The organism is Variovorax sp. MPBD4-3 (assembly GCF_058809745.1).
Map to the genome: position 1 here is coordinate 1 of NZ_JBXASW010000021.1, position 54,076 is coordinate 54,076.

Below are 54,076 nucleotides of genomic sequence, written 5' to 3' on the forward strand. Positions count from 1 at the left end.
GGGCAGGGGTGGGGGCAAGCGGCGTTCGTTGAAGCGTTGAGGCTGAGCAAGCGCCGCTGAGCCCCCATCCCGACCTTCCCCCAGAGGGGGAAGGAGCAAGGCAAAAGAAAGGACACCGTCATGCAACGTCGAGAACTCCTGAAGCTCATGGCCGCCGCTCCCTTCGCAGGTGCCGCGGGCCAACTCATGGCCGCGCCCGCGGCCGAAGGTACCAAGCTGCTGGTCGTGTTCCTGCGCGGCGCCTACGACTGCAGCAACCTGCTGGTGCCCACCAGCAGCGACTTCTACTACGCGTCGCGTCCCAACATCGCCATTCCGCGCCCCGGCACGCCCAACGGCGCGCTGCCGCTCGACGGCAACTGGGGTCTGCACCCCGCGCTCGCGCAGAGCGTGATGCCCATGTTCCAGCAGAAGCAGGCTTCGTTCATCGCCTTCGCGGGCACCGACGACCTCACGCGCAGCCACTTCGAGACGCAGGACTCCATCGAACTCGGCCAGGCACTGGACAAGCGCCGCGACTACCGCTCGGGCTTCCTCAACCGGCTGGCCGGCGTGCTCGGCGCGGGGCCCGTCACCGACGTGTCGCCCATCGCCTTCACCGACCAGTTGCCGATCTCGCTGCGCGGCAACGCCAAGGCCGCCAACATGGCGCTCGCGGGCAACGCGCGCTCGGCCCTCGACGCGCGGCAGAGCCAGGTCATCGCCAGCATGTACCGCAACACCTCGCTGGCCCAGCCCGTGGCGGAAGGCTTCCAGGTGCGCGACGAAGTGATGCGCGCCGTGCAGGCCGAGATGGACGCCGCCAGCCGCAACGCCATGACCGCCAAGGGCTTCGAGCTGGTCGCGCGCCGCATGGCGCTGCTGATGCGCGACCGCTTCGACCTGGGCTTCGTCGACGTCGGCGGTTGGGACACCCACGTGGGGCAGGGCGCCGCCACCGGCTACCTCGCCAACCGCTTCGAGGAACTGGGCCGCGGCGTGGCCGGCTTCGCCCAGGAGATGGGCGACGACGCATGGCGCCAGACCGTGGTCGTGGTCATCAGCGAATTCGGCCGCACCTTCCGCGAGAACGGCAACCGGGGGACTGACCATGGGCACGGGACCGTGTACTGGGTGCTCGGCGGCGGCCTGTCGGCGCAGGCCGGCGGACAAATCGTGGGCGAGCAGCAGGCGCTGACGCAGGCCACGCTGTTCCAGAACCGGGACTATCCGGTGCTCAATGAATACCGGGCGGTGTTCGGCGGGCTGTTCAAGCGGATGTATGGGCTGTCGCCGGCGCAGTTGGCGAAGGTGTTCGATGGGGTGGCGCCTAAGGATTTGCGGTTGGTTTGAGCGAGAGGCGGCTTGCGCCCGCTGCGGCGTGATGCGGCGTGGTGCGGGTTTATCCCGAGCGAGTCTCGATGCTGAACAGGCAAAGTACTTCATGTGTCTGGGCGGCCAACTTGAAATAAAGCAATAAAGTGCAGTTTTGGGTGGAAGCTTCCGAACCGGCCAGCACGCCAAGAAGCAGAACCCGAGACAAGCATGACAAGAGCAAATCATCCCGGCCGCTGGATCGGCATAGTCGGCCTCATCGCTTTTTCGACGCTGCTCGCTGCATGCGCGACGGGCGGAGGCGGGGCCGGCAGTGCGGCCGTGCCGGACAAGGCCTCGCTCGCCCAGGCTTGCGCCGGCATGGTGGGCAAGACAGTCTCACCGGGGCAGATCGGACTGCCGAGCGGCGTGGCAACCGTGTCGTCGGCCGTGGTCGTTCCCGCCGTCACCGCAGTGCCAGCTTTCGCCGAATACTGCAGGGTGCGGGGCTCCATCGCACCCCTTGCGGCGGGTGCCGATCCGATACGTTTCCAGCTCAACCTGCCGACCACGTGGAACGAGAAGGCCGTCATGGTGGGCGGCGGCGGCTTCAATGGCACCGTTATCGATGCCGTCGCCGCACTTCGCGATGCGGCACCGGGCCAGCCACAGCCGATCTCCCAGGGTTTCGCGACCTTCGGTACCGACTCCGGCCACGACGGCGCCACTTATGGCGCCACCGATCCCGCCAGGTTCGCGTTGAACGACGAGATGTTCCAGAACTTCGCGCATCAGTCGTACAAGAAGGTCAAGGACGTCGCGCACGTGCTGATGCGGCAGTACTACCTGCGCTCGCCGCGCAAACAGTACTTCTATGGCGGCTCCGAGGGCGGGCGCGAAGGCCTGGTCATGGCGCAGCGTTATCCGCAAGATTTCGACGGCATCGTGTCCGTCGTGCCGGTGATCAACTGGACGGGGCTCTTCAACGGTTTCATCAACTACCAGTTGCCGCAGTTTTCGGGCGGTGCGATCAACGCCAACAAGGTGCGCTTGCTCGCCAACTACGTGAACACCACCTGCGACGCGCTGGACAACAGCGCGGACGGCGTGGTGAGCAACTACCTTGCTTGTCCGTCTCGCATCAATCTTCAGAGCCTGCGCTGTCCCGGGGGGCGCGACACGGGCGACACCTGTCTGTCCGACGCGCAGCTCGCAGTGCTCAAGGCCTCGTACGGGCCGACTGTCATGCCATTTCCGTTGGCCAACGGCATCACCACCTATCCGGGCCGCCTATACGGCGGCGAGATCCAGTTCGGGGGTGAGGGCGTGGGGCGCTGGGTGACGACGGGCGTGGCGCCCAACCTGCCACCGACCGCGGCGGACGCTCGCGGCGTGATCTACGGCAGCAGCTACGCCCGCTACGTGATCGCAAGGAACGCCGCCTTCGACATCCGCACATGGAACGCGAGGAACTTCCAGGCGCGCATCCAGGAGGTGTCGGCGCTGATGGACGCGACCAACCCCGATCTTGCGGCCTTCCGTGCGCGGGGCGGCAAGCTCATCATCCGCGAGAACGCGGGCGACTGGGCGCAGAGCCCCATGGCCGGCATCCAGTACTACCAGAGCGTCGTCGGCAAGCTGACGCAGCCGGTCGTCGACGAATTCGTGCGCCTCTACGTGTCGCCTGCGTCCAATCACAACGGCACGGCGGCGAGCCTCACGACAGGCGCCGAGATTCCCACCAACCACGATCTGCTCACGACGCTGGACAACTGGGTGACGGGCGGCCGCCCGCCGGCCGATGCACTCGTGCAGGTGCGCGACTCGCCCAAGGCTCCCTTCAGCACGCTGGCGACGCGTCCCATGTGCCGCTATCCGAACTACCCGGCATACGTGTCGGGCGACACGACGAAGGCGGAAAGCTATCGCTGCGTTGCCTCGTCGCCCTGAATTCAGTTCAGGATCTCTCCCATGCCAACGCGCACGCGTTCCTTGAGTTGCCGGATGTACTCCGCGTCGAAGAGCTCCCACGTTTCCAGTTCACCGACGATCCGCAGCGGCTCCCGGCTGCGGTACGAGCGCGTGGGATTGCCCGGAAACTTCTTGTCGGTGACATTGGGGTCGTCCTCGAAGGCGCCGGTGGGCTCGACGATGTAGACGCGGCCACGGCCGTCGCCCTTCGCCATTTCCGCGGCCAGCCCCGCGCCCTTTGGCCACGCGGTGAAGTAGATGTGGTTCATGACGACGCGCTCGTCGTAGTTCGAGCGGAAGCCTGCGGTGAGCAGGTCGCCCACCCGGAGGTCTGCGCGCGTGCCGTGGAAGTAAGGGCCGGGTTGCAACAAAGCCATCGCGGATTGTTCCTCTACACAACGGAAAGGCCGCGGAGTTTAAGGCCTCCGTTTCAGCCAGCTGACAGCGCCATTCACGTGGCCGTCCTCACCTCACGGATGCGGCTTGAACCAGAGCCAGGCCGCGACCCCTGAGCCCACCCAAAGGCTCACGACGAGGACGGCCCCGGCGCGGCTGCTTGGCCTGGCGCCGTTCACCTGCATCCACTCTTCCGCCTGGCTGCGACATTCCGCGAGCACCCCGGGCGGCAGCAACCGGATTGCAAGCCAGATCAGCACGGGAAGCAGCAGAACATCATCGAGGTAGCCCAGCACCGGGATGAAGTCCGGAATCAAATCGATGGGGCTGAGCGCATAGGCCACCACAAAAACACCCAATGCCTTCGCGTACCAGGGCGTCCGAGGATTCTTTCCCGCAAACCAAAGCGTCACGCCGTCGCGTTTGATTCGACTTGCCCAGGCCTTCAGGTTGTCGCTGACTTTCATGGGTGCAAGCATGGCAGGGGCATGTGTACGAGTTGCGCTTTGCCCCTCGTGCCAAGAGGCCGCTCGCGGCCGAATTTTGCCGTCGTGGTGACTAGGCGGCGAGGATCGCCCATCGCTCGTGATCGCACCAACGTCCGTTGATGTTCAAGTAACGGGGTGAATATCCCTCCTGCAGAAAGCCGCAGGCTTTCACAAGCGCGATCGAGGCGACGTTGGTCGGCTGGATGTTGGCCTCCAGCCGATGCAACTCGAGGTCTTGGAACGCAGATCGAACCACCGCTTCCAACCCCTTTCGCATCAGGCCTTGCCTCTCGTGTCCGGTGAAGGCGTAGTAGCCGAGGTAGCCGCTCTGGAACGCGCCCCTGACGATATTGGTGACGTTGAAGACGCCGACAAGGCAATCGTCGGCATGCCTGCAAACAAGGAATGCCGCGTTTTCAGGCGTAGACATTTTTTCCAGGTAAGCCCGAAAATTCTCGGGCGTGGATGGTGGCGAGGTCCAAGGACTGTGGAGGTCGCCGCTCTTCTTGACCGACGCCAAGAACTCGCGCTCGTCAGACGACTCAGGTGGCCGAAGATAGACAGGCTGTGGCATTTCTGGTGTTGGCAAGGTCTGAGGAAGTGGCGACATCTTGCCCGACCGAACAGGCGCGCTTGAGCCAGCAGAACTCGGTTTTCGTCCCTCGGCTTGACTGGCTTTCCAAAGACCGCGTACATTGCCTCCGCCCCGTGATAAGCGGGGCCGGGTTTGGAAGCCCGCTGACATCCTGCGACGAAAGCCGCAGTTACCGCACTTGGTCTGCGGCTTTTTCGTTTGCGCCTATTTTTTAGGCGGCTTGAACGGGAGGGCTCGCGCCCTGCCGGTTTCCGCAAGGATGTCCCGGTCTTCCAACCCGTTCGAGCTGCCGCCCTTGTTTGGAAGCGAGGGCGTCGGTTGTTGCAAATCGACATCCTTGGAAGGCCCATGCCCCTTGCTTCAAACCCCGGTTGCGCTTGCGCGCCGCATCTTCCCACCGCCCAGTTCAGGCCCTTCGAATGGATCGAGGCCGAACGGCTCGAACCCTCCCAACAAGACCAGGCCGCATTCCTCAACGATGCGCGCGACGTGGTCCAGGGCGCATGCACGCTGGCCCAGTTGCTCGCCTGGGACGAAGACCGCCGCGACGCCGCCTTGTCCAGCACCGACCCCGCGCCGCTCCTCGATGCCTGCCAGCGCGGCGCGCTGCAGCGACTGCTCTCGGTGTCGCTGAGCCTGCTTCATGCCCGCATCGAAAGCCAGTGCGAGGCACTGACGACGTCCTGAGCGCCTGTGCCATCATCTTCGGATGAGCAGCACATCTCGAAGCGCGTCCGAAGCAGACGGCGTTCCTCGTCTCATCGGGGTCCGAGCCGCGGCGGGCGGCTGCGACGTGCGGCTCTTCCATGCCGGATGCACGTTCACGGGCCTGGTCGTCCGTGCGTGACGAGGCGCTCGAATCATGAAGCTGGTCATCGTCGTGTTGGAAGGGGTGCAGGCACTGGACGTCGCCGCGCCGATGGACGTCTTTACCGAGGCCAACAGCTTTCTCCCGCCCGACCGGCACTACCAGATCGAACTGGTGGGCATGCGCGCGGGGAGCGTTCGTTGCGCCAACGGCATGGCCCTTCATGTCGGGACCGGCTACCTCGACTACGACGGCCAGCCCGATCTTCTGCTCGTCGCGGGTGGCCCGAAGCTGCCTGCGGTGAACGAGTACGAGCCAAGCTTCCTGCAGTGGTTGAGTGCCAAGGCCGCCGGTGCCCGCCGTTTCGGCTCCGTCTGCAACGGTGCATTCCCGCTGGGCCATGCGGGGCTGCTGAACGGCAAGGAGGTCACCGCCCATTGGCATGACGTCGACCGGCTCATCGCCCAGTTTCCAAGGGCGCGCGTGCGGCCCGACAAGATCTTCGTGCGCGATGGCAGCCTGTTCACCTCGGCCGGTGTCGCAGCCGGCGTCGATCTTTGCCTGGCGCTGATCACCGAAGACTGGGGCCACGAACTCGCGTTGCGCATTGCCAAGCGGCTCATCGTGTACATCCGCCGCGAGGGCGGGCAGTCGCAGTACAGCCCCTTCCTGGCGGCCGGCCCGAAGGAAGAGACCATCGTGGCGAAGGTGCTGCGCCACGTCACAGACCACATCGACGAGCAACTGTCCATCGAGCAACTCGCCGATGCGGTGGGCGTCAGCCGGCGCACTTTCTCGCGCGTCTTCGCCAGGAACGCGAACATGACGCCTTCGGCTTTCGTCGAGCAGGTGCGGGTCGATTTCTCCCGCAAGCTGCTGGAGGAAACCGACCTGCCGCTGAAAACGGTGGCGTTCCGGTGCGGGTTCCATAGCGCGAACCACATGCGGACCATCTTCGCGAAGCGGCTCGACACGACGCCTCGGGAATACCGCCGGCGCTTCAGGTCCGAACCGCCAGTGGCCTGAAAACGGCCATCAATGGCGCAAACCGCGCCATGGCCACGGCCTGCGTTGCGGGTGCCGCAAATAGACTTTTTACGTCGCTCCCGCGAGCCATGCATGTGGCGCGCTGGGGAAGCCCATCTTCCACAGGAGCACGTATCAACACCACGCACACGCTGAGCCAGGCGGCACTTCCGCGGCAGGCATCCATTCAGTATCTACCGGTCAATCTGTTCGCCTCGGTCATGGGGATCTCGGGCTTGGCGCTGGCCTGGCGGCAGGCCGGGCATCAGTTCGGCGCAAGCCCTCTGGTCGATGCGGCGATCAGCAGCATCGCCGTCGCGATCTTCATGGTGCTTTGCGTCGCCTATGCCGCAAAGGCGGTGCTGCATCCGTCCGCCGTGCGGGCCGAGTTCCTGCATCCGATTGCCGGCAATTTCTTCGGCACGGTGACCATTGCGATCCTGCTGATCTCGTCGGTCGTGGCGCCGCTCAGCAGCCGGGCGTCGGAGATTCTCTGGAGCATCGGCGCGGCGGCCACCATTGCGCTGTCCTTCACCATCGTCAGCCGGCTTCTGCGGGGCAAGGTCGACGCGGGCCATTCGGTGCCGGCGTGGCTGATTCCGGGCGTGGCAACGCTCGACATCACGGTAGCGGGCGGCACCATGCCGATGGGCTGGGCGAGGGAACTCAACCTGTTCTCGATGGCCGTGGGCACGATGGTCGCGCTGGTCTTCTTCACGATGATCATGTCCAGGCTGATCCACCATCAAGAGAAGCTCGCGAACGAGATGGTGCCGTCCTTGATGATCCTGATCGCGCCGTTCGAAGTCGGCTTCCTCGCATACACCAACTTCTTCCAGCGGGTCGACGCCTTCGCCGCGATGCTCTTCTATTTCGGCCTGTTCGTGTTCTTCTCGCTGGCCTTCAAGATCTTCAAGCGGAGCATTGCCTTCGCCGCCGGGGGGTGGGCATTGAGCTTCCCGATAGCCGCGCTCTGCAATGCCGCGCTGCGCTATGCGGAGCACGTGCGGCATCCCGCGATGACCGGCTTGGCCGTTGCGCTGCTCGCCTTCCTGAGCGGTCTGATCGCCGTCTTGCTGTTCCGGACCATCCGCCTTGCCGCGAGCGGGAAGCTGCTGGCACCAAGATAGGCGGCCACAGCGTCGAGAATCGACGCATGCCTCACGCCGTTTCCCTTCTTCGCGCCGCGCGCCTGGCGCGAAGCACCGAGCCCTTTCTAGCCAACGGCGGCTTCAAGAGCGAGCGTTGCGCGGGCTGCCGGCTGAGGCCCAGCCACTGCATGTGCGCCTTGCGCCCGTCAGTGCCCACGCGCGCGGGCGTGTGCCTGCTCATGGCCGACATCGAGCCGCTCAAGCCGACCAACACAGGCTGGCTGATCGCCGACGTGGTGGCCGACACCTTCGCCTTCGGCTGGGCGCGCACCGAGGTCGATCCCGCTCTGCTGGCCCTGTTGGCCGATCCGCAGTGGCAGCCTTATGTGGTGTTCCCGGGACAGTACGCCGCGCCGGAGCGCGTGGTCACCGCTGTGCGGCCAGCCCATGCCGACGGCGGCAAGCGCCCGCTCTTCATACTTTTCGACGCCACCTGGGCCGAGGCGCGAAAGATGTTCCGCAGGAGCCCGTACGTCGACCGGCTGCCGGTGTTGAGCCTGCAGCCGGAGCAGATCACGCAATACAAGCTGCGCAATTCCGGGCGCGAAGATCACTTCTGCACCAGCGAGGTGGCCGCCATGTGCATGAGCCTGGCGGGCGAGCATGCCGTCGAACAGACGCTGGAGGCCTACCTCGCCGTGTTCACGCACCACTACCTGCGCGCGAAGAACCAGCAGCCGATCGCATGGGATGGCGATGCGCATCGGCGGCTGCGTGAAGCATGCGGCTCGTAAACGGAACATTTGATTTCTCACTCATGACCGACCTTGTCTTCGTCTTCTAGCCCTGGCTCGTGTTTTCGGCAGGCGAGGGTGAGCGGGTGGCAGGGCAAGTCTTCGAAGTCGATCAAGCGGCGCTGGATGCGATGGACGTGCTCGAAAGAGTGACCGAGGCTGACGGCTATCGCCGCGTTTCGATTGCGGTCGAGAGGGTCGACGGCGAATCGCGCTCGGCGCTTTCGGTGCAGGCGTATGTCAAGGCGCCGGAGCACTTTCGCGCGGCGGATGTGAAGGCGGGGCCGTTGAGTGAATACACGATGGCGCACGCCGCGCTCTATCGCTCGCGAGCCTCGGCAGGCTGACGGCGGAGCCGGTCCGGCACCGTCATCCGGGACTTCCTCACATCGGCGGCATCTTCTCGAACTTCTGCAGCCCCGGATCCAGAAAGTCCCACTCATACCCCCGCACGGCATACGTGACGACCTGCGGCTTGTACCGCCCCGGATCATCCAGGCTCGCCGCATGCACCGTGAAGATCTCCGGCATGGCCGCAAAGGTCATGTACACGGGCGAGCCGCAGGCCGGGCAGAACGCACGGGTCTTGACGTTGCCGCTGTCGCCGACCATGTCCCACAGCGTGGCGTTGCCGCTGTGCTTCACGCCGGCGCGCGCAAAGGTGAGGTACGAGCCGTGGCCGGTGCCGCTCTTGCGCTGGCAGTCGCGGCACTGGCAGTGGTTCTGGAAGACGGGCTCGGACGCGATCTCGTAGCGTATGGCGCCGCAAGCGCAGCCGCCGGTGTATGCGTGGGTCATCTGGTTGGGCCTTTCGAAAGAAGAGGCAGCCAATCTAGCCGGGCAGGGCGGTGGGGCGGGAGTAACAAGTTCGTCGCGAGCCGGCTGGGCAATCAGGTGAATGTAATGCGAAAGAATTGTCAATTCAGTGGCTCCTGCTTTGAAGTTCTTACAACTTCATCGCCGTTCATGCCGCTTTCAGACGGTAAAGTGCTCGCCTTCGGGCGCGAATTGTTTACGCGCCATTTCCCACCGCCTCCCGCTCCCCCGCTTCTTCCTCTTCATGTCCAACCTCATCGTGCACGGCGGTACGCCGCTGCGTGGCCGCATCACCCCCTCCGCCAACAAGAACGCCGTACTGCCGGTGCTTTGTGCCACCTTGCTCACCTGGGAGCCGCTGCGGCTGCATGGGGTGCCCGACATCACGGACGTGCGCAAGATCCTGGAGATCTTCCGCACCCTGGGCAGCGACGTGCACATGGACCACGAGACGGGCACGCTCGAGCTGCATCACCGCGAGACCACGTTCGACGCCGCGCTGCACCGCCTGCCGGAGGAAATGCGCTCGTCGATCATGCTGGTGCCGCCGCTGCTTGCGCGCTTCGGCGTGGCGCGGCTGGAGGACAACGTCAAGGGCTGCACGCTGGGCGTGCGCGAGATCGATCCGCATGTGGAGGTGTTCCAGCGCTTCGGCGGCGAGGTGGAGCGCACCGAAGGCTCGCTGCTGGTCTACAGCAAGAGCCGGCTGACGCCCACCGACCACTGGCTGGACTACGCCTCGGTCACGACCACAGAGAACTTCGTGCTGTGCGCGGCCGCCGCGGGCGGCACATCGACGCTGACCAACGCCGCGTCGGAGCCGCACGTGCAGGAGTTCTGCCGCTTCATGGCCATGATCGGCGTGCGCATCGACGGCATGGGCACTTCGCGGCTCACGGTGCACGGCGGCGGCACGCTCAAGGGCGGGGAGTTCCGCTTCGACGAAGACTTCCACGAAATCACCACCTTCCTCGCGCTCGGCGCCATCACCGGCGGCGACGTGGTGGTGCGCAACAGCGCGCCTGAAAACTTTCCGCTGCTGGACCGCACCTTCGCCAAGTTCGGCGTGCAGATCGTGCATGAAGACGGCTGGTCGCGTGCGCTGCGCAGCGGCCCGCTGAAGGTGCAGACGCCGTTCACCAGCAACGTGCTGACCAAGGTGGAAGCGGCGCCGTGGCCGTACTTTCCGGTCGACCTGCTGCCGATCTTCATTGCGCTGGGCGTGCGCGCGCAGGGCAACGCGATGTTCTGGAACAAGGTGTACGACGGCGCGCTGGGCTGGACCGGCGAGCTGTCGAAGTTCGGCGCGCACGTGTTCTCGTCGGACCCGCACCGGCTCATCACTTTCGGCGGCAATCCGCTGACGCCCGCGGTGGTCGAGAGCCCCTACATCATTCGCGTGGCGATCGCGCTGTTCATGGTGGCGGCGAGCATCGAAGGCCGCTCGGAAATCCGCAACGCCACGCCGATCCGCCGCGCGCACCCGCGCTTCGTGGAAAACCTGCGCAGCCTGGGCGTGCACGTGGAGTGGACCAGCGAGGAATAGCGCGAGGCGGGCCGCGGCGGCCCAGCCCGCGCCTCGCTCAGAAAGAAGGCACCGGGTTGCGCCCGCTGCCCGGCACGTAGCTGCCCTTGCGGTAGGCGTACACCACGGTGCTGTCGACCGACTCGGCGCGCGCGCCCGCGCCGGAGGTGCGCGTGCCGCTGAACACCAGGCGCATTTCGCCGGGCTCGTCGTCGGTGCCCAGCGCGAACTGCGCCGAGCCTTCGACCTCGAAGCAGCTGCCGCGCGGCGGTGTTTCTGGGCGTTCGTTGGCCAGCACCTGCTCGCAGGCACCGTCGGCGCCGCCGTTGCCTGCCGACATCGGAATGCCGCTCACCATTTCCCGCACTTCGCTCGCGCCCAGTTCGTACACCGACAGCCAGCTGCCGCAGTAGCCCTGCCAGCAGCTGCCGCTGGTGGCGGTCAGCACGAAGCGCTGCGGCGCGATGCGCTCGACGGCGGTCTTGCCGATGCTGCCCATGAAGCCCTGGTAGCCCACGGCGTCGTTGCGCTTGGACAGCGCCCAGCCGTCGTTGCCCTGCTCGAAGAAGTAGGCGCCGATCCAGGCGCCGGCGACGTGGGCGTCCATGGGCTGGCCCTGGTCGTCCAGCGGTACGGTCTCGGTCAGCATCACGGCGTGGGTGTCGTCCAGGCGCACCACCTCGCGCGGCGACACGTCGGCCTGCTGCTCGCCTTCGCTGTCGGGCACGGGCTTGCCGTCGTTGCCGATGTCGGGCAGCGTCACGGTGCCGACGCGGCCCTTGTCCTTGTCTTCCCAGCCGGGAAACACCAGCGGCATGAGGTCGCCGCGCTTGAGCGTCGCCGAAAAGGCAGGGGCGGCGAGTTCGGCGGCTGGCGCCAGGGCTTCCTCGGTGGCGGCCGGAACGTCGGACGCGGTGTTGCTGTTGTCTTCCTGGGAGCAGCCGGCCAGCGCGATGAGCGCGGCAACGACAGCCGCCTTGGCCAGGGCGGCGCGCGGCCTGTCGGAACTGGGGATGTGCATGCCCGCGATTGTGCCGAAGCCGCATGCCGATGACCCCGCCGCCGCCGTCACTTCCCCGCAGACAGGACAATGGCCGCTTCCCGACATTCCAGGACGCATTTCGAATGACGACGCTGCAGCAGATCCTCGGCACCGAACTCCCTCTCATCCAGGCGCCCATGGCCGGCGTGCAAGGCAGCGCGATGGCGATCGCGGTCAGCAATGCGGGCGGACTCGGCTCGCTGCCTGGCGCCATGCTGAGCCCCGAGGTCATGCGCAGCGAGCTCACGGCCATCCGCGCGGGCACGGACAAGCCCTTCAACGTCAACTTCTTCTGCCACACCCCGCCGGAACCGAGCACCGAGCGCGAAGCCGCATGGCGCGCCGCCCTGGCACCGTACTACGCGGAGCACGGCATCGATGCCGCGAGCATTCCCGCCGGCCCGGGGCGCAACCCTTTCAGCGCGGACGTGGCCGACCTGATCGCCGAGTTCCGCCCGCCGGTGGTGAGCTTTCATTTCGGGCTGCCGTCCGAGGCGCTGCTGGCCCGGGTGCGCGGCTGGGGCGCCAAGGTGCTGGCTTCGGCCACCACGCTCGACGAGGCGCTGTGGCTCGAGGCGCGCGGCGTCGACGCGGTCATCGCCCAGGGCCTGGAGGCCGGCGGGCACCGCGGCCACTTCCTGTCGCATGACCTGACCAGGCAGCTCGGCACCTTCGCGCTGCTGCCGCAGCTGGTGCATGCCGTCAAGCTGCCGGTGATCGCGGCCGGCGGCATCGCCGATGCCAACAGCGTTGCTGCCGCGATGGCGCTGGGCGCGGCGGGCGTGCAGATCGGCACCGCCTACATGCTGACCCCCGAGGCGACCACCAGCGCGCTGCACCGCGCCGCGCTCAAGAGCGAAGCCGCTCGCCACACGGCGCTGACCAATCTCTTCACCGGCCGGCCCGCGCGCGGCATCGTGAACCGCGTGATGCGCGAACTGGGCCCCATCGGCGCGGCGGCGCCGGAGTTCCCGCTGGCCACCTCGGGCATCGCGCCGCTGCGTGCCAAGGCCGAGGCAAAGGGCAGCGGCGATTTTTCTCCGCTGTGGTCGGGCCAGAACGCGACCGGCTGCCGCGAGGTGCCGGCGGCCGAACTCACGCGCGAGCTGGCACGCGGCTTCCAGGCAATCCGATAAGCACTGCTCTCACTCTCATGACCCAACTTCACCTGCCCCTCAAATTCCTCGAACACTCGGCCCGGCCGGGCACCGCCGAACCCTGGCTGCTGGTGCTGATGCACGGCGTCGGCAGCAACGAGCAGGACCTGTTCGGCCTCGCGCGCATGATGCCGCCGCACTTTCATGTGCTGAGCCTGCGCGCGCCGTATGTGCTGTCGCCCGATGCCTATGCGTGGTTCGAGTTCCAGTTCCTGCCGAACGGCGAGCGCCTGATCAACGAAGAGCAGGAGCGCGAGAGCCGCTTCCTCGTCGGCGAGATGATCGCCTCCGCCGGCCAGCAGCTCGGCGTGCCGCCGGAGCGGGTGATCGTCGGCGGCTTCAGCCAGGGCGGGATCATGGCGCTGTCGCTGCTGCTGACCAAGCCAGAGAGCGTGCGCGCCGCGATGGTGTGGCACAGCCGGCTGCTGTCGCAGGTGGTGCCGCACGTGGCGCCCGCCGATGCATTCGAGGGCAAGGCGCTGTGGGTGAGCCACGGCAGCTCCGACAACGTGATTCCGCCGAGCGCGGCGGAAGTGACGCGCGAACTGGCGCGCACATTGCCGCTGACACTCTCTGGCGGCGACTTCCCGGGCGCGCACGAGATACGGCCCGCCGAGCTGCAGGCCACGCTGGCGTGGCTGCAGGCGCTCAGCGCATCGCCAGACGCGCCATGACCATCGCTTCCATCTCCGCGAGCCAGGCGCTGTTGTCGCCGGCCGCGTCGGGCTGCACCAGCAACCGATAGCGGCGCGCGCCCCAGCAGGCGGTCAGCAGGGCGTGGAGGGTGGCGGGCGAGGGCTGCGGCTCCAGGTCCGTGCAGGTTGCGAAGGCCCGCAGCCAGCGTGCCGCGAGTTCGTCGTATACCCGGCGGTGGTGCTTGGGCTCGGCCACGCGGTGTTCGAGCATCAGCATCTCGTGGTCGAAGGCGGGCAGCCCTTCGAGCTGGGTGTCGCAGGTGATGCGCACCAGGCGCTGCACGCGTTCGCGCCAGCCAATGTCTTCGGGCGCGATCACATCCGCATCGAGCCGCGCGAGCAGCGACTCGATGCAGTGGCGCACATAGCCCGAGAGCAGGGCCTCCTTGTCGGGAAAGTAGTCGTACAGCGTGCCGACCGCGATGCCGGTTTCGAGCGCCACCGCGCGCGTGGTCACGCCTTCCCAGCCGTGCGCATTCCAAATCCGAACAAAGGCGTCGTAGATCGCCTGCACGGTGAACTTGCTGCGTGCCTGCGTGGGGCGTTTCAGGGGCTTGGAGCGGGGTGCGTCCGGCATCGACGGGTTTCCGAACCCGCCGCGAAGCGGGCCGCCATACAGTTTGCGAATGAACAACGCATTCACTTTAACCCGCCTCCAGACGCGCAAGAACGCACTCGGCACCACCCGTGTCGTGACCACGCAGGACACCGGCGCATTGCAACCCGGCGAGGTGCTGATGAAGATCGGCCGCTTCTCGCTGACCACCAACAACATCACCTACGCGGCCTTCGGCGACGCGGTCATGAAGTACTGGCAGTTCTTTCCGACCGGCGACGCCGACTGGGGCCACATGCCGGCCTGGGGCTTCGCCGATGTGGCGGCCTCGAACGTGGAGGGCGTGGCAGTGGGCGAGCGCTTCTACGGCTACTTCCCGATCGCGAGCCACCTGCGCATGCAGCCGGTGCGCGTGACGCCGCGCGGCTTCTACGACGGCGCCTCGCACCGCAGCGAACTGGTGTCGGCCTACAACCAGTACATGCGCTGCAGCAACGACGCGGGCTACGTCGCCGCGCTGGAGGACTACCAGATGCTGGTGCGTCCGCTGTTCATCACGTCGTTCATGCTGGCCGACTTCCTGGAGGACAACGGTTTCTTCGGCGCGAAGCAGGTGGTGGTGTCGAGCGCGTCGAGCAAGACCGCGTTCGGCACGGCCTTCTGCCTGGGCAGGCGCGAAGGCCTCGAGCTGATTGCCGCCACGTCCAACGGCAATCGCGCCTTCGTGGAGGGCCTGGGCTGCTACGACCGCGCGCTGGCCTATGAAGAGATCGCCACGCTGCCCGCCGACGTGCCCACGCTGTATGTCGACTTCTCCGGCAACGACGAACTGCGCGCGACCGTGCACCACCACTTCGGCGCATCGCTGGTCTACGACTGCTATGCGGGGTCCGCGCAGAAGACAGAGTTCCTCGGCGACTCCACGATGCTGCCCGGCCCCGCGCCGCAGCTCTACTTTGCGCCGGTGCAGATCCGCAAGCGCAATGCCGACTGGGGCCCGCAGGAGGTCAACCGCCGTTTCAACGAGGCGCAGGGCCGCTTCATCGCCGAGATCAGCCGGCCCGGCAACCGCTGGATGGCGCTGGCGCAGGGCGAGGGCTTCGCGCATGCGCAGGCGGTGATCGCCGACCTGCACGCCGGCAAGGTCGACCCGCGGCAGGCGCATGTGGTGCGGCTCGCAGGCTGACTGAACTTCCGCCGGGCCGGCACGTCACAGGGCGTTACGACGACAGGGAGCGATGCGGACGCTGCGGTGCCCTTATTGGTGCACCATAGCCTTCGTCTCCCTGTGCCTTCCACGCCAGCCAAAGGAAACCGACCCATGCCCGAAAGCGATATCCGCGACACGCGCGACGCACCCGAATTCCGCCCCCGCCGCGAGACGCCCGTTGGCACGATCATCGTCATCGTGCTGGTGCTGCTGGCCGCCGGCTTCTTCGGCTGGCGCTGGTACCAGCAACAGCAAAAGCCGCCGGAGCCCACGCCCGTGGCCGCCGCGCCGGCCGACGCACCGCCGCCACCACCGCCCGCAAAGGCCGAGCCCACCGGCCCGCAGAACCCGGTCGATGCGCTCGCGCCGCCCGACGCCGCACTGCCCAAGCTCGCCGATTCCGATTCGCGCGTGATGAAGGCGCTGGCCGAGCTGCTGGGCGCGAAGAACGCCGAAGCCTTCCTGCGTTCCGACGGCATCGTGCGGCGCTTCGTGGCCACGGTGGACAACCTGGCGCGCGAGCAGGCGCCCGCCAGCGCATGGCCAGTGCAGCCCACGGGCCAGCGCTTCATCACCGAAGGGCAGGGCGAGGCGCAGACCATTTCCGCCAACAACGCGGCGCGCTACAACGGCTTCGTGATGCTGGTGCAGTCGGTCGATCCGGCCAAGGCCGCGGCGGTGTACGCCAGGCTCTATCCGCTGTTCCAGCAGGCCTATGAAGAGCTGGGCTACCCGGGGCGCTATTTCAACGACCGGCTCATCGCGGTGATCGACAACCTGCTGCAGGCGCCCGAGCCCAAGGGCCCGGTGCAGGTGCGGCTGGTCGAGGTCAAGGGCGACGTGCCTTCGCAGCGCCCCTGGGTGCGCTACGAATACGTCGACCAGGCGCTGGAGAAGGCGAGCGCCGGCCAGAAGATCATGGTGCGCATGGGCCCGGAGAACGAGCGCAAGATGAAGGCCAGCCTGCGCGCGCTGCGCCAGCAGATCGCGACGGCCGACCTCGCGAAGAAGAAGTCGCAGTAGCCCAGGCCGGCCTGGGCACCTGGACTCAGGCCTCTTCGGTTTCCTGGTAGTCGCCCACGGGCACGCAGCTGCAGAACAGGTTGCGGTCGCCGTACACGTTGTCGACGCGGCCGATCGGCGGCCAGTACTTGGCGTTCTTGAGCGTGGCCAGCGGGAACGCGCCGAGTTCGCGCGAGTACGGGTGGCTCCACTCGGTGCCCAGCAGGCTCGCGGCGGTGTGCGGCGCGTGCTTGAGCGGGTTGTCTTCCTTCGGCCAGACGCCTTCCTCGATGCGGCGGATTTCGCCGCGGATGGCGATCATCGCGTCGATGAAGCGGTCGAGCTCGGCCAGCGGCTCGCTCTCGGTGGGCTCCACCATCAGCGTGCCGGGCACGGGGAAGCTCAGCGTGGGCGCGTGGAAGCCGTAGTCGATCAGGCGCTTGGCCACGTCCTCGGCGGTGACGCCGCTGGTGTCCTTGAGCGGGCGCAGGTCGAGGATGCACTCGTGCGCTACGTGGCCATTGGGGCTGGCGTACAGCGTGGGGTAGTGGTCCTTCAGGCGCGCGCTGATGTAGTTGGCGCTCAGGATGGCCGTCTCGGTCGCGGCCTGCAGGCCCTTGGCGCCCATCATGCGGCAGTACATCCAGCTGATCGGCAGCACGGCCGCGTTGCCCAGCGGGGCCGCCGACACGGCACCCACGCCGTGCGAGGGCAAGCCGGCCGTCACATGGCCCGGCAGGTACGGCACCAGGTCTTCGACCACGCAGACCGGACCCACGCCCGGGCCGCCGCCGCCATGCGGAATGCAGAAAGTCTTGTGCAGGTTCAGGTGGCTCACGTCGCCGCCGAACTCGCCCGGCGCGGCCACGCCGACCAGCGCGTTCATGTTGGCGCCGTCCACGTACACTCGGCCGCCGTGCGCATGCACCAGCTCGCAGAGTTCCTTCACGCGGGTTTCGAACACGCCGTGCGTGCTGGGGTAGGTGATCATCACCGCGGCCAGGTTGGCGCTGTGCTTCTCGCAGGCGCGCTTCAGGTCGTCCATGTCGACATTGCCCTGCGCGTCGCAGGCCGTCACCACCACCTGCAGGCCCACCATCTGCGCGCTCGCGGGGTTGGTGCCGTGCGCGGACGATGGAATCAGGCAGATGTTGCGATGCCCCTGGCCCTTGGCTTCATGGAACGATTTGATGGCCAGCAGGCCCGCGTACTCGCCCTGCGAACCCGCATTGGGCTGCAGGCTGATGCCCGCGTAGCCGGTGGCCTCGCACAGCCAGGCGCGCAGCTGCGCATCGAGCTGGGCATAGCCGAGCTGCTGTTCGGCCGGCGCGAAGGGATGGATGTTGGCGAACTCGGGCCAGGTGATGGGGATCATCTCGCTGGTCGCGTTGAGCTTCATGGTGCAGCTGCCCAGCGGGATCATGCTGCGGTCGAGCGCCAGGTCCTTGTCCGACAGGCTGCGGATGTAGCGCAGCATGGCGGTCTCGCTCTTGTGGGTGTTGAACACCGGGTGCGTGAGGAAGGCGCTCGCGCGGCGCAGGTCTTCGGGGATCAGCGGCGTGGTGTTCGCGGCCAGGTCGTCGAAACGCGGCAGCGGCTTGCCGGCGGGCGCGAACAGGGCCCACAGCGTCTCGACGTCGGCACGCGTGGTGGTCTCGTCGAGCGAGATGCCCAGGTGCTGCTGCAGGCGCTGGCGCAGGTTGACGCCGGCGGCTTGCGCGCGCTCGATGATGGCCGGCGTGTCGTCGCCGGTGCGGATGGTCAGCGAATCGAAGGCGGTGGTGTTGACCGGCTCGCGGCCCATCTGCGACAGGCCCGCCGACAGGATGGCGGTGAGCGCCGCCACGCGCTGCGCGATGCGTGTGAGGCCGTCGGGCCCGTGGTACACGGCGTACATGCTGGCCACCACGGCCGGCAGCACCTGCGCGGTGCAGATGTTGGAGGTGGCCTTCTCGCGGCGGATGTGCTGCTCGCGCGTCTGCAGCGCGAGGCGGTAGGCGGGCTGGCCGTGCGTGTCGACGCTCACGCCCACCAGGCGGCCCGGCAGCGAGCGCTTGAACTCGTCGCGGCAGGCCAGGTAGGCGGCGTGCGGGCCGCCGTTGCACAGCGGCATGCCGAAGCGCTGCGTGGTGCCGCAGACGATGTCGGCGTCGAACTCGCCGGGCGCGACCAGCAGCGTCAGCGCCAGCAGGTCGGCCGCCACGATGAAGGCGGCGTCGCACTGGTGCGCATGGCCCGCGAGCGGGCGCAGGTCGTGCACGTGGCCGGTGGTGGCCGGGTACTGCGCGAGCACGCCGAAGAAGGCGCCGCTCGCCATCAGGTGCGGCAGCGTTTCCGACACCGTGCTCACCTTCACTTCGATGCCCAGCGGCGCGGCGCGCGTCTTGATGACTTCGATGGTCTGCGGATGGCAGTCGCCCGACACCAGGAACACGTTGCTCTTGGCTTTAACGCTGCGCTTGGCGAGCGTCATGGCTTCGGCGGCGGCCGTGGCTTCGTCGAGCATCGACGCATTGGCGATGGCCATGCCCGTGAGGTCGCACACCATCGTCTGGAAATTGAGCAGGGCTTCCATGCGGCCCTGCGAGATCTCTGCCTGGTAGGGCGTGTAGGCGGTGTACCAGGCGGGGTTCTCGAGGATGTTGCGCAGGATGACGCCCGGCGTGTGCGTGCCGTAGTAGCCCTGGCCGATGAAGTTCCTGAACACCTTGTTCTTCGAGGCCATCGCCTTCAGTTCGGCCAGCGCGTCGGCTTCGGTCACGGGGGCCGGCAGCCGCATCGGCCGCGCCCGGCGGATGGCCGCGGGCACGATGCCGTCGATGAGCTCCGAGCGCGTTTCCGAGCCGATCACCGGCAGCATGCGCGCCTCGTCCGCCGCATCGATGCCGATGTGGCGGGCGAGAAATTCTTCGGCATTCTCTAGTTCTTGCAAAGAGGGAAGGGCGGGAATCGGCATGGCGGTGGGGGCTCGGGAAGAAGGGGGCTCGGAAGAAAAATCAGGCGATCAGGACTCGGCCGCGAACTTGTCGTAGCTGGCGGCGTCCAGCAGGGCGTCGAGCTGCGCGGGCTCGCTCAGCTTGACCTTGAAGAACCAGCCGGCGGCCAGCGGGTCGCTGTTGGCCAGCGAGGGGTCGGCGCGCAGGGCTTCGTTGACTTCGGTGATCTCGCCCGACACGGGCATGAAAACGTCGGCTGCCGCCTTGACCGACTCGACGACGCCGGCAACTTCGCCCTGCGCGAAGGTCTTGCCGACTTCGGGCAGGTCGACGAACACCACGTCGCCCAGCGCGTCCTGCGCGTGCAAGGTGATGCCGACGGTGGCTGCGTCGCCTTCGGCCGACACCCATTCGTGGTCCTTGGTGTACTTGATGCTCATGGTGAGAAAACTCCTCGTGGAAAAAATGAATCGGGGTGCAGAGCCTAGCCGGGTCTGCCGCTTTCAGCCGCGGTAATAGCGGGTCGGCACGAAAGGCATGGTCGAGACTTCCATCGGCACCGGCTTGCCGCGCACGATGGCCTGCACGCGGGTGCCGGGCTCTGCGAAGGCGGTGGCCACGTAGCCCATGGCGATGCAGCGGTCGGCCGTGGGGCCGAGCAGGCCGCTGGTGACGATGCCGATGTCCTGGCCTTCGAATGACTGCAGCACCGTGCCGTCGCGCACCGGAATGCGCTCCAGCGCCACGAGGCCCACGCGCTTGCGCTTCAGCGTGTCGTGGTCGGTGTGGCCGGCGGTGCCTGCCGTGGCGGCGGCAAGCTGCGCGAGGATCTTCGCGGCGCCGGGGAAGCCGCCTTCGCGCGCGCCGCCCGCGCGGCGCACCTTCTGCATCGCCCAGTTGAGCGAAGCCTCGACCGGCGTGGTGGTGGTGTCGATGTCGTTGCCGTACAGGCACAGGCCGGCTTCGAGCCGCAGCGAATTGCGCGCGCCCAGGCCGATGGGCTTGACCTCGGGCTGGGCCAGCAGCAGGCGGGCCAGCGGCTCGGCATCCTTGGCGGCTACCGAGATCTCGAAGCCGTCTTCGCCGGTGTAGCCGCTGCGGGTGACGAAGGCGGCAATGCCGCCGATCTGCACCGCGCCGCCCGTCATGAACACGAAGCGCTCGATGCCGGGCGACAGCCGCGCCAGCGTGGCCGCGGCCTTGGGGCCCTGCAGCGCGAGCAGGGCGTGGTCGGGCAAGGGCTGCACTTCGCAGCGGGAGCCGATCTTCTGCTGGATGTGGGCGATGTCGGCCACCTTGCAGGCGCCGTTGACGATCACGAAGAGCGAGCCGTGGCCTTCGTTGAAGAACATCAGGTCGTCGAGGATGCCGCCCTCGTCGTTCAGCAGCAGGCCGTAGCGCTGCTTGCCGGCGGGCAGGTCGATCACGTCGACGGGCATCAGGGTTTCGAAGGCGGCCGCGGCGTCGGGGCCGACCAGGCGCAGCTGGCCCATGTGGGAGATGTCGAACAGGCCGGCCGCATCGCGCGTGTGCTTGTGTTCGGCCATGAGGCCGGCGGGGTACTGCACCGGCATGGAATAGCCGGCGAATGGCACCATGCGGGCGCCGAGCTCCACGTGAAGGGCGTGCAGCGGCGTCTTGAGAAGTTCGGTAGCGGGTGCGGAGGAAGCGGCCACGGGGCACTCCAAAGGGGCAGACAAAATCCATGACGCAAGCCATGGGCCACCCCTGCTGTCCGCTTTACCTGAGAGATTCGCCCCACGATCGGGGTTTGCTCCTTCGGTGGGCCGCTGCGCCGTTTGCGGTACGGCGGCCTCTCTCCAGCAAGGAAACGCCGGTGTTCGCCGGCGCCTTGTCAGTCCTTTTGCCTGAGCGTTCGGGAAACCCCTGCGCCTTCGGCGGCCCCGGCTGGCGGGGCTCTCTCCTGACCTTCGAGAGTGTAGTTGATCGGCTAGGGCGTGTTCCAAGGACTATCGGCCGGCCGCTCTGGTCAAGCGGTTGCCGTTGTGGCCTCGGCGCTTCCCAATGACGGATAGTCGGTATACCCCTTGGTGTTGCCGAAATAGAAAGTCGATGGGTCGGCCACATTCAGCTTGGCGCCGCTGGCAAAGCGAGTCACCAGATCCGGATTCGCGATGTACAGACGACCAAACGCCATCGCATCCGCAACTTTTTGCGCCAGCAATTCCTCCCCTGATTTCTGGTCGAAATTTCCGCAAAAAACCAGGCAATTCCTGAATCTTTCGCGTAGCCCCTGTCGGAATGCTGCAGTCAATGCAACGCCGCCCGCCCAGTCGGGTTCTGCGACGTGCAGATACGCGATCCCCTTGGCGTTGAGGCTGTGGGCTAGCAAACAGGCCATTTGTTCGGCTTCGCTGTCGGCGATATCGTTGAATACCCCATTGGGCGATATGCGAACTCCGACCCTGCCTGCGCCGATGACAAGAGAGACTGCATCGACGATTTCTTCCAGGAAGCGGGCCCGATTTTCAAGAGAGCCGCCGTATTGGTCTGTCCGAAGGTTGGTATTCGTGGAAAGAAACTGGTTGATCAGATAGCCGTTGGCCGCATGAATTTCGACAAAGTCAAAGCCTGCCCGCTTTGCACGTTCGGCCGCTGCCGCGTACTGCGAGACGATCACGGAAATTTCATCGCCTGAAAGCTCCCTTGCTGGCTCGCAGGGTACTTCCTGGAGTCGCCCGTTCTTGAAGACGCTTACCTTCGAGCGTCGTGTGGCGACGGCTGAAGGAGCGACCGGCTGCGCGCCGTCCGGCTGGTTCAGGCTGTGCGAGATGCGGCCCACGTGCCAGAGTTGCATTGCAATTCGGCCGCCCGCTTCGTGCACCGCTTTCACCACGCGGCTCCACGCACCTTCCTGCGCATTGGTGTAGATACCCGGTGTGCCGAAGTAGCCCTTGCCTTGGGCGCAGACCTGCGTGGCCTCGGTGACGATCAAACCGGCGGTTGCCCTCTGTGCGTAGTACCTGGCGGTCAGCAGTGTCGGACATTCCGTGCCGTTGGCCCGCATGCGCGTCATCGGCGCCATGAAGACGCGGTTGTTCAAAAGGGTGCCCGATATCGTGATCGGGCGCAGAAGTGGCGATGTCCGATTCATTGTGATCCCCAGCCTCAGGCTGGCTTGACGCGCCAGGGCGCCAGGACCTCGACCACGTTCGCCTCGAAGAGAAGGATGTCAGCCTGCCAGGCGAACACCTGAACGATGGCTTTTCTTTCCGTCAATGCCGTCACGCTGGCCTGCAGCCGGGTTTCCGTAATCACGGCTGGGGCCTTGAAGTCTATGTTCATGTTGACGGTGAGCACTTGCAGTCGATCGGGTATGACCGAGTAAGTAGCGAGTCCGGCCCACTGGTCAACCAGGCCCGTGAGGTATCCGCCAAAGATGTTGCCGGTAGGCATCGCGGCATGCGAAGGTGGCGTGTAGACACCGGAGAGCCGTCCGTACTCCCAGCTCGCAGCGCATGGCGTGGCAAAAGGAAGGCCGATCGTCGCAATCGGGATCGGTGCGATATCGGTGCCGTCCACCACTTCATTCAATACCTTGCGGTATTTCGTCTTGATATCGAGGCCGGGGAATTCCGCCGGTCGCTCGCTCTCGCGTACCAACAGTTCAACATCAACCATCAGGTGGCTCCTTCCTTCGTCGTGGGTGAAACTGCAAGCGTCGAAAGCCAGTTTTCGAACGTCTCCATGCTTTCGACGATCAGTTGGGAGCAGGCGAGCACAGCCAGGTTCTGCCGCATGCCGGTAATCGCGACCACGAACCGTCCAGCGTTGTGGGCTGTCAACATCTCCGCGGCTGTTCCCATGCTTGGCTCGTTGTTCGGTAGGAAGACGACGCAGACATCGCAGTTACCCGCCATCGCCGTCTGCCGGTGGAATATTTGCGTCAACTCCAGCAGCGCAGGGTCCAGGTTGGACCTGGCTACCTTGGGCGTCTGGAGCAAGGCGGTGTGCGCCTCGCGAATGCGTTCGCGGGAGGTTTGCAGGTTGTCCCACATTCGTTCGGCGGGGTCGTGCACCACGGCATTCGGAAAGTGGCGTCGGATGGCTCTTGCGATCGCCGGGCGGTACGACTGGTCCGCGAGATCGCGTCCGCCGCGCGCGCCTTGCATGACGCCTGCAAGGAAGAAAGATCGGGGATGAGGAGGCAGCATTTGCAATCCAGAAATTCTTGTGTTCATTCCCTCATCAACGGATAGGGCGCGAGAACCCGGTCGTCGGGCGCGACCTTCGAATAGACGCGTGATGTATGAAGGAGGATGTCGACGACCTCCTGGGCGCTTACACCCACGACCCTGGCGACACTCGTGAGGTTTTCGTCGAAGCCGGGCGAGCCCGCTGTACTCACCCGGCCCTGGTTGTCTCGGCTGATCAGCTGATCTTCGGTCGCAGGCCGATCGGCTGTCACCCCGCAAAGCGGCAGGATGACTTCGCTGAGTGCTTGCCGCGGGAGATCCAGAACGCGTACCGAGAGGTTGTTCTGCTCCGGATGCACGAGCCGCGCATGTGCGACAGGAAGTGGCGAGGGAAAGATTGCGACCTCATCGAGACTCAGACCGAAGGACCGATAGAGGTAGTTTTGCTGGCGCCGGGGGCTGAAGCGGGTGTAGTCGAGTTGCAAGGTGCGCTTCTCTACATTCAGCACCGCCCGCATCTTCCCCCAGCGTGCAAGGCCCTCATCGTCGATGCGCACGGGATAGGCGGGGACTGAGGCCTCGATGCAATCACCGACCCGGTCCTCGTAATTCAGGATGAGCGGCGCCTTGTGCAGCAAGTAGGGGTCCAGCACGGCGATTCCGTGGCTGTCCGGATAGATCGATGCGACGTGGCGGCCATTGCGGATGTAGATGCCTTTCGGGCCACCGATGGATTGAAGGTGTTCGTCCACCCGGACGGACTGCCGAACGCATGACATTCCCCAGTTGGGCGCCAGAATTCTCTCGTCGAAGAACTCGAGAAACTGAGTCGCGCTGTTGTAAGGAACAGAACCCAGAGCGTAGGTCAGTGCCGTTTGAAGGAGTTCGGGCGTTCGCTCGGGGATAAGTGCGTTGGCTTCGCCGGACCCTGTGTTGATGCGGGGATCACCGAGTCGTGAATGAATCGTTCCCATGGTGGTCAGGCAGTTGCGAGAAGGTCGAGATGCTCGGTCAGGGCCCTGCGGAAAGCGAGCAGCGAGAACTGCGTTGCGTTGCGGGGGATGTCGATGAAATCGATACCGTTGTTCAGGTCGACGTTGTTTTTCCTGATCAACTCGTCGAACTGGCGTGCCTTCGCGGGATAGGTCCGCTTGGCTGTGATGTATTGGGAGATCACCCTGGACTGAAGCTCGACTGTCGGGAAGTGCCCGCCGGTCGAGTCGGTCATTCCCGCAATGAACAGATCGTCGAACTTCTTGGAAAACGCATACAAATAAAAGTCCGGCTTGTTTCCTTGCCAGTCGAGATCTCCGTTCGAGACAAACGGGATATGGATCTCATAGCCAGTCGCCAGGACGACGACATCGAACTCCTGTGCCGAACCATCGCTGAAACGCACCGTGCTGCCTTCAAAGCTTTCGACGCCTGGCGCGATGGCGATTCGGCCATGTGCCGCGTAGTAGGGGACCAGTGTGTTGACGATGGCCGGGGTCTGCAGCGGGCGATGGTCGGGCTTCGGAAGCCCCATGCGTTGTTGATCGCCCGCCGAAAGGCGCAGGAGCCAGCCCATGATCTTCGACGCCCATTTACTTGGAAGTCCCATCGAGCGCACCTTCATGCCGACCTGGTCGGCGGGGTAGCCGGCAATGAACTTCGGATAGAAGTTGTAGCCGCGGCGCATGCTGAGGACCACGCGAGGGGAAATCTGGCAACACTCGACGGCGATGTCGCAGCCAGAGTTGCCCGCGCCGATGACCGGGACCCGCTTGTCCGCGAATTCACTAGCGTCCGTGTATTCGCTGGCATGGAGGACCCTGCCAGCAAATATCCCCGGAAAATCCGGCTTCCTCGGATACCAGTTATGCCCGTTTGCAATGATGACATCGCGAAACCATGCTTGAGTTCCGCTGGCTGAACTGACCACCCATCCGCCATCCGTTGATCTCGTGATCTTTTCGACGGCGTCGTTGAATCGGATGTGTGCTCGCAGTCCAAAGTTGTCCGCGTAGCTGTTGAGATACTTGAGCACCTGGGGATGACCCGGGTAGACCGGAAAATCATCCGGCATAGGGAAGTCGCTGAATGCGGTGATCCCCTTCGATGTGATGGTGTGTGTGTTCCGATACACCGAACTCTTCGGGTTGGCCCGGTCCCAGATCCCCCCTATGCCGGCATGCGATTCGTAGCCGACGAAGTCGATGCCCGCCTCCTTAAGATTCCGCATTGTGGCCAAGCCGGAAGGGCCTGCGCCAATGACCGCAACGTCGGGTTGCGATTCGTGTACAGCCTTCATGAACGTTGTTCTCCGCGAGTGGACACCATCCAGATGGCGATGCATTGAGCTGCGGCGCCAGCCAGGGGAATGAAAAGCAAGGTGCCGTTTGTCGAGAGGAGTCCTCCCAGTGCAGCCCCTGCGGCCATGCCAAAGTAGGTGGCCATGGTGTTGAGTGCAATCACCTGTACGGCGTGTGGCGGGCTCGGTGACACAAGACGAGAAGCCTGCGGGGGTGTGCATGCCCAGCCGGATGCCGCAAAGATGGCGACGGCAACCGGGAAGAGCCACACCCCCAAGGGAGGGCCGCTGAACACGGCCAGACTCATCAGGAGCAAAGAAGCGAGATGCGCACAAAGAAAGTACTGCAGTGCGCGTACGGGTGTTTTGAGGAAATCGCCGAGCCGTCCACCGATGAGATTCCCGGCAATGGCCGCCGCACCATAGATCAACAAGACAAAGCTTGTCTTGTCTGCCGACCAGCCGGTCGCGGACTGGCTGATCGGGACGATGAACGTATATGTGGCAATGCCACCCGCCATCCATACGAAGCAACTTGCAAGAGCCCGGATCACGTCGCCGTTTCGGAGTGGCGACAGGCGCTCTCCCAGCGAAAGGCTCCTGGACTGGAAGTTGGCCGGCATCACCCACCAGAGCGCCGCGGCCGCGGCTGCGGCCAGGGTCGCAATCAGGATGAAGGTCATCCGCCACGAACTTACGCTTGCGAGCATCAAACCCAGAGGGACGGCCGTGACGAGGGCGGCCGTCAGTCCCCCCAAGACGAAGCTGCTGGCCTGGGCACGTTTTTCGGGAGGCAGAAGGTTGATGGCAGCCGCAACTGCTGCCGGCGAATAAGCCGCGGCACTCATTGCCGCGATCAGGCGCCACAGCAAGAGCCAGGCGTATTGCTCCGACAGGGCTGCCGCAAGATTGGCAGCGGCGAAGACGCCCATCGACGCGATGAGGATCGTCCGAAGAGATTTTCCGCCCAATACGGCACCTAGGATCGGGGCGCTTATCGCGTAAGTCAGCGCGAACGCCGACACCAGCAGGCCTGCCTGGGACAGCGACACCTGAAGCCCTGTCGCCAGATCTGGAAGGATGCCCGCGATCACGAATCCATCGGCGCCGATCGCGAACATCCCCAGCGCCAGCAGCACAACGGATCCCGGCACGCTCAGCCCGGGGCGCTGCGGTGCTGCTACAGTCTCTGCGGGTCTCATTCGGGTATTGCGGTTTTCTGCCGGTTCACTTCGTTGTCGGCGCCGAACTGCTGCAAGACGAAACGTGCGCCACGAGAAGTTCAATGGTGTTGAACTCGAACAGCGCCGTCGGTTCGACGGGAATGTGGAACTCCTGCTCCAGTTCTGCCGTGATCTCGACGGCTTGCACGGAGTCGATGCCGAACTCTTCAAACGGGATGCCGGAATGCAGTTCGGCTGCCGGGATGTCGCACCGCCTGCTGATGTAGTTGATCAGCCAAGCCCTGAGTTCATCGAGATTGACTTGGGTGCTTGCTTCTTGCTTCATGCTTTTTTCTTTCCTGGTTCGTACTCGACCGAGTAACGTTGCTTTGCTTCGAGGATCTGTTCTTGCGTGGGTCTGCGAACATCCCAGACAAGTCCGAGGCGTTCCAGGATCCGGATGACCAGAGCGGAAATGTCGGGTTGCCACCAATGCAGCGAAACGCTGGCAGAGGCCGGAAATTCGTGATGGTTGTTGTGTAGCGAAAGGCCAAGAGTCGGAATCGCGAGCAACAGGTTGTTGCGGCTGTTGTCGGCGCGGCGGAATGGCCGCGTGCCAACCAGATGCCCGAACGAGTTGGTGATGTAGTACATCTGATTGGCCACGAAGATTCGCAGCAGTCCGCCCCAAAGAAGTCCGGAGAGAAAACCTTGCCACGATTGGTACCAGGCAGCACCGATGAGCGCGGGAATGACAATGCCCAGGATTCCCCACTTGGCGTAGGTCACATGCAGCCTGAACAGGTCGGGCCGGCGGAACATATCGGGCGTCATCCGTTCCCACCCCTTGGGCTTGAGCGAGTCGGGGTTGAACATCCAGCCGATGTATGCATGCATGAATTGGGCGATGCGGCGACCCGGGGGACTGCCGGCCGGTGCGACAGGGCTGTGAGGGTCGCTGGGTTCGTCCGTGTTTCCGTGATGCCGCCTATGGGTCGCGGTCCAGAGAATCACCCCTCCCTGGAAACTCATCGACCCCAGGATGCCCAGCATCATTTCCACGGGTTTGGTCGTCTTGAAAGACTTGTGTGCGAAGTACCGGTGAAAGCCGACCTCCAGGCCGACCATCGCCAGGAAATAGCACACCGCGAACAGCACGACGTCGAAGAGGTGCACTGGCATTCCGAACGCAAGAATCGAGACGAGCAGAAAAATGGCTCCCAGCAGCGGCACGATGTTGGCCGTCAGCGCCAGGATCAGATCCCGCCTGCTGGTGCGCGCGCGTTGCCTCAGGAGCGCCTGATTTGGTGCATTTGGAGTGAGCATGTGTCTAGCTTTCGACGGCAGTTGCCAGGGAGCCGCTTTGTTGGGTATGGGTGTCTTGGCCTGAAGGACGGGTCCATTGCGCCCAGACCTCCATTTCCTGCCGCTCCAGCAACTTGCGCGTGAGGCGTCGCTGAACCTTTCCGCTGGAGGTCTTCAGCGTTCTTCCTGGCGCCACGATGACGACGGTGAAGGGGAAGAGCTGAGACTGCTTTCCGACGGCTTTGCGGATGTCCGCCAGCAACGCGTCCGGGTCCGATTTGCGCGCGGTGCGCTCGATTTCCGCGACCACGGCAATCTCCCCCTCGTCGCCGACGTTGAATGCGACGGTGCATGACGGCCTGACTTCGGCGATGGTCGCTTCGACTGCGCGCTCGATGTCTTGAGGGTAGTACTTCTTGCCCCTGACGATGATCGTGTCCTTGATGCGGCCAGTGACGAACAGCTCCTCATTCACGAGAAACCCGAGATCGCCCGTACGCAGAAAAGGACCTGCTCCGGATTCGGTGTATGCGCTGAAGACCTCGCGGGTCTGCTCATCCCGCTGCCAGTACCCCTTTGCAATGCTCGGGCCGCTGACCCATATTTCGCCTTCTTCGCCATCCTCAAGCTCTTGGAGGCCATCGGGATCGACGATGCGGATCTCTTGTTGTGCGAGAGTGCGGCCGCACCCGACCTTGATTCCCTGATTGGGGGGTGGTGTAAATGTTTCGGATGCCGTTGCGCCGTCCCATTGCATCATCTGCTTGCTGATGGTGTTCAGCAGGACGGGCGCCGACGTCGCGTCTCCGCCCGAAGAAAACAGAGTGCCTTCCGCCAGGCCGTAGCATGGATAGAGCATCTCGGGCACGAAGCCCGCCGAGGAAAAACTCTCGCAAAATCGTTTCAAGGTGGCGACCTGGATGGGTTCCGCGCCGCTGTACATGATGCGCAGGGTATTGAGCGATAGCGTCTGAGAGACCGGATCGCGGGCGTTGGCAACCAGGTCGAAGGCGAAGTTCGGCCCGCCGGACAGCGTCGCCTTGTATTCGGAAATCGCGTTCAGCCATCGCATGGGGCGCTGAATGAACGAGAAGGGCGACATGAGAACAGCATGGAATCCCACGAATAGCGGTTCGAGGATCGCGGAGATCAGGCCCATGTCGTGATACGGAGGTAGCCAACTCACCATCACGGTCTCGCGCGTACTGCCGAACTTGTCGCGGATCTCGCCTAGGTTGTGGATCAGATTCGAATGCGTGACCATGACTCCCTTCGGCTCGCCAGTCGAGCCAGAGGTGTACTGCAGGAAAGCCAATTCCGTGGCGACGGGATGCTGCAAACGAAGCGCCAACTGACCCGGTTCGGCACAGACAGCCTCGGAAATGATCTGGTGTTCCCCGAGGGGAAAACTGGATGAGCGGGTTTCCTGGAGCTTTGTCAGGTCGACCGCCTGCGTCAGGATGATCGATGCAGTGCAGTCCGCGATGACCGCACGGAGTCGATCACGGTGTTGATTGTTCTTGACCGGGTATGCGGGAACCGCCGCAAGGCCAGCCCAAAGGCAACTGTAGAACGCAACTATGTAGTCGATGCCGGGCGGGTAGAGAAGAATCGCGCGCTCACCCGGTGCGGCCACTTGCTGCAGCCGGGCCGAGAACGAGATAACGCGATCCAGTAGCTCTCCATATGTGATCCGCTGGTACGAGCTCTTGTCTTCAGGGTTGTGCAAGAAGGTGTAGGCAACCAGATTGCGGTCGGTGACCCCTCTCAAACCGACGTAGTCACAGATCGTTCGATATCCATTTCCGCTGTCGGCGGCATAGCTTCCCAACTTCACGCGAGACTCCTCCCGAATCTTTTTATGACTCAGCCTGTCTGGTTGAATGGATTTGTTTCGGGTAATTCTTTGCGTAACAGATAAGATTGTCTATGTCTGTTTTTGCATCTGATGAGACATAGAAGGTCTGATGATCGATCTCCAGAAACTCCACTATTTCGTCGCTGTCGCAGAGACGTTGAACGTTGGAAAAGCGGCAACGCTGCTGCACATTTCCCAATCGCCGTTGAGCCGCCAAATCATTGCGCTGGAAGAACGTCTGGGTACGGCACTCTTCTCGAGAGAGCGGAAGCGGCTTCAGCTGACGGACGCGGGGCGGCAGTTCCTCGATGAGGCAAAAGCCCTCATGGAACATGCGCAGCAGCTGGAGGATCGGATCCGGGATGAGGCCGAGGGAAGGACGGGCTCTTTGACGCTTGGTTTCGTGGAGGGCGCCATTCACGTAGGAGCGCTCCAGACGGCCATCAAGCGCTTCCTGAAGGTCGCGCCGCACGCCAGGATCGAGCTGAAGAACCTTCGCTCTAGGCAACAGTTCGAAGCCTTGCAGTTCGGCGGAATCGATGTCGGATTCTCTTACTCGCCGCCCTTGCAAAACAGTCCGCTTGTCGCAGAGCAGATCGCGGATGAAGGGTTTGCTGTCGCGATGCCCAGGAATCACCCGCTGGCCAAGGGGCGCTTTGATCCGCGAAAGCTGGATGGGGAGGCATTCATAGCCCTTCCCGAAAAAGACTCCCCAGAGGCTCGGCAGAGTTTGATGGGGGCGTGTGCGAGCGCAGGCTTCATCCCCAACGTTCGATTCGAAGCGGCGGAGCCTTCCGTCGTGCTCGGGCTGGTAGACGCGGGTGTTGGATTGGCGATCGTTCAGGAAAGCCTGGGCAAGGCGCCAGGCAGGGGAATCGTGCTCCGCCCGTTGCCTCCGTCATTCCCCATGAGAGCCAAAATATTCAGGGTCACAAGGAAAGCCACGCGGCCCCTAGTCGCAAGATTTCTCGGCAGCCAGCAAGCCTGAGTTGCCGCCGAATGCCCGTCTTGCCTACGAGAACAGGCGGTGCATGGCGTCGATCGACTCCGGTCCATACGCGACTACGCCGACGGGCACGGCATAGTCTATGGCCTCGATGATCTTGCCCGCCCACACGGGGCTGAATCCACCGCATAGTTCGATGAGCTGCACGCCTTCGCGAACCATCTCCTGCGCGACCTCGATGCCCTCGGAGGCCGTTGCGACGCCCACCACCTTCATCTGAAACTGCACTGTCCCCTGATGCTGGACAAATCGGTCTCCGGTCACGATGAATCCGAACTTGGTGAGGGCCATGAGCTTGTTCTCCGTTTGTGCGTGGATGAGAGCGTTGGAGCAAGAGACGCCGCTGGCGACCGCCTGCCTTCAATTCAGCCTAACACCGGACCAGGCTTCTCGTCTGCAAGATTCGCGACTGGCTGGCTCTCGCTCGAACAATCTCAGTGAACTATCTCAGTCGGCGGCAGCAGCTTGTCGATCCGCTCGCGCAGCGACTCGGCGCGCTCGGGGCCGGCGGCTTTCTCGATTTCCGTGAGCATGAGCGCGGCGATGGTCAGCATGGCTTCGCGGTCGCGGGCTTCGCGCAGGGCGTCGCGCATCTGCAGCGCGAACTTGGGATCGCGGCGCACGAACATGCGCTCGCAGATGTCGAACAGGAACATGCGCGTGGTGGCCAGGGAGCGCTTGCCGTCGAAGGTGTCGGCCGACGTGGCGATCTGGATCGGCTCGCTGGCGGGGATGGGTGCGGGTTGGGCGGGCGCCGGGGCAGGGGGCACGGCGTCGCCGGGGGCAACCGCCACCTTCGGAGTCTGCAGATAGCCGCGCTGCACCAGCGTCTGGATGGCCTGCTCGGCTTCGTCGCGGGTGCTGAACAGCGGGCTGAAGTCGCTCAGCGAACGCCGCCCGTCGGCCATGAGCAGCAGTGCGCGTTCACGCTGGCTGAGCGTGCGCTGTCCGCCCTGGAGTTCGTCGCGCGCCTTGTCGGTCTTGGTGGGAAACATGGCAGCCACAGCTTTCGGAGATCGAGGGCAGCAGCATCGTTGCAAGCGGTGACATCTTCATGAACCCTTTTCGCTTACGGAAATGGCGTTGGCCCCGCACGATTTCCCGGTACCGCGACTGCCTTGCCCGGCGGTATGCTCCGGCACCGCGGAAGGGGCCCACCTCATGCTTCCCATCGTCTTTGCACTCATGGCGACAGTCCTGCTGCTCGTGTGGATGGGCTTTTTCATGATGGGATCGCTGCCGCTGCTGATCCTCAAGCACGACACGCCGCTGGACTCGCGCTTCATCCGTGGCCTGTTCAACGTGTACTACCTCGCGACGATGCTCACGGGCAGCGCGGCGGCGCTCTGCTATGCATGGTCGGGCAGGCCGGCATTTGCCGCGGGCATGGCCTTCGTCGCCGGACTGGCCTTCTCGCTGCGCCGCTGGCTGATCATTCCGCGCATGGACCTGCTGCGCGGCACGATCCCGGCGCTGGACGTTTCGGCCCGCCGGTTCCGCCAGCTTCACATTGCCGGAATGGCGCTCAACGTGATGCAGTTGGGCACCGTGGCCTGGGCCCTGACGAAGCTGGGGCTGTGAGCCGTCAGCCGCCCGCGCTTTCCTTGCGGATCAGCCACTGGTTGCCCACGCGCTGCAGCTCGAGTGTCTTGCGGCCCGTTTCCTTCACCTTGTCGGCGCGGTACACCTGCTTGAACCTGGCGCTCGCGGCCTGTCCGTTGATGCTGATGACGAGGTCTTCGATGCCCACGCTGATGCTCGACTTGTCCGCGATGCGCGCGCGCCGCTCGGTCTCCCAGCGCTTGCGGTCCTGGTTGCGCGCCGGCGTGAAGTCGGGCGCGTAGGCGGCGAGGTAGCGGTCCGCGTCGCGGGCCGACCAGGCCGCGGCCCAGGCGCGCACCGCGGCCTCGACTTCGGCGATGCCGACCGTGGGAGCGGGGGGCGCCGCCTCGGTGGTCGTGGGCGCGGCCGGCGGCGTGGCGCCGAACGCGGCCGTGGCCAGCAGCAGTCCACCGGCGAGCAGGCTGGTCGTCGTCAAGGATCGGTTCATGGCGCAGTTCCCTCTTTGTCAGTTATAGGCGTCGAGTCCGACGCCGATTCTGGCAGTGAACCAACGCGCCGCGCGAGGCTCAGGCCGCCGCTCGCTCCACCTCGGCGGGCATCGCCTGCATCGACCGGTTGCGCAGCCTCAGGGCCAGCACCGTCGCGACGCAAAGCACGCACAGCACCGTCGTGAGCGTGACGCCGAGGCCGCGCGCATCGGACAACATGCCGAACAGCGGCGACACCAGGCCGCCCACCGACAGCGCCAGCCCCAGCGTGATGCCGCTGGCCGTGGCCGGGTTGCGCGGCAGGTAGTCCTGCGCCAGCGTCACTTGCGCGGCGAAGGGCAGGAACATGCACATGCCGAGCAGCGCGGTGCAGGCCAGCGCCCAGCCGGCATCTGGCGCGAGCACCAGGCCCGCGAGCGACGGCAGCGCGAGCAGGTAGCCGGCGCGGATCGTGCCCATGCGGCCGATGCGGTCGCCCAGCCAGCCGCCGAGCAGCGTGCCCACAGCGCCCGCGGCGGTGAACGAGGTCAGCGCCGCGGCGCCCTGGAAGGCGGTGCCGTGCAGGTCGCGCGTGATGCGCAGCGACAGCATCGACAGCACCGTCACGTACGGGATCGACCAGCCGATGATGGTCGCGACCAGCAGGCTGAAGGCGCGCCAGTCGTTGTGCGGCTTCAGCACTTCGGCGCCTGCCTTGCGCGCAGCGGCCGCCGTGGCGGCGGAGGCCGCGCCGCTGCCGGCATTGGCGGCCATCCACACGACGCCCATCACCAGTGCCGGCACGCCCAGCAGGTAGCTGCGCGACAGGCTGCCCCCGCTGACCACGGCGGCCGCCAGCACCGGCGCGAAAGACGCGCCGATGGTCCCGCCCACCGAGAACACGCTCATCGCCTTCTGCGACGCGCCGCCGGCCGCGCGCGCCGCCACGGTGGCGGGCGGGTGGTAGGCCGCGATGCCCAGTCCGCACAGCACCATCGCGATCCAGGTCAGCAGGTAGCTGTGGCTCAAGCCTGCCAGCACCACGCCCAGCGCGGCCACCATGAAGCCGGTGGGCACCAGCCATCTGCGCGGATGGCGGTCTGCGTACAGGCCGAACAGCGGCTGCACCACGCTCGACAGCCCGGTGGCCGCGAGCATCAGGCCCGCCACGGCGGTGTAGCTGTAGCCGCGCTCCAGCACCATGAACGGCAGCAGTGCGGGCACGAGGCCCTGGTAGAGGTCGTTGACGGTATGGGTGCCGGTGAGCAACCCGAGTCGGCGCTTGTTCATTCGATCGCTTCTTTCGTTTTCTTGAGAAAAAAGCATCGTAGGAAGCCGTGCGAAGATGTTCTCGCTACGAATCAACAAGCATCGTCGAGAAATGGACAAAGCAATCAACCTGCGGCCCGAAGAGGGCGAGTCGACCCCGCGCGCGGTGGCGGTGCTGGCCACCGACCCAGCCGGCGACGCCTTCATACCGCCGCATGCGCACCGGCGCGGCCAGCTGATCCACGCGATCTCGGGCGTGATGCTGGTGAGCGCCGCGGCCGGCAGCTGGGTGGTGCCGACCGGGCGCGGTGTGTGGGTGCCGGCGGGCATGGAACACCAGATCCGCATGGCCGGCGAGGTGAAGATGCGCACCGTGTTCGTCGAGCCCGGCACGCGCGCCGACCTGGGCGCCGAATGCCGCGTGATCCATGTCGGCGCGCTGCTGAGGGAGCTGATCGTCACCGCCGTGGCGCTGCCGCTGGACTACGCGCCGGGCGGCCGCGACGAGCGGGTGATGGAGCTGATCCTCGACGAGATCGAGGCGGCCCCCGCGCTCTCGCTGCACGTGCCGATGCCGCGCCATGCGCGCCTGGCCGTGCTGTGCGAGGAGCTGGTGCGCGACCCTTCGCTGCCCGCCACGCTGGGCGACTGGGCGCTGCGCCTGCACATGAACACCCGCACGCTCGCGCGCCTGTTCCAGCGCGAGACGGGCATGAATTTCGGTGCGTGGTGCCGGCAGGCGCGGCTGCTGCTGAGCCTGCCGCAGCTGGCGGCGGGCGCGTCGATCCTGGAGGTGGCGCTGGCGCACGGCTACGAGAGCCCGAGCGCCTTCACCGCGATGTTCCGGCGCACGCTGGGCGTGCCGCCCAGCGTGTACCTGCGCCGCGACTACCTGGCGTAGACCAGGTCGCGCAGCGCCAGCGAGATCCAGGGCACGTAGGTGATCACCATCAGGCACGCCATGATCACCAGCACGAAGGGCACCAGGTGCCGCACGATGCGGTCCAGCGATATTCGCGCCACGGTGCAGGCCGCGAACAGGTTCACGCCGAAGGGCGGCGTGATCATGCCCAGGGCCAGGTTCACCACCATGACCAGCCCAAAGTGCACCGGGTCGATGCCGAAGTGCACCGCCACCGGCGCCAGGATCGGCGCCAGCACGATGATCGCCGCGCTGGTCTCGATGAACATGCCGATCACGAACAGCGCCGCGTTCACGCCCAGCAGGAACATCGCCGGCGACTGCAGCACCTCCTGCAGCCAGTGGCCGATGGCGTCGGGCACGCCCGCGCGGGTGATGAGGAACGCGAACAGCCCCGCGTTGGCGATGATGAACATGATCACCGCCGAAGACATCACCGACTTGCGCAGGATGGCGTACAGGTCCTTCAGCTTGATCTCGCGGTAGATCACCATGCCCACCACCAGCGCATAGAACACCGCGACCGCCGAGGCTTCCGTGGGCGTGAAGACGCCGCCGTAGATGCCGCCGAGGATGATCACCGGCATCAGCAGCGCCCAGCCGGCCTGCCAGAGGGCCCGGCCGAAGGGCATGCGGCCTTCGCCGTCGGTCTTGCCCCAGCCCTTCCACTTGCAGTAGACCCACACGAACAGCATGAGCGCCAGGCTGATCAGGATGCCGGGACCGAAGCCCGCGATGAACAGCTCGCCGATGGACACTTCGGCGCTCACGCCGTACAGGATCATCGGGATCGACGGCGGAATGATCACGCCCAGCTCCGCGCTGGTGGCTTGCAGGGCCGCAGCGTAGGAAGTGGGGTAGCCGTGCTTGATGAGCGCCGGGATCAGGATGGCGCCGATCGCGAAGGTGGTGGCCACCGACGAGCCCGACACCGCGGCGAAGATCATGCAGGTGAGCACGCAGGTCATCGGCAGGCCGCCCTGCACGCCGCCCACGATGCTCTTGGCAAATTCGACCAGCCGGCGCGAGATGCCGCCGGTTTCCATCAGGTTGCCGGCCAGGATAAAGAACGGAATGGCCGCCAGCGGAAACTTGTTGATCGAGTTGAACATCTCCTTCACGGAGATCAGCATGTTGGCGTTCGTCACCTGAATGCCCAGGATCGACGCCAGCCCGATGGACACCGCCACCGATACCGACAGTGCAAAGCAAAGCACCATCGTCGCAACCATCACCACACTCATGATCCAGCCCCCACGCTCGGCACTTCGTGTCCTCGCTGTCCCCCGAGGGGGCCGTTCGCTTGCTTGGGGCGGCCCGGCGCGGCGCTCATTGCGCGGTCTCCAGTTCGAGCCGCTTTGGGTCGAGAAAATTGCCGACGATGCCGAACAGGCAGAACAGCGAGCCCACGGGCAGCGCCAGGTAGGACCACACCATCGAGATGCTCTCGAGGCCGGCCATCGACTGCACGCGTCCGCGCATGGCGTAGTCCCAGCCCCACCACAGCACGATCAGCATCAGCACCAGCGCGGCGACGCTCACCACCGCGTCGAGCACGCGGCGCATGCGCGGCGGGCTCCAGCGGTAGAGAACGTCCACGCTCACGATCGCGCCCTGTCTGAACGCCATCGGGATGCCCATGAACACCATCCAGATGAGGCTCACGCGGATCAGGATCTCGCTCCATTCGGCCGGCTGCTCCAGCACGAAACGGGTGACGATCTGGAACACGCCCAGGGCCGACGCGACGACCAGCATCGCGCAGGCCATCAGCATCGAGAAGCCGGTGGTCCAGCGCTCGATGCCCAGGAATTTTTCTTTCACTTGTAGTCGCGGATCTTGTCGAGATTGGCCTTGCCGAAGTCTTTCTCGAACTGGGCATTGACCGGCGCGAGCGCGGCGACGAACTTGGCCTTGTCGACGTTGTCGATCACCGTCATGCCCTTGGCACGTAGGTCGGCCACGCCCTTGGCGTCGTCTTCGTCCACGCGCGCGCGGTTGGCCTTGGTGCCTTCCTTGGCAGCGTCGAGGAAGGCCTGCTTGTCGGCCGCGCTGAGCTTGTCGAAGGTCGCCTTGTTCATCACGAAGATGCAGGGCGAGTAGACGTGGCCCGTGAGCGACAGGTGCTTTTGCACCTGGTCGAACTTGGCCGAGATGATGACCGGCAGCGGGTTCTCCTGGCCGTCGACCGTGCCTTGCTGCAGCGCGGTGAACACCTCAGGGAAGGCCATCGGCGTGGTGATGATGCCGAAGCCCTTGTAGGCCGCGATGTGCACCGGGTTTTCCATCGTGCGCATCTTCAGGCCCTTGAGGTCCTCGGGGGCCTTCACGTCGCGCTTGCTGTTGGTCATGTGGCGAAAGCCGTTCTCGGCCCACGCCAGCGCCTTGAAGCCCTTGGCGTCGAACTTGGTCAGCATCTCCTGGCCGATCGGGCCGTCGAGCACGGCACGCGCGTGGGCCTTGTCGCGGAACAGGAAGGGCACGTCGAGGATTTTGGTCTCGGGCACGAAGTTGGGCACCGGGCCGGTCGAGGAGAACGCGAGTTCCTGCGTGCCCAGCTGCACCGCCTCGATCGACTCGCGCTCGCCGCCGAGCGAGCCGTTGTAGAAGGTCTGCACCTTGTAGCGGCCTCCCGTGCGCTTCTCGACTTCCTTGGCGAAGGTGTCGATGGCGACGCCCTGGTGCGAGTTCTGCGCAGTCGAAATGCTGATCTTCATGGTCGTCTGTGCAAAGGCGACCGAGCTCAGGGCGAGCGAAAGGCAGGCGGCGGCAATGGGGCCGAATTTCATGTTGTCTCCGGGGAGTTGGGTCAGGAACGCGTCAGGCGCAACGGACTATGCAACAACCGGGAGCTTTACCGCGTCGGGATTTTCACGGACGTACTCACGAATGACGGCCTCGAAGCTCTCGTCGGGCAAGAGCCCCAAGGCTTTCGCGCGCACCGTCTCGAAGTGCCCGGGCCAGGTCTTCACGATGCGCTGGATCGCCGGGTCGGGCGTGCGGTCGAGCAGGGCGGTGGCTGCCTTGCCGGCCACGCGCTCGAGGGCCAGCGCCATTTCGCCGACCGTGGTGGCGAGCGAGGGCAGGTTGAGCGCGGTGCGCGGGCCCCATTCGGCGTCGGTCGCTTCGGCGGCGCGCACGATGCCCTCGATGGTTCGCGCCGGTGACGCGACGGCCACAGGCGTCGAGTCCGGCACCGGACAGGCGGCGCGCAGCCCGGCGAGCGGCTCGCGGATCATGCCGCTGAAGAAACCCGAAGCCGCGCCGTTCGGCTTGCCCGGGCGCACGCTCACCGTCATGAGCCGCACGCTGCGCCCGCGCACGAAACCCTTGCGCGTGTAGTCGGCCATCAGCTGTTCACCGATGAATTTCTGGATGCCGTAGCTGGTCTGGGGCGTCGGCAGCGTGTGGTCTTCGATGACTTCAGGCAACGGCTGCTCGGGCGAGTCGCCGAACACGGCGAGCGAACTGGAGAACACCAGCACGGGCTTCGTGCCGAGCGTGCGTACCTTTTCGAGCAGCGCATGCGTGGCCGCGAAGTTGCTGCGCATGCCGAGGTCGAAGTCGGCCTCGCATTCGCCGCTGACGGCGGCGGCCAGGTGGAAGATGGCGTCGGCTTGGTGCCAGAACCCGGCGGCGGCATCGGCAGCGAGCTGCGCGTTCAGGTCGCCGGTGACGGCGGTGATGCGCGCATCGGATGCGAGGTCGGCCGGCGGGGCGGCGCGGTCGACCAGCGTGACGCGTTCGATGGTGCGGGCCGGTGCGCCGGCCAGCGAAAGGCTGCCTTGCTTCAATAGCGTGCGTGCGAGGCGTGCGCCCAGAAAGCCGGCGCCGCCGGTAATGACGATCTGCATGGGTCTTGGCTCCTTTGAGCGCCAAGAATAAGCGCGGCCGCGGGCTGTGGCATGCTCGTTGGCGGTTTCGCGGATTTCATCGACAGGAGACGCCGGATGCTGACGGTCGTGGTTTTGTGGCTCATCGCCATCGCATGGCTGGTAGCGAACGGCGTGTTCGCGCAGAAGCCTCTGCCGCGTTACCGGCGCAGGCGCGCCTTGTGGGCCTGGATCTTCCTGGGCGCATGTGCGGGGGCGCTTGCCGGACTGGCCGGCGCGAATTTCTCGCTGCCCGGTGCCATCGCCGGTGCCGTCGTGGCAGGATTCGTCGCGGGCAAGTTCATCGCGCGCGACTGAGCGGATGCCGATGCTTCCAGGGAAGCAAAGGGCTCCGAGGAAAAGAAAAAGCCCTCCGAAGAGGGCCTCCTTCGAAAGGCGCAGGCGCCTTACATGCCGACGTAGTTCGGCCCGCCGCCGCCTTCAGGCGTGACCCACACGATGTTCTGCGTCGGGTCCTTGATGTCGCAGGTCTTGCAGTGCACGCAGTTCTGCGCGTTGATCTGCAGGCGCTGCTTGCCGTCTTCGGTGCCCACGAACTCGTACACGCCGGCCGGGCAGTAGCGGCTTTCGGGGCCGGCGAACTTCTCGAGGTTGATGTTCACCGGCACCGTCGGGTCTTTCAGCGTCAGGTGGGCCGGCTGCTGCTCTTCATGGTTGGTGTTGCTGATGAACACGCTGGAAAGCCGGTCGAAGGTGAGCTTGCCGTCGGGCTTGGGATAGACGATGGGCTTGCACTCCGAGGCGGGCTTCAGGTACAGGTGGTCGGCCTTGTTGCGGCGCAGCGTCCATGGAATGTTGCCCTTCAGCAGCCATTGTTCGATGCCGTTCATGAGCGTCGCCACGCCCAGGCCCTTCTTGAACCATGCCTTGAAGTTGCGCGCCTTCTTCAGCTCCGCATGCAGCCAGCTCTTCTCGAAGGCTTCGGGGTAGGCGGTGAGTTCGTCGTGCTGGCGGCCGGCCTGCACCGCCTCGAAGGCGGCCTCGGCGCAGAGCATGCCGGTCTTGATGGCGGCGTGGCTGCCCTTGATGCGGCTCACGTTGAGGTAGCCGGCCTCGCAGCCGACCAGCGCGCCGCCGGGGAACACGGTCTTGGGCAGCGACATCAGGCCGCCTGCCGTGATGGCGCGCGCGCCGTAGCCGATGCGCTTGGCGGGCTTGATGCCCTTGGCCTCGTCGCCTTCCAGGTACCAGCGGATGTTGGGGTGCAGCTTCCAGCGCTGCATTTCCTCGAACGGGCTCAGGTAGGGGTTGCTGTAGTCCAGGCCGGTGATGAAGCCCATGGTGACCTTGTTGTCCTCCATGTGATAGAGGAAGGCGCCGCCGTAGGTGTCGCTCTTCATGGGCCAGCCGGCGGTGTGCAGCACGAAGCCGGGCTGGTGGCGCTTGGGGTCGATCTCCCAGACTTCCTTCACGCCCAGGCCGTAGGTCTGCGGGTCCTTGCCGGCGTCGAGCTTGTACCTGGCGATGAGCTGGCGGCCCAGGTGGCCGCGCGCGCCTTCGGCGAACACGGTGTACTTGCCCAGCAGCTCCATGCCGAGCTGGAAGTTCTCGGTGGGCTCGCCGTCCTTGCCGACGCCCATGTTGCCGGTGGCCACGCCGCGCACCGAGCCGTCTTCGTTGTAGAGCACTTCGGCCGCCGGGAAGCCGGGGAAGATTTCAACGCCCAGGTTCTCGGCCTGCTGCGCCAGCCACTTGGTGAACGCACCCAGGCTGATGATGTAGTTGCCGTGGTTCTGGAAGCACGCCGGCAGGAACGCGTTGGGCGTGCGCAGGCTGCCCTTTTCGCCCAGGAACACCATCGCGTCGTCGGTGACGGGCTGGTTCAGCGGGGCGCCCAGTTCCTTCCAGTCGGGCAGCAGCTCGTTGAGCGCGCGCGGGTCCATGATGGCGCCCGACAGGATGTGCGCGCCGGGCTCCGAGCCCTTCTCGAGCACCACGACCGAGATCTCTTTCTCCTGCTGCGCGGCGAGCTGCTTGAGCCGGATCGCGGTCGAGAGGCCGGCCGGGCCGCCACCGACCACGACCACGTCGTATTCCATGGCTTCGCGAGGGCCGAACTGGGCGAGGATTTCGTCGTGGGTCATGTGGGTTGGGTCGATAATGATTTTTCGAGGCGCGGGGCATCCCGGGTTGCGGGGCATTTTATGCGGCGTCCGCGGGCGGCCCGCGTCACTTGCGGGCACGGCTTTCCCTCGCGTCGCCTGCGCGACTCCACAGGAATCAGTTCATGGCTTACAGCATCGATCTCTCGGGCCGCGTTGCCTTCGTCACCGGCGCCTCCAGCGGGCTTGGCGCCCAGTTTGCAAAAACGCTGGCGCGCGCCGGTGCCGCGGTGGTTCTGGCAAGCCGCCGCATCGAGAAGCTAAAGGAACTGCGCGCGCGCATCGAAGGCGAGGGCGGCGACGCCCACGTGGTCGAGCTCGACGTCACCGACATCGGCAGCATCAAGGCCGCCGTCGCGCGCGCCGAGACCGAGGTCGGGGCCATCGACATCCTGGTCAACAACTCGGGCGTGAGCACCACCCAGCGCCTGCAGGACGTGACGCCCGACGACTACGACTACATCTTCGACACCAACGTCAAGGGCTCGTTCTTCGTCGCCCAGGAAGTGGGCAAGCGCATGCTGGCGCGCGCCACGGGCACGGCGCCGGGCACCTACATCGGCGGGCGCATCATCAACATCGCGTCGGCGGCGGCGCTGAAGGTCATGCCGCAGATCGGCACCTACTGCATGAGCAAGGCCGCCGTGGTGCAGATGACCAAGGCCATGGCGCTGGAGTGGGGCCGCTTCGGCATCAACGTGAACGCGCTGTGCCCCGGCTACATCACCACCGAGCTCAACGAGGAGCACTGGACCACCGAAGGCGGCGCCAAGCTGGTCAACATGCTGCCGCGCAAGCGCGTGGGCAAGCCCGAAGACCTGGACGGCCTGATCGTGCTGCTGGCCAGCGGCCAGAGCCATTTCGTGAACGGCGCCGTCATCGCGGCCGACGACGGGTTCGCGCTCTGAGTCCGAGGGCCTTGGTCGGCATTGCGGCCGGGCTGGGCGCGGGGGCGCTCTGGGGGCTGGTGTTCGTGGCGCCGCGCATGGTGGGGCACTTCGGCATGGTCGACATCACCGCCGCGCGCTTCCTGGTGTTCGGTGCCGTCTCGGGGCTCGCCGTGTTCGCGCGGCCGGCGGCCGTGCGCTGGCCCACCGGCCGGCAGGCGCTGGCGGCTCTCGCGCTCAGCGTGCTGGGCTTCAGCGGCTACTACCTGCTGCTGGCCTTCGGCATCGAGGCTGCGGGCACCGAGGTGCCGAGCCTCATCATCGGCACGATCCCGGTCTGGATGATGCTGCTGGGCAGGCCGGCGGGCCTTCGCCTGACCGCGCTGCTGCCGGGGCTGGCGCTCACCGGCGCGGGCATCGCGCTGATGATCTGGGGCGCATGGTCGGCGCAGCATGGCGCGGGCGCTGCAAGCGGCGCGCGCTTCGGCCTGGGCATCGCGCTGGCGCTGTGCGCGATGGTGAGCTGGACGGTCTACGGCCTGCTCAATGCAGCCTGGCTGCAGCGCCACACCGAACTCAATGCGACCGACTGGGCGAATTGGCTCGGCGTGGCGACCGGGTTGGGTGCGTTGGCGCTGTGGCTGGCCGCGGGCAGCGATGTGGCCACGCTGCGGGCGCGGCCCGACGGCATGCTCTTCGTCTGGCTCGCGCTGGTCAGCGGCTTCGGCTCGTCGTGGCTGGCCACCGTTCTCTGGAACATCGCGAGCCAGCGGCTCTCCGCGAGCCTGTGCGGCCAGCTGATCGTGAGCGAGACGCTGTTCGCGCTGCTCTATTCCTTCGTCTGGGACGGCCGCTGGCCGCAGGCCACCGAGTGGACCGCGGCATTGCTGTTCGTGCTGGGCATCCTCGCATCCATCAAGGCGCACCGATGAGAATCGAAATCCCCGAAAAGAAGAAGCTCGTGTACGAAACCCTGATCCCCATCCGCTGGGGAGACATGGACGCCATGGGCCACCTGAACAACGGCACCTACTTCCGCTACCTCGAGACCGCGCGCATCGACTGGATGCATTCCATCGGCTTCGAGCCCGAGCCGAGCGGCGAGGGCATGGTGATCGTCAACGCCTTCTGCAACTTCTACCGGCAGATCGAATACCCCGGCAAGGTGCTGCTCAAGATGTACGTGAGCGACCCGGGCCGCACCACCTTCGAGAGCTGGGGCACCATGGCACGCGAGGAAGCGCCCGACGTGATCTGCGCGGCCGGCGGCGCGACCACCATCTGGGTCGACTTTCCGAAGCAGAAGGCGCTGGCGCTGCCCGACTGGCTGCGCACGCTGGTGAGCGAGTAGCCGGCCGGGCGCCGTAGCTCAGGCCGGCTGCAGCACGATGCGCGCCTCGAAGCCGTGCGCCGCGCCGGGCGGCGGCGATTCGAGTTCGAGCCGCGCGTCGTGCTTCTCGACGATGGTCCCGACGATCGACAAGCCCAGCCCGTAGCCCGCGCGGTCGGAGGCGTGCCGCACATGGCGCTGCCGCAGCGTGCTCAGTTGCTCCGCGCCGACGCCGGCGCCGAAGTCGCGGACCACCAGCGTGCAGGGGGCCGTCACCTCGACCACCACGCGCTCGCCGCCGTAGCGCAGGGCGTTTTCCACCAGGTTGCGCAATGCGATGGCCAGCGCGTCGACGTCGCCCAGCGCCACCGGCGCGGCGCTGTCGGGCACCTTGAGCGTCAGGCGTTCGTTGATGTGCGGGTCTTGCCAGAGCTCCTGCGCCACGGTGCCGACCAGTTGCACCAGGTCGACCCGCGCACGCGCCAGCGAAGCGCCGGATTCCGCGCGCGACAGCTGCAGCAGCTTCTCGGCGCGGTGGCTGAGCATCTGCAGCGCGTCGAGCGCGGCCTGCACGTCGTTGCGGCGCAGGTCGTGCTCCAGCGCGGTCTGCAGGCGCAGCCGCGCGGCGGCCAGCGGCGTGCGCAGCTCGTGCGCGGCATTGGCCGCGAGCGCGCGCTCCACGTCGAGCGACTGCGAAAGCCGCTCCAGCAGCCGGTTGACGTGATCGCCGACCGAGCGCAGCTCCTGCGGCAGGCCCGGCAAGGTGATGGGGCGCAGGTCGGCGCCGTTGCGTTTCGCGATTTCTCCGGCCAGTTGCTGCAGCGCGCGCAGCTCGGTGCGCGCCACGTTGCGCAGCACCAGCGCGAGCAGCGGCAGCACTGCGCCCAGCGGAATGATCAGGCCGAACAGGGTGCGGTTGAGCGCGCGGCGCCGCTCGTCGAGCGGGTCGGCCACCTGGAAGTACAGCCCCAGCGTGGGGTGGCGCACCGTGTAGATGCGCCAGCTCTGGTTGTTGGCGAAGCCGGCGGCCAGCGGAACGTCGAAGGCGCCGACGGGCGCCTCGGCCGAGCGCAGCAGCACGTGCTCGTGCACGTCCACCACCTGGTACATCACCGCGTCCTCGGAGAACAGCTGCTTGGGCGCGATCAGCGGCTCCGTGGGGGCGGCGCCGCCGGTGTGCTGCAGCTTGTCGAGTTCCTGCACCGCCATGTCGAACATGCGGTGCGACACCTCGACCAGTTCGTTGTCGAAGTTGTGGTTGATCTCCCGGTCGACGTACCAGACCACCGCCAGCACGCACATCAGCCACACGCCGCCGACCCAGACGATCAGCGTGCGGGTGAGCCGCCCGGCCAGGGAGTCGCGGCCTGCGCCGGGCTTTGCGCCGAATCTCATTCGTCGTCGTCCGTGGAGAACGACAGGCGGTAGCCGAGGCCGCGCAGCGTCTGGATGTGGCTGCGCCCGAGCTTGCGCCGCAGGCGGCTGATGAAGACTTCGAGCGTGTTGCTGTCGGCCTCGTCGCCGAAGCCGTAGAGCGCGTCGGCCAGGTTCTCGCGCGTGTGGATGCGCTCCGGCCGGGTCGCCATCACGCGCAGCAGCGCCCATTCCTTCTGGGTCAGCGTGATGGGGGCGCCGTTCTTGCGGACCATGTCGTGCGCCAGGTCGATTTCCAGCGTGCCCAGCTTCAGGACCGGCGAGCTGTTGGCGCTGCGCCGCCGCTCGACCGCGCGCAGGCGGGCCAGCAGCTCGGCGGGGTCGTAGGGCTTGATGAGGTAGTCGTCGGCACCGGCGTCGAGCCCGCGGATGCGATCGGTGACCTGGTCGCGCGCGGTCAGGACGATGACGATGGGGCGTTCGGGCAGGGCGCGTATCTGGGGAAGCAGCGACAGCCCGTCGCCGTCGCCCAGGTGGAGGTCGAGCAGCACCGCCGCGTACTGGACCGAGAGCAGCGCGCCGCGCGCCTCGGCGAGGCCGGGTGCCACGTCGACCACGAAGGCCTTGGCCAGCAGGTAGCTGCAGACGGCATCTGCCAGCGCAGTGTCATCTTCGACCAGCAATATGCGCACGCCATGTCCTTTCAACAAAAAAAGAAGTCTAGCTCCGCCGAAATGCGGACACATCCGAAGTCAGGTTTCGTTCATGTGTCTTCAGGCTGGGTTCATTCCGCAAACGTAGGCTCGCGGCTGTTTTCAGGCCCTGCCTTCGTTCATGACTCGTGCTTCGAATTTTCGCCTGGGGGTGCTGACCCTCGTTGCGCTTGCCGCCTTGCTGGCGTGGGACGCAACCGGTTGGGATCTTCCGCTGGCGCGGCTGGCCGGTTCCCCGTTCGGTTTCACATGGCGGACGAACTCTTTTCTGGTCCACGTCATGCATGAAGGCGCCCGCGACCTGAGCTGGGCGCTCGTCACGGCGCTCTTCATCGCGATCCGCTGGCCGGTAGGCGTGCTTCGGCGCCTGGGCACCGGCGACCGGGTGCAACTGGCGCTGACAACCCTGGCCGCGGTGATCGCCGTCAGCCTCATCAAGCATTCCAGCAATACCAGTTGCCCCTGGGACCTGAAGGAGTTCGGCGGCGTGGCGCGCTACGTGTCGCATTGGTCCTGGGGCGTGCTCGACGGCGGTCCGGGCGGGTGCTTCCCGGCCGGCCACGCCTCTGCGGCGTTCGCCTATGCGGGCGGCTACTTCGTGCTGCGCCGGGCGTCGGCCCGCGCGGCGGCCATCTGGCTGTCGGTGGCGCTGGTGGCCGGGTTGGTGCTGGGCTTGGCGCAGCAGGTGCGCGGCGCCCACTACATGAGCCACACACTCTGGACCGCCTGGATCTGCTGGACGGTGGGTTTTGCCATCGAATTGGTGTTCTCGCGCTTCAACCCGCAACCGCTCAAGCCGGCAGAACCCGCCCATGCAGGATATTGACGCCGCCCTTTTCGAGCTGGTCAATGCGGGCCCTTCGGCGCCTGCATGGAGCCTGCAGTTCGCGAGCTTCGCCTCCGACATCCTGCCGGCGCTGCTGGCGCTGGCGCTGGCCATCGGCGCGCTGTTCGACCGGCGCTGGCGCCATGCCTTCTTCACGGCAATGGTCGGCGTGCTGGCCGCGTGGCTGATCGTGCAGGCCATCCGCTGGGCGTTTCCGATGCCCCGGCCGGCCTATTACGGCCTGGGCATCCAGTGGGTGCCGCAGGGCATTCGCCCCGGTTTTCCGAGCCTCCATGCCGCCGGCGCCTTCACCGCGGCGTTCTCGCTCTGGTGCCTTCCTTGGCGTTCTCCGATGCTGGCCGCGCTGGCCGTGGCCGCCACGGTCGCCTGGAGCCGCCTGTACCTGGGGCTGCATTTCCCGTCCGACGTGGTGGCCGCGGCGATGCTCGGCGCGCTGGTGTCGATCCTGGCGGAGCGGGGCATCCGCCTGATGTCACGGACCCGTACCTCGCCGGCGTCGGCGCGGGCCCCGGGGGTCCGGCTGCGATCGCGTACAAGGCGCGCCTGAACATGGCATGAATGGGGGATTCAGGCTATCTTCAGCCCCCGTTCCTACATTAGTTGGATGTCTGTCTTGCGTATTGACCCGGCACCTGAACCACAAGGTAGCTTCCCCGAACCTGATTCACTCGTGACCGCATCGTCGGCGGCGCCCTGGACGCGCTTCGACCTGTGGTTGCGCAGGCCCCGCTCCGCGGCCATGGTCGTCGTGTGGCTGAGCCTCTATCTCGTCCTGACCACCAATTGGCCGCTCTGGAACGAGCTGGCCCGCATCGGCGGTGCCCCCAGCACCTACATGCCGACCATCCTGGTCATGAGCCTGCTCACCTTCTGCGGTTCGGTGGCGATCCTGTCGTTCACCGCCTGGTCGCGCTGGATGAAGCCGCTGTGGTTCTTGGTGGTCGTGCTGGCCGCGGTGGTGCAGCACTACATGCTCGCCTACCGCGTGGTCATGGACCCGACCATGGTCGCCAATGCGATGCAGACCGACCCCAACGAAGCGCGCGACCTGCTGAGCTGGCGCATGGCCTTCAACGTGCTGGTGGTGGCGTTGCCCGCGGCCTTCGTGCTCTGGCGCGTGCGCATCCTGCCCATGCGCTTTCTGTCGAAGCTCTGGCGCAACGTCGCGCTGCTGCTGCTGTCGGTGGTCGTGGCGCTGGGCGCGGTGGTGTCCATGAACCGCGAGCTGGCGCCGCTGATGCGCAACAACGTGCACCTTCGCTACATGATGAACCCGATCGCGAGCCTCTATTCGGCCGGCTCCCTGTTCATCAAGCCGCTGTTCAAGCGCACTGGCAAGCTCATCCCTATCACGGCCGGCACGGCGCTGGGCGCGAGCTATGCCGGCCAGACGAAGCCGCCGCTGTTCGTGGTGGTGGTGGGCGAGACGGCGCGGGCCGATCACTTCTCACTCAACGGCTATGCACGCGACACCAACCCCGAGCTGGCGAAGCGTGGCGTTCTCAGCTACCGCGAGGTGCGCTCCTGCGGCACCAACACGCTGGCCTCCGTGCCCTGCATGTTCTCGCCGCTGGGCAAGGAAGGCTACGAATCGCGCAAGGACGACTACGAGACCCTGGTCGACGTCCTGCAGGCCGCCGGCCTCGCCGTTTTCTGGCTCGACAACCAGGCCGGCTGCAAGGGCGTCTGCGAGCGCATTCCCAATGCGTCCGCCTTCGCCGGGCTCGACGCGGCCACCAAGAAGGCGCTGTGCGACGGCGACGAGTGCCTCGACGACGTGATGCTCAAGGGCCTGGACGAACGCATCGCCGCGCTGCCGGCCGAGCGCCGCGCCAAGGGCATCGTGCTGGTCATGCACCAGATGGGCAGCCACGGCCCGGCCTACTACAAGCGCTCCGCGCCCGACGTGAAGCATTTCCTGCCCGAGTGCAAGACCAACGCGCTGGCCGAGTGCGGCCACGCCGAGCTGATGAACGTCTACGACAACTCGATCCTGCAGACCGACCGCTTCCTCGGCCAGACCATCGACTGGCTCAAGACCCAGTCGAAGCAGTACGACCCGGCTCTGCTGTACGTGAGCGACCACGGCGAGTCGCTCGGCGAGTACGGCCTGTTCCTGCACGGCGTGCCCTACAGCTTCGCGCCCGACGCGCAGAAGCACGTGCCCATGATCACCTGGTTCAGCGAGGGGATGGACCAGCGGCGCAAGCTCTCGCGCTCGTGCATGGAAGCGGGGCTCGACGCGCCGCTCACGCACGACAACCTCTATCACACGGTGCTCGGCGTGATGGACGTGACCACGCCGACCTACAAGCCCGCGCTGGATGCCCTCGCATCCTGCCGGGCGAAGGGCTGAGGCGGCGCTACTTCTTCTCGCGGGGCACGCGCCCCATGAGGAAGAACTCGTTGTTCGGCTGCATGCCGCTGAAGCTGGCCATGCGGTTGCTCAGCCCGAAGAAGGCGGTGATGGCCGCGATGTCCCAGATGTCCTCGTCGTCGAAGCCGTGGGCATGCAGCGGCGGGAAGTCGCTGTCGTCGATCTCGTGCGAGCGGTCGCAGACCTTCATCGCAAAGTCGAGCATCGCGCGCTGGCGCGGCGTGATATCGGCCTTGCGGTAGTTCACCGCCACCTGGTCGGCCACCAGCGGTTTCTTCTCGTAGATGCGCAGCAGCGCGCCGTGCGCCACCACGCAGTAGAGGCATTGGTTGGCCGCGCTGGTGGTGGTGACGATCATCTCGCGGTCGCCCTTGGTGAGCGAGCCTTCTTCCTTGAGCATCAGCGCGTCGTGGTAAGCGAAGAATGCGCGCCACTCGGCCGGACGGCGTGCAAGGGCAAGAAACACGTTGGGCACGAAGCCGGCTTTTTCCTGCACCGCGAGGATGGCGGCGCGGATGTCCTCCGGCAGGTCTTTGAGTTCGGCGAGCGGGTAGCGGTTGGTCGTGGTCATGTCGTCTCCGTTGTGGTCGTCGGTTGGCAGTGCCTTCTTGAAAGCGCTCTGAAAGGCGCCGCGCCTGCTCCATCATAGGCAAGCAGCTTTCCTACATGGTGGAACGCCGGCCGCCGCCATGATGAAGGTTCGCAAAACAACACGCGGCGAGTGCCGCACATAACGCGATGAAAGACGAGTCGTATCCCGACCGGCGTGGCTTCCTGCGCCGGTCCATTGCCATCGTGCCGGCCGCGACGGCCTTCAGTGCCGGCGGCATCACCGGCGTGACACTGGCACAGCCCGCACCATCGGCCCCGGCACCCGGCCCCGCAGCAGCGGCCACGCCCGGCGCTCCCTACACCCCGGTCTACTTCAACGCCGCCGAATGGGCCTTCGTGCAGGCGGCGGTGGCAAGGCTGATTCCTTCCGACGACACCGGCCCCGGCGCCATCGAGGCCGGCGTGCCCGAGTTCATCGACCGCCAGATGGAAGGCGCCTTCGGCCATGCCGCCACCTGGTACATGCAGGGCCCGTTCGTCGAGGTGTCGCCGCTCTTCGGCTATCAGAAGAAGATGCCGCCTCGCGAGGTGTACCGCGCGGGCATCGCGGCCACTGACGCCTACAGCCGCAAGCAGTTTTCCGGCAAGGCCTTCGCGCAGCTCGACGCCGCGCAGCAGGACGAGGTGCTCAAGGGCCTGGAGGGCGGCACCATCGCGCTCGACGGCGTGGGCGCGACCGACTTCTTCGGCTTCCTGCTGCAGAACACCAAGGAGGGCTACTTCAGCGACCCGATCCACGGCGGCAACAAGAACGCCGCCGCCTGGAAGATGATCGGCTTCCCCGGCGCGCGCGCCGACTACGCCGACTGGGTCGACCGGCCCGGCGTCAAGTACAACCTGCCGCCGGTGAGCATCGCCGGCCCGCAGGGCTGAGGGAGCGGCACACCATGGCAAACATCAAGAAGCCCAGTGTGGACGCGGTGCTGGTCGGCTTCGGCTGGACCGGCGCGATCATGGGCATGGAGCTCACCGCCGCCGGCCTGAAGGTGCTGGCGCTGGAGCGCGGCGAGAACCGCGACACGCAGCCCGACTTCGCCTACCCGCGCATCACCGACGAGCTGAGCTACGGCATCCGCGGCAAGCTGTTCCAGAACCTATCGCGCGAGACCGTGACCATCCGCCACACGCCTGCCGACGTGGCGGTGCCGTACCGGCAGCTCGCGTCCTTCCTGCCCGGCGACGGCGTGGGCGGCGCGGGCGTGCACTGGAACGGCCACCACTGGCGGCCGCTGCCCAGCGATCTGCGCATCCGCAGCAACTACGAAGAGCGCTACGGCAAGAAATTCATTCCCGAGGGCATGACCATCCAGGACTTCGGCGTGAGCTATGAAGAACTGGAACCGCACTTCGACCAGTTCGAGAAGATCTGCGGCACCTCCGGCAAGGCCGGCAACATCGGCGGCAAGATCCAGCCCGGCGGCAACCCCTTCGAAGGCGCGCGCGCCAACGAATTCCCGCTGCCGCCGCTGGCCTCCGTCAACAGCGCCAGGCTGTTCGAGAAAGCCGCGCGCGAGCTCGGCTACCACCCCTTTCCGCAAGCGGCCGCCAATGCCTCGCGTGCCTACACCAACCCGCACGGCGCGCAGCTCGGGCCGTGCAACTTCTGCGGCTTCTGCGAGCGCTACGGCTGCTACATGTATTCGAAGGCTTCGCCGCAGACCACGCTGCTGCCCGTGCTGATGAAGCGCCCCAACTTCGAGCTGCGCACCCGCTCGCACGTGCTGCGCGTGAACATGTCGCCTGATGGAAAACGCGCCACCGGCGTGACCTACGTCGACGCGCAGGGCAACGAGGTCGAGCAGCCGGCCGACCTGGTCGTGCTGTGCGCCTACCAGTTCCACAACGTGCGCCTGCTGCTGCTGTCGAACATCGGCAAGAAGTACGACCCCGCCACTGGCGAGGGCGTGGTGGGGCGCAACTACGCCTACCAACTCAACGGCGGCGCGAGCCTGTTCTTCGACAAGGACCAGCCGATGAACCCCTTCGTCGGCGCGGGTGCCAGCGGCAGCGTGATCGACGACTTCGACGGCGACAATTTCGACCACGGCCCGCTCGGCTTCGTGGGGGGCGCGAGCATCAACTGCATCAACACCGGCGGCCGGCCGATCCAGCAGCTGAGCCTGCCGCCCGGCGCGCCCAGCTGGGGCGCGGGCTGGAAGAAGGCCGCCAAGGAAAACTACCCCTACCAGGCCAGCGTGGGCAGCCAGGGCTCGGTGATGGCCTACCGTGACAACTACCTCGACCTCGACCCGACCTACAAGGACGTGCACGGCCAGCCGCTCCTGCGCATGACCTTCGACTGGAAGGCCAACGACCTCGCGATGACGCAGTTCATCGGCACCAAGGTCGAGCAGATCGCCAAGGCCATGGGGCCGAAGCAGATGAAGCTGAACTTCCAGAAGGCAGGCGCGCACTACGACGTGCGCTACTACCAGTCGACCCACAACACCGGCGGCGCGCCGATGGGCACCGACCCGACGACCAGCGCGGTCAACCGCTTCCTGCAGGTGTGGGACGTGCCCAATGTGTTCGTGATGGGCGCCAGCGCATTTCCGCAGAACTTCGGCTACAACCCGACCGGCATGGTGGGGGCGCTGGCCTACTGGGCTGCCAAGGCGATCCGCGAGCAGTACCTGAAGAACCCGGGAGCGCTGGCATGAACGCGCGCCGAGTATCTGTCGGCGTGGTGGCGGCCGTGGCCCTGTTGTGCGCCGGGGCCTGGGCCGTGGCGCAGAAGGCGGAGGCGCCGCCGGTGGCCGGCGTGGCCGCACCGGCAGCTGCCGCGCCCGCATCGTCCGACCCCGTGCTGGAGCGCGGCCGCTACCTCGCGCGCGCCGGCGATTGCGTGAGCTGCCACACCGCGCCCGGCAAGCCGGCCTTCGGCGGCGGCCTGCCGATGAAGACGCCGTTCGGCACCATCGTCTCGACCAACATCACGCCCGACCCCGGGGCCGGCATCGGTGCCTACACCGAGGCCGAGTTCGCCCGCGCGCTGCGCGAAGGCGTCGCCAAGGACGGACATCACCTGTACCCGGCCATGCCGTACCCGTCGTTCGCACGCGTGAACGACGAGGACATGCACGCGCTCTTCACCTTCTTCCGCAACGGCGTGCAGCCCGTGGCGCAGAAGCCGCCGGCCACCGACCTGCCATGGCCCTTCAGCATGCGCGGGCTGATGGTCGCGTGGAACTGGATCTACCTCGACAAGGGCGTCTACCAGCCCGACGCCGCGCGCAGCGCCGAATGGAACCGCGGCGCCTACCTGGTGCAGGGCCTGGGCCACTGCGGCGACTGCCACACACCGCGCAGCATGCTGGGCGGCGTGAAGGCGGCCAGCGACGGCAAGGGCGAGCTGTTCCTGTCCGGCGCGGTCATCGACGGCTGGTATGCGCAGCCGCTGCGCCACACCGGCCGCCCGACCATGGCGCAATGGCCGGCGCAAGACATCGTGCAATACCTGCAGACCGGCCGCACCAGCCACACGGCGGCGTTCGGCGCCATGGTCGACGTGGTGCAGAACAGCACGCAGCACCTGTCGACGCAAGACCTGCAGGCGGTGGCCACCTATCTGCAGTCGCTGGGAGCGGAAGGCACTGCGCAGAATGCGCCGTCGCCCGCGTCCCTGGTGGCGGCGGCTCCCCAGCACCCGACCGCGCTTGCGCTGCGCAACGGCACGGTCGAGGGCAACAGCGGCGCGATGGTGTATCTCAACAACTGCAATGCCTGCCATCGCTCCGACGGCACCGGCGCGGACAAGACCTTCCCGGCGCTGGCCGGCAACAGCGTGGTGAACGCCAAGGATCCGACTTCGCTGATCCGCCTCGTGCTCGCAGGCTCGGCCATGCCCAGCACCGCCCAGGCGCCGTCGCCCATCGCCATGCCCGATTTCGGCTGGCGCCTGAGCGACGCCGACGTGGCCAGCGTGCTGAGCTTCGCGCGGTCGAGCTGGGGCAACCAGGGCGACGCCGTCACGGCGGCCCAGGTGGCCAAGGTGCGCGATTCGATCAAGCCCGTGGCTACAGCGAACGCGCAGCAGCAGAAGTGAGCGGGCGGGGCGCGCTGGCCTACCTGAGGGCCACGAGATCGCTCTCGTCCTTCAGCTCGACGCCCGTCAGCCCGCGCCGCAACGACTCGCGCATCAGCCACGCGAGCCTGAACGCGGCCGCCTCATAGGCCAGGCCCTCCGGCCGCACGTTCGAGATGCAGTTGCGCTCGGCGTCGTGCCGGCCGCGCCGGGGCGAATGGGTCAGGTAGATGCCGAGGCTGTCGGGCGAACTCAGGCCCGGGCGTTCGCCGATCAGCATGACCGACAGCGCCGCGCCGAACAGCTCGCCCACTTCATCGGCCAGGGCGACGCGCGCCTGCGTGGCGATCACCACGGGTGAGAAGCGCGTGTGCGGCGGCAGCTGCGCGCGCAACGCCGCGAGCAGCGGCACCGCATGGCGCGCGACCGCGAGCGAGGAAAGGCCGTCGCCGATGACGATGCAGACATCGCAGCCGTAGCGCCGCTCGCCGCGCAGGCGCGTGGCGTCGTCCT

56 protein-coding genes and 2 riboswitches (1 of these 58 cut by a window edge) are annotated in these 54,076 nt (G+C 66.1%); of the genes, 25 read left to right on the forward strand and 31 right to left on the reverse strand.

Annotated features, from left to right (window positions below; genetic code table 11):
• The first annotated feature begins 120 nt into the window (after window positions 1–120).
• The gene (locus tag AC1RVW_RS14790) at window positions 121–1,332 is read left to right on the forward strand and encodes a DUF1501 domain-containing protein (RefSeq protein ID WP_285414842.1); all 1,212 of its coding nucleotides are present in this window, start codon (window positions 121–123) and stop codon (window positions 1,330–1,332) included.
• A gap of 192 nt (window positions 1,333–1,524) precedes the next feature.
• The gene (locus tag AC1RVW_RS14795; protein ID WP_493200737.1) at window positions 1,525–3,243 is read left to right on the forward strand and encodes a tannase/feruloyl esterase family alpha/beta hydrolase; all 1,719 of its coding nucleotides are present in this window, start codon (window positions 1,525–1,527) and stop codon (window positions 3,241–3,243) included.
• A 2-nt stretch (window positions 3,244–3,245) separates the two neighbouring features.
• Here AC1RVW_RS14795 and arr read toward each other — a convergent pair whose 3' ends face one another.
• From arr to AC1RVW_RS14810, 3 genes are all read right to left on the reverse strand, one after another.
• On the reverse strand, window positions 3,246–3,641 hold the full coding sequence (gene arr, locus AC1RVW_RS14800; RefSeq protein WP_285414840.1) for an NAD(+)--rifampin ADP-ribosyltransferase: 396 nt from the start codon (window positions 3,639–3,641) through the stop codon (window positions 3,246–3,248).
• A 93-nt stretch (window positions 3,642–3,734) separates the two neighbouring features.
• Complete coding sequence (locus AC1RVW_RS14805; protein ID WP_493200740.1) at window positions 3,735–4,127, reverse strand: YkvA family protein; 393 nt, start codon at window positions 4,125–4,127, stop codon at window positions 3,735–3,737.
• Window positions 4,128–4,218: 91 nt separating this feature from the next.
• Window positions 4,219–4,758, reverse strand: coding sequence for a GNAT family N-acetyltransferase (locus tag AC1RVW_RS14810; protein WP_493200742.1), 540 nt, complete (start codon window positions 4,756–4,758; stop codon window positions 4,219–4,221).
• Between the two features lie 333 nt (window positions 4,759–5,091).
• Here AC1RVW_RS14810 and AC1RVW_RS14815 point away from each other — a divergent pair, with 333 nt between their 5' ends.
• The 5 genes from AC1RVW_RS14815 to AC1RVW_RS14835 all read left to right on the forward strand — a co-directional run bounded on the left by AC1RVW_RS14815 (window position 5,092) and on the right by AC1RVW_RS14835 (window position 8,809).
• A complete protein-coding gene (locus AC1RVW_RS14815; RefSeq protein ID WP_106934041.1) occupies window positions 5,092–5,430 on the forward strand; it encodes a hypothetical protein in 339 nt (112 codons plus the stop codon).
• Window positions 5,431–5,605: 175 nt separating this feature from the next.
• The gene (locus tag AC1RVW_RS14820) at window positions 5,606–6,577 is read left to right on the forward strand and encodes a GlxA family transcriptional regulator (RefSeq protein ID WP_493200744.1); all 972 of its coding nucleotides are present in this window, start codon (window positions 5,606–5,608) and stop codon (window positions 6,575–6,577) included.
• Window positions 6,578–6,711: 134 nt separating this feature from the next.
• Window positions 6,712–7,707 carry an SLAC1 anion channel family protein gene (locus AC1RVW_RS14825; RefSeq protein WP_493200834.1) on the forward strand — a complete coding sequence of 332 codons (996 nt, stop codon included), beginning with the start codon at window positions 6,712–6,714 and terminating at the stop codon, window positions 7,705–7,707.
• Window positions 7,708–7,733: 26 nt separating this feature from the next.
• A complete protein-coding gene (locus AC1RVW_RS14830; RefSeq protein ID WP_493200746.1) occupies window positions 7,734–8,462 on the forward strand; it encodes a tRNA-uridine aminocarboxypropyltransferase in 729 nt (242 codons plus the stop codon).
• 59 nt (window positions 8,463–8,521) lie between these two features.
• Window positions 8,522–8,809 (forward strand): gamma-glutamylcyclotransferase family protein, encoded by a 288-nt coding sequence (locus AC1RVW_RS14835; RefSeq protein WP_493200748.1) that lies wholly within the window; start codon window positions 8,522–8,524, stop codon window positions 8,807–8,809.
• 37 nt (window positions 8,810–8,846) lie between these two features.
• Here AC1RVW_RS14835 and AC1RVW_RS14840 read toward each other — a convergent pair whose 3' ends face one another.
• Window positions 8,847–9,260, reverse strand: coding sequence for a GFA family protein (locus tag AC1RVW_RS14840; protein ID WP_106934046.1), 414 nt, complete (start codon window positions 9,258–9,260; stop codon window positions 8,847–8,849).
• 262 nt (window positions 9,261–9,522) lie between these two features.
• Between AC1RVW_RS14840 and AC1RVW_RS14845 the strand changes: the two genes are divergently transcribed.
• Window positions 9,523–10,824: a UDP-N-acetylglucosamine 1-carboxyvinyltransferase gene (locus AC1RVW_RS14845; RefSeq protein WP_493200750.1), complete on the forward strand. Its 1,302-nt coding sequence runs from the start codon at window positions 9,523–9,525 to the stop codon at window positions 10,822–10,824.
• 37 nt (window positions 10,825–10,861) lie between these two features.
• Here AC1RVW_RS14845 and AC1RVW_RS14850 read toward each other — a convergent pair whose 3' ends face one another.
• The gene (locus tag AC1RVW_RS14850) at window positions 10,862–11,824 is read right to left on the reverse strand and encodes a hypothetical protein (RefSeq protein ID WP_493200752.1); all 963 of its coding nucleotides are present in this window, start codon (window positions 11,822–11,824) and stop codon (window positions 10,862–10,864) included.
• 104 nt (window positions 11,825–11,928) lie between these two features.
• Between AC1RVW_RS14850 and AC1RVW_RS14855 the strand changes: the two genes are divergently transcribed.
• Together AC1RVW_RS14855 and AC1RVW_RS14860 are read left to right on the forward strand one after the other, a co-directional pair.
• Window positions 11,929–12,981: an NAD(P)H-dependent flavin oxidoreductase gene (locus tag AC1RVW_RS14855; protein ID WP_493200754.1), complete on the forward strand. Its 1,053-nt coding sequence runs from the start codon at window positions 11,929–11,931 to the stop codon at window positions 12,979–12,981.
• A 17-nt stretch (window positions 12,982–12,998) separates the two neighbouring features.
• The gene (locus AC1RVW_RS14860) at window positions 12,999–13,676 is read left to right on the forward strand and encodes an alpha/beta hydrolase (RefSeq protein ID WP_493200756.1); all 678 of its coding nucleotides are present in this window, start codon (window positions 12,999–13,001) and stop codon (window positions 13,674–13,676) included.
• Here the strand turns inward: AC1RVW_RS14860 and AC1RVW_RS14865 are convergent.
• Window positions 13,651–14,274, reverse strand: coding sequence for a TetR/AcrR family transcriptional regulator (locus AC1RVW_RS14865; protein ID WP_493200758.1), 624 nt, complete (start codon window positions 14,272–14,274; stop codon window positions 13,651–13,653). The genes AC1RVW_RS14860 and AC1RVW_RS14865 overlap by 26 nt on opposite strands.
• A 49-nt stretch (window positions 14,275–14,323) precedes the next feature.
• On the opposite strand from AC1RVW_RS14865, the gene AC1RVW_RS14870 reads away from it, so the two are divergent.
• Window positions 14,324–15,439: a DUF2855 family protein gene (locus AC1RVW_RS14870; RefSeq protein ID WP_493200760.1), complete on the forward strand. Its 1,116-nt coding sequence runs from the start codon at window positions 14,324–14,326 to the stop codon at window positions 15,437–15,439.
• Between the two features lie 135 nt (window positions 15,440–15,574).
• Window positions 15,575–16,486, forward strand: a complete 912-nt coding sequence (locus AC1RVW_RS14875) for a DUF3014 domain-containing protein (protein ID WP_493200762.1) — start codon at window positions 15,575–15,577, stop codon at window positions 16,484–16,486.
• A gap of 25 nt (window positions 16,487–16,511) precedes the next feature.
• Here the strand turns inward: AC1RVW_RS14875 and gcvP are convergent, their stop codons facing one another.
• From gcvP to AC1RVW_RS14935, 12 genes are all read right to left on the reverse strand, one after another.
• The gene (gcvP, locus tag AC1RVW_RS14880) at window positions 16,512–19,421 is read right to left on the reverse strand and encodes an aminomethyl-transferring glycine dehydrogenase (RefSeq protein ID WP_493200764.1); all 2,910 of its coding nucleotides are present in this window, start codon (window positions 19,419–19,421) and stop codon (window positions 16,512–16,514) included.
• Between the two features lie 48 nt (window positions 19,422–19,469).
• Entirely contained in the window at window positions 19,470–19,841 is a 372-nt protein-coding gene (gene gcvH, locus AC1RVW_RS14885; RefSeq protein WP_081267067.1) for a glycine cleavage system protein GcvH, read from the reverse strand.
• Window positions 19,842–19,904: 63 nt separating this feature from the next.
• The gene (gene gcvT, locus AC1RVW_RS14890; RefSeq protein ID WP_493200766.1) at window positions 19,905–21,077 is read right to left on the reverse strand and encodes a glycine cleavage system aminomethyltransferase GcvT; all 1,173 of its coding nucleotides are present in this window, start codon (window positions 21,075–21,077) and stop codon (window positions 19,905–19,907) included.
• 45 nt (window positions 21,078–21,122) lie between these two features.
• Window positions 21,123–21,235, reverse strand: a riboswitch (glycine riboswitch).
• 12 nt (window positions 21,236–21,247) lie between these two features.
• Window positions 21,248–21,338: riboswitch (glycine riboswitch) on the reverse strand.
• Between the two features lie 53 nt (window positions 21,339–21,391).
• Entirely contained in the window at window positions 21,392–22,516 is a 1,125-nt protein-coding gene (locus AC1RVW_RS14895) for an alkene reductase (RefSeq protein ID WP_106934055.1), read from the reverse strand.
• 14 nt (window positions 22,517–22,530) lie between these two features.
• Window positions 22,531–23,043, reverse strand: coding sequence for a PaaI family thioesterase (locus AC1RVW_RS14900; protein WP_106934056.1), 513 nt, complete (start codon window positions 23,041–23,043; stop codon window positions 22,531–22,533).
• Window positions 23,043–23,603 carry a hypothetical protein gene (locus tag AC1RVW_RS14905; RefSeq protein ID WP_493200769.1) on the reverse strand — a complete coding sequence of 187 codons (561 nt, stop codon included), beginning with the start codon at window positions 23,601–23,603 and terminating at the stop codon, window positions 23,043–23,045. The genes AC1RVW_RS14900 and AC1RVW_RS14905 overlap by 1 nt, the downstream gene beginning before the upstream one ends.
• The gene (locus AC1RVW_RS14910; protein WP_159053587.1) at window positions 23,600–24,532 is read right to left on the reverse strand and encodes a hypothetical protein; all 933 of its coding nucleotides are present in this window, start codon (window positions 24,530–24,532) and stop codon (window positions 23,600–23,602) included. Before AC1RVW_RS14910 ends, AC1RVW_RS14905 begins: the two co-directional genes overlap by 4 nt.
• A 5-nt stretch (window positions 24,533–24,537) precedes the next feature.
• A complete protein-coding gene (locus AC1RVW_RS14915; protein ID WP_493200772.1) occupies window positions 24,538–25,851 on the reverse strand; it encodes a flavin-containing monooxygenase in 1,314 nt (437 codons plus the stop codon).
• Window positions 25,848–26,990, reverse strand: coding sequence for an MFS transporter (locus tag AC1RVW_RS14920; protein WP_159053589.1), 1,143 nt, complete (start codon window positions 26,988–26,990; stop codon window positions 25,848–25,850). The genes AC1RVW_RS14915 and AC1RVW_RS14920 overlap by 4 nt, the downstream gene beginning before the upstream one ends.
• Before the next feature lie 88 nt (window positions 26,991–27,078).
• Complete coding sequence (locus tag AC1RVW_RS14925; RefSeq protein ID WP_106934061.1) at window positions 27,079–27,360, reverse strand: acyl carrier protein; 282 nt, start codon at window positions 27,358–27,360, stop codon at window positions 27,079–27,081.
• Window positions 27,357–28,340, reverse strand: a complete 984-nt coding sequence (locus tag AC1RVW_RS14930) for an acyl-CoA desaturase (RefSeq protein ID WP_493200775.1) — start codon at window positions 28,338–28,340, stop codon at window positions 27,357–27,359. Before AC1RVW_RS14930 ends, AC1RVW_RS14925 begins: the two co-directional genes overlap by 4 nt.
• Window positions 28,341–28,344: 4 nt before the next feature.
• Window positions 28,345–30,156, reverse strand: coding sequence for a fatty acyl-AMP ligase (locus AC1RVW_RS14935; protein WP_159053590.1), 1,812 nt, complete (start codon window positions 30,154–30,156; stop codon window positions 28,345–28,347).
• Window positions 30,157–30,286: 130 nt separating this feature from the next.
• On the opposite strand from AC1RVW_RS14935, the gene AC1RVW_RS14940 reads away from it, so the two are divergent.
• Entirely contained in the window at window positions 30,287–31,165 is an 879-nt protein-coding gene (locus AC1RVW_RS14940; protein WP_106934064.1) for a LysR substrate-binding domain-containing protein, read from the forward strand.
• A gap of 24 nt (window positions 31,166–31,189) precedes the next feature.
• On the opposite strand, the gene AC1RVW_RS14945 is transcribed toward AC1RVW_RS14940, so the two are convergent.
• Window positions 31,190–31,474: a DUF6506 family protein gene (locus AC1RVW_RS14945; protein WP_106934065.1), complete on the reverse strand. Its 285-nt coding sequence runs from the start codon at window positions 31,472–31,474 to the stop codon at window positions 31,190–31,192.
• Between the two features lie 143 nt (window positions 31,475–31,617).
• Complete coding sequence (locus tag AC1RVW_RS14950) at window positions 31,618–32,178, reverse strand: hypothetical protein (protein ID WP_493200778.1); 561 nt, start codon at window positions 32,176–32,178, stop codon at window positions 31,618–31,620.
• Window positions 32,179–32,344: 166 nt separating this feature from the next.
• Between AC1RVW_RS14950 and AC1RVW_RS14955 the strand changes: the two genes are divergently transcribed.
• The gene (locus AC1RVW_RS14955) at window positions 32,345–32,764 is read left to right on the forward strand and encodes a hypothetical protein (RefSeq protein ID WP_493200780.1); all 420 of its coding nucleotides are present in this window, start codon (window positions 32,345–32,347) and stop codon (window positions 32,762–32,764) included.
• A 4-nt stretch (window positions 32,765–32,768) separates the two neighbouring features.
• Here the strand turns inward: AC1RVW_RS14955 and AC1RVW_RS14960 are convergent, their stop codons facing one another.
• Both AC1RVW_RS14960 and AC1RVW_RS14965 read right to left on the reverse strand, forming a co-directional pair.
• Window positions 32,769–33,233, reverse strand: a complete 465-nt coding sequence (locus AC1RVW_RS14960) for a L,D-transpeptidase Cds6 family protein (RefSeq protein WP_106934068.1) — start codon at window positions 33,231–33,233, stop codon at window positions 32,769–32,771.
• Between the two features lie 79 nt (window positions 33,234–33,312).
• Window positions 33,313–34,503 (reverse strand): MFS transporter, encoded by a 1,191-nt coding sequence (locus tag AC1RVW_RS14965; protein WP_493200782.1) that lies wholly within the window; start codon window positions 34,501–34,503, stop codon window positions 33,313–33,315.
• Window positions 34,504–34,594: 91 nt separating this feature from the next.
• On the opposite strand from AC1RVW_RS14965, the gene AC1RVW_RS14970 reads away from it, so the two are divergent.
• Complete coding sequence (locus AC1RVW_RS14970) at window positions 34,595–35,383, forward strand: AraC family transcriptional regulator (RefSeq protein WP_493200784.1); 789 nt, start codon at window positions 34,595–34,597, stop codon at window positions 35,381–35,383.
• On the opposite strand, the gene AC1RVW_RS14975 is transcribed toward AC1RVW_RS14970, so the two are convergent.
• The 4 genes from AC1RVW_RS14975 to denD form a co-directional block, all read right to left on the reverse strand.
• Window positions 35,371–36,648, reverse strand: coding sequence for a TRAP transporter large permease (locus tag AC1RVW_RS14975; protein WP_081267074.1), 1,278 nt, complete (start codon window positions 36,646–36,648; stop codon window positions 35,371–35,373). The two genes, AC1RVW_RS14970 and AC1RVW_RS14975, sit on opposite strands and share 13 nt — an antisense overlap.
• A gap of 85 nt (window positions 36,649–36,733) precedes the next feature.
• Window positions 36,734–37,228: a TRAP transporter small permease gene (locus AC1RVW_RS14980; RefSeq protein WP_493200787.1), complete on the reverse strand. Its 495-nt coding sequence runs from the start codon at window positions 37,226–37,228 to the stop codon at window positions 36,734–36,736.
• Window positions 37,225–38,193: a TRAP transporter substrate-binding protein gene (locus tag AC1RVW_RS14985; protein ID WP_106934071.1), complete on the reverse strand. Its 969-nt coding sequence runs from the start codon at window positions 38,191–38,193 to the stop codon at window positions 37,225–37,227. The genes AC1RVW_RS14980 and AC1RVW_RS14985 overlap by 4 nt, the downstream gene beginning before the upstream one ends.
• Window positions 38,194–38,238: 45 nt before the next feature.
• Window positions 38,239–39,258, reverse strand: a complete 1,020-nt coding sequence (denD, locus tag AC1RVW_RS14990; protein ID WP_493200788.1) for a D-erythronate dehydrogenase — start codon at window positions 39,256–39,258, stop codon at window positions 38,239–38,241.
• 96 nt (window positions 39,259–39,354) lie between these two features.
• Here denD and AC1RVW_RS14995 point away from each other — a divergent pair, with 96 nt between their 5' ends.
• Window positions 39,355–39,594: a hypothetical protein gene (locus AC1RVW_RS14995; protein ID WP_493200790.1), complete on the forward strand. Its 240-nt coding sequence runs from the start codon at window positions 39,355–39,357 to the stop codon at window positions 39,592–39,594.
• 89 nt (window positions 39,595–39,683) lie between these two features.
• Here the strand turns inward: AC1RVW_RS14995 and AC1RVW_RS15000 are convergent, their stop codons facing one another.
• A complete protein-coding gene (locus AC1RVW_RS15000; protein WP_285414814.1) occupies window positions 39,684–41,381 on the reverse strand; it encodes an electron transfer flavoprotein-ubiquinone oxidoreductase in 1,698 nt (565 codons plus the stop codon).
• Between the two features lie 143 nt (window positions 41,382–41,524).
• Here AC1RVW_RS15000 and AC1RVW_RS15005 point away from each other — a divergent pair, with 143 nt between their 5' ends.
• From AC1RVW_RS15005 to AC1RVW_RS15015, 3 genes are read left to right on the forward strand one after another with little or no spacing between them, the layout of a single operon-like run.
• Complete coding sequence (locus tag AC1RVW_RS15005) at window positions 41,525–42,307, forward strand: SDR family oxidoreductase (protein WP_081267080.1); 783 nt, start codon at window positions 41,525–41,527, stop codon at window positions 42,305–42,307.
• Window positions 42,308–42,366: 59 nt separating this feature from the next.
• A complete protein-coding gene (locus tag AC1RVW_RS15010; RefSeq protein WP_234382820.1) occupies window positions 42,367–43,218 on the forward strand; it encodes a DMT family transporter in 852 nt (283 codons plus the stop codon).
• Window positions 43,215–43,637 (forward strand): acyl-CoA thioesterase, encoded by a 423-nt coding sequence (locus tag AC1RVW_RS15015; RefSeq protein ID WP_081267081.1) that lies wholly within the window; start codon window positions 43,215–43,217, stop codon window positions 43,635–43,637. Before AC1RVW_RS15010 ends, AC1RVW_RS15015 begins: the two co-directional genes overlap by 4 nt.
• Window positions 43,638–43,655: 18 nt before the next feature.
• On the opposite strand, the gene AC1RVW_RS15020 is transcribed toward AC1RVW_RS15015, so the two are convergent.
• Together AC1RVW_RS15020 and AC1RVW_RS15025 are read right to left on the reverse strand one after the other, a co-directional pair.
• A complete protein-coding gene (locus AC1RVW_RS15020; protein ID WP_081267082.1) occupies window positions 43,656–45,011 on the reverse strand; it encodes a sensor histidine kinase in 1,356 nt (451 codons plus the stop codon).
• Complete coding sequence (locus AC1RVW_RS15025; protein ID WP_081267083.1) at window positions 45,008–45,682, reverse strand: response regulator; 675 nt, start codon at window positions 45,680–45,682, stop codon at window positions 45,008–45,010. The genes AC1RVW_RS15020 and AC1RVW_RS15025 overlap by 4 nt, the downstream gene beginning before the upstream one ends.
• Window positions 45,683–45,983: 301 nt before the next feature.
• Between AC1RVW_RS15025 and AC1RVW_RS15030 the strand changes: the two genes are divergently transcribed.
• The 3 genes from AC1RVW_RS15030 to AC1RVW_RS15040 are packed head-to-tail and all read left to right on the forward strand — an operon-like array spanning window position 45,984 to window position 48,906.
• On the forward strand, window positions 45,984–46,529 hold the full coding sequence (locus tag AC1RVW_RS15030) for a phosphatase PAP2 family protein (RefSeq protein WP_234382490.1): 546 nt from the start codon (window positions 45,984–45,986) through the stop codon (window positions 46,527–46,529).
• Window positions 46,516–47,097, forward strand: a complete 582-nt coding sequence (locus tag AC1RVW_RS15035) for a phosphatase PAP2 family protein (RefSeq protein WP_106934076.1) — start codon at window positions 46,516–46,518, stop codon at window positions 47,095–47,097. Before AC1RVW_RS15030 ends, AC1RVW_RS15035 begins: the two co-directional genes overlap by 14 nt.
• Window positions 47,098–47,154: 57 nt before the next feature.
• Entirely contained in the window at window positions 47,155–48,906 is a 1,752-nt protein-coding gene (locus AC1RVW_RS15040; RefSeq protein WP_081267086.1) for a phosphoethanolamine transferase, read from the forward strand.
• A 7-nt stretch (window positions 48,907–48,913) separates the two neighbouring features.
• Here AC1RVW_RS15040 and AC1RVW_RS15045 read toward each other — a convergent pair whose 3' ends face one another.
• Entirely contained in the window at window positions 48,914–49,498 is a 585-nt protein-coding gene (locus AC1RVW_RS15045; protein WP_493200795.1) for a peroxidase-related enzyme, read from the reverse strand.
• A 167-nt stretch (window positions 49,499–49,665) separates the two neighbouring features.
• Here AC1RVW_RS15045 and AC1RVW_RS15050 point away from each other — a divergent pair, with 167 nt between their 5' ends.
• From AC1RVW_RS15050 to AC1RVW_RS15060, 3 genes are read left to right on the forward strand one after another with little or no spacing between them, the layout of a single operon-like run.
• The gene (locus AC1RVW_RS15050) at window positions 49,666–50,412 is read left to right on the forward strand and encodes a gluconate 2-dehydrogenase subunit 3 family protein (protein ID WP_285414810.1); all 747 of its coding nucleotides are present in this window, start codon (window positions 49,666–49,668) and stop codon (window positions 50,410–50,412) included.
• A gap of 14 nt (window positions 50,413–50,426) precedes the next feature.
• Complete coding sequence (locus tag AC1RVW_RS15055) at window positions 50,427–52,199, forward strand: GMC family oxidoreductase (RefSeq protein ID WP_493200798.1); 1,773 nt, start codon at window positions 50,427–50,429, stop codon at window positions 52,197–52,199.
• Window positions 52,196–53,584: a c-type cytochrome gene (locus AC1RVW_RS15060; protein WP_493200800.1), complete on the forward strand. Its 1,389-nt coding sequence runs from the start codon at window positions 52,196–52,198 to the stop codon at window positions 53,582–53,584. The genes AC1RVW_RS15055 and AC1RVW_RS15060 overlap by 4 nt, the downstream gene beginning before the upstream one ends.
• Window positions 53,585–53,603: 19 nt before the next feature.
• On the opposite strand, the gene eutC is transcribed toward AC1RVW_RS15060, so the two are convergent.
• A protein-coding gene (gene eutC / locus AC1RVW_RS15065) for an ethanolamine ammonia-lyase subunit EutC (protein ID WP_285414808.1) crosses the window boundary here: on the reverse strand, window positions 53,604–54,076 show its 3' portion. It continues 283 nt past the right edge of the window; the window shows 473 of its 756 coding nt (coding positions 284–756); the start codon falls outside the window, past its right edge — the gene reads right to left on this strand; the stop codon is at window positions 53,604–53,606.

What these genes read in the sequence shown, in the direction of transcription:
- AC1RVW_RS15035 (WP_106934076.1), top strand. Translation starts at nt 46,516, where the DNA reads ATGCAGGATATTGACGCCGCCCTTTTCGAGCTGGTCAATGCGGGCCCT.
- AC1RVW_RS15000 (WP_285414814.1), bottom strand. Translation starts at nt 41,381, where the DNA reads ATGACCCACGACGAAATCCTCGCCCAGTTCGGCCCTCGCGAAGCCATG.
- AC1RVW_RS15005 (WP_081267080.1), top strand. Translation starts at nt 41,525, where the DNA reads ATGGCTTACAGCATCGATCTCTCGGGCCGCGTTGCCTTCGTCACCGGC.
- AC1RVW_RS14790 (WP_285414842.1), top strand. Translation starts at nt 121, where the DNA reads ATGCAACGTCGAGAACTCCTGAAGCTCATGGCCGCCGCTCCCTTCGCA.
- AC1RVW_RS14830 (WP_493200746.1), top strand. Translation starts at nt 7,734, where the DNA reads ATGCCTCACGCCGTTTCCCTTCTTCGCGCCGCGCGCCTGGCGCGAAGC.
- AC1RVW_RS14925 (WP_106934061.1), bottom strand. Translation starts at nt 27,360, where the DNA reads ATGAAGCAAGAAGCAAGCACCCAAGTCAATCTCGATGAACTCAGGGCT.
- denD (WP_493200788.1), bottom strand. Translation starts at nt 39,258, where the DNA reads ATGCAGATCGTCATTACCGGCGGCGCCGGCTTTCTGGGCGCACGCCTC.
- AC1RVW_RS14810 (WP_493200742.1), bottom strand. Translation starts at nt 4,758, where the DNA reads ATGTCGCCACTTCCTCAGACCTTGCCAACACCAGAAATGCCACAGCCT.
- AC1RVW_RS14895 (WP_106934055.1), bottom strand. Translation starts at nt 22,516, where the DNA reads ATGAATCGGACATCGCCACTTCTGCGCCCGATCACGATATCGGGCACC.
- gcvP (WP_493200764.1), bottom strand. Translation starts at nt 19,421, where the DNA reads ATGCCGATTCCCGCCCTTCCCTCTTTGCAAGAACTAGAGAATGCCGAA.
- AC1RVW_RS14905 (WP_493200769.1), bottom strand. Translation starts at nt 23,603, where the DNA reads ATGAACACAAGAATTTCTGGATTGCAAATGCTGCCTCCTCATCCCCGA.
- AC1RVW_RS14845 (WP_493200750.1), top strand. Translation starts at nt 9,523, where the DNA reads ATGTCCAACCTCATCGTGCACGGCGGTACGCCGCTGCGTGGCCGCATC.
- AC1RVW_RS15040 (WP_081267086.1), top strand. Translation starts at nt 47,155, where the DNA reads ATGTCTGTCTTGCGTATTGACCCGGCACCTGAACCACAAGGTAGCTTC.
- AC1RVW_RS15020 (WP_081267082.1), bottom strand. Translation starts at nt 45,011, where the DNA reads ATGAGATTCGGCGCAAAGCCCGGCGCAGGCCGCGACTCCCTGGCCGGG.
- AC1RVW_RS14795 (WP_493200737.1), top strand. Translation starts at nt 1,525, where the DNA reads ATGACAAGAGCAAATCATCCCGGCCGCTGGATCGGCATAGTCGGCCTC.
- AC1RVW_RS14915 (WP_493200772.1), bottom strand. Translation starts at nt 25,851, where the DNA reads ATGAAGGCTGTACACGAATCGCAACCCGACGTTGCGGTCATTGGCGCA.
- AC1RVW_RS15015 (WP_081267081.1), top strand. Translation starts at nt 43,215, where the DNA reads ATGAGAATCGAAATCCCCGAAAAGAAGAAGCTCGTGTACGAAACCCTG.
- AC1RVW_RS14840 (WP_106934046.1), bottom strand. Translation starts at nt 9,260, where the DNA reads ATGACCCACGCATACACCGGCGGCTGCGCTTGCGGCGCCATACGCTAC.
- AC1RVW_RS14815 (WP_106934041.1), top strand. Translation starts at nt 5,092, where the DNA reads ATGCCCCTTGCTTCAAACCCCGGTTGCGCTTGCGCGCCGCATCTTCCC.
- AC1RVW_RS14945 (WP_106934065.1), bottom strand. Translation starts at nt 31,474, where the DNA reads ATGGCCCTCACCAAGTTCGGATTCATCGTGACCGGAGACCGATTTGTC.
- AC1RVW_RS14970 (WP_493200784.1), top strand. Translation starts at nt 34,595, where the DNA reads ATGGACAAAGCAATCAACCTGCGGCCCGAAGAGGGCGAGTCGACCCCG.
- AC1RVW_RS15030 (WP_234382490.1), top strand. Translation starts at nt 45,984, where the DNA reads ATGCATGAAGGCGCCCGCGACCTGAGCTGGGCGCTCGTCACGGCGCTC.
- AC1RVW_RS15060 (WP_493200800.1), top strand. Translation starts at nt 52,196, where the DNA reads ATGAACGCGCGCCGAGTATCTGTCGGCGTGGTGGCGGCCGTGGCCCTG.
- gcvH (WP_081267067.1), bottom strand. Translation starts at nt 19,841, where the DNA reads ATGAGCATCAAGTACACCAAGGACCACGAATGGGTGTCGGCCGAAGGC.
- arr (WP_285414840.1), bottom strand. Translation starts at nt 3,641, where the DNA reads ATGGCTTTGTTGCAACCCGGCCCTTACTTCCACGGCACGCGCGCAGAC.
- AC1RVW_RS14930 (WP_493200775.1), bottom strand. Translation starts at nt 28,340, where the DNA reads ATGCTCACTCCAAATGCACCAAATCAGGCGCTCCTGAGGCAACGCGCG.
- AC1RVW_RS14820 (WP_493200744.1), top strand. Translation starts at nt 5,606, where the DNA reads ATGAAGCTGGTCATCGTCGTGTTGGAAGGGGTGCAGGCACTGGACGTC.
- AC1RVW_RS14850 (WP_493200752.1), bottom strand. Translation starts at nt 11,824, where the DNA reads ATGCACATCCCCAGTTCCGACAGGCCGCGCGCCGCCCTGGCCAAGGCG.
- AC1RVW_RS14870 (WP_493200760.1), top strand. Translation starts at nt 14,324, where the DNA reads ATGAACAACGCATTCACTTTAACCCGCCTCCAGACGCGCAAGAACGCA.
- AC1RVW_RS14855 (WP_493200754.1), top strand. Translation starts at nt 11,929, where the DNA reads ATGACGACGCTGCAGCAGATCCTCGGCACCGAACTCCCTCTCATCCAG.
- AC1RVW_RS14865 (WP_493200758.1), bottom strand. Translation starts at nt 14,274, where the DNA reads ATGCCGGACGCACCCCGCTCCAAGCCCCTGAAACGCCCCACGCAGGCA.
- AC1RVW_RS14805 (WP_493200740.1), bottom strand. Translation starts at nt 4,127, where the DNA reads ATGAAAGTCAGCGACAACCTGAAGGCCTGGGCAAGTCGAATCAAACGC.
- AC1RVW_RS14910 (WP_159053587.1), bottom strand. Translation starts at nt 24,532, where the DNA reads ATGGGAACGATTCATTCACGACTCGGTGATCCCCGCATCAACACAGGG.
- AC1RVW_RS14860 (WP_493200756.1), top strand. Translation starts at nt 12,999, where the DNA reads ATGACCCAACTTCACCTGCCCCTCAAATTCCTCGAACACTCGGCCCGG.
- AC1RVW_RS14965 (WP_493200782.1), bottom strand. Translation starts at nt 34,503, where the DNA reads ATGAACAAGCGCCGACTCGGGTTGCTCACCGGCACCCATACCGTCAAC.
- AC1RVW_RS15055 (WP_493200798.1), top strand. Translation starts at nt 50,427, where the DNA reads ATGGCAAACATCAAGAAGCCCAGTGTGGACGCGGTGCTGGTCGGCTTC.
- AC1RVW_RS14960 (WP_106934068.1), bottom strand. Translation starts at nt 33,233, where the DNA reads ATGAACCGATCCTTGACGACGACCAGCCTGCTCGCCGGTGGACTGCTG.
- AC1RVW_RS14940 (WP_106934064.1), top strand. Translation starts at nt 30,287, where the DNA reads ATGATCGATCTCCAGAAACTCCACTATTTCGTCGCTGTCGCAGAGACG.
- AC1RVW_RS14950 (WP_493200778.1), bottom strand. Translation starts at nt 32,178, where the DNA reads ATGTTTCCCACCAAGACCGACAAGGCGCGCGACGAACTCCAGGGCGGA.
- AC1RVW_RS14955 (WP_493200780.1), top strand. Translation starts at nt 32,345, where the DNA reads ATGCTTCCCATCGTCTTTGCACTCATGGCGACAGTCCTGCTGCTCGTG.
- AC1RVW_RS14975 (WP_081267074.1), bottom strand. Translation starts at nt 36,648, where the DNA reads ATGAGTGTGGTGATGGTTGCGACGATGGTGCTTTGCTTTGCACTGTCG.
- AC1RVW_RS14995 (WP_493200790.1), top strand. Translation starts at nt 39,355, where the DNA reads ATGCTGACGGTCGTGGTTTTGTGGCTCATCGCCATCGCATGGCTGGTA.
- AC1RVW_RS15045 (WP_493200795.1), bottom strand. Translation starts at nt 49,498, where the DNA reads ATGACCACGACCAACCGCTACCCGCTCGCCGAACTCAAAGACCTGCCG.
- AC1RVW_RS14875 (WP_493200762.1), top strand. Translation starts at nt 15,575, where the DNA reads ATGCCCGAAAGCGATATCCGCGACACGCGCGACGCACCCGAATTCCGC.
- AC1RVW_RS14985 (WP_106934071.1), bottom strand. Translation starts at nt 38,193, where the DNA reads ATGAAATTCGGCCCCATTGCCGCCGCCTGCCTTTCGCTCGCCCTGAGC.
- AC1RVW_RS14900 (WP_106934056.1), bottom strand. Translation starts at nt 23,043, where the DNA reads ATGGTTGATGTTGAACTGTTGGTACGCGAGAGCGAGCGACCGGCGGAA.
- AC1RVW_RS15050 (WP_285414810.1), top strand. Translation starts at nt 49,666, where the DNA reads ATGAAAGACGAGTCGTATCCCGACCGGCGTGGCTTCCTGCGCCGGTCC.